Origin of the sequence: Pedobacter sp. ISL-64, from assembly GCF_018613605.1 — a bacterium.
Classification (GTDB): Bacteria; Bacteroidota; Bacteroidia; order Sphingobacteriales; family Sphingobacteriaceae; genus Pedobacter.
Genome location: NZ_JAGGPU010000005.1, coordinates 346027 through 403697 on the forward strand (window position 1 = coordinate 346027; position 57671 = coordinate 403697).

General features: G+C 36.6%; 56 protein-coding genes (2 of these 56 only partly in view). 23 read left to right on the top strand and 33 right to left on the bottom strand.

Translation table 11 applies throughout. The annotated features are described in order from the left end of the window. Positions 1-195: the 3' portion of a M57 family metalloprotease gene (locus J7E57_RS07745; RefSeq protein WP_215126725.1), read on the top strand. The gene continues 642 nt to the left of window position 1, outside the view; only the last 195 of its 837 coding nucleotides appear in the window; the start codon falls outside the window, past its left edge; its stop codon occupies positions 193-195. A 1217-nt stretch (positions 196-1412) separates the two neighbouring features. On the opposite strand, the gene J7E57_RS07750 is transcribed toward J7E57_RS07745, so the two are convergent. Beyond that, the gene (locus tag J7E57_RS07750; protein WP_215126727.1) at positions 1413-3920 is read right to left on the bottom strand and encodes a S9 family peptidase; all 2508 of its coding nucleotides are present in this window, start codon (positions 3918-3920) and stop codon (positions 1413-1415) included. Between the two features lie 176 nt (positions 3921-4096). Between J7E57_RS07750 and J7E57_RS07755 the strand changes: the two genes are divergently transcribed. The 4 genes from J7E57_RS07755 to J7E57_RS07770 all read left to right on the top strand — a co-directional run bounded on the left by J7E57_RS07755 (position 4097) and on the right by J7E57_RS07770 (position 8655). Further along, positions 4097-4975: a polysaccharide deacetylase family protein gene (locus J7E57_RS07755; RefSeq protein WP_215126729.1), complete on the top strand. Its 879-nt coding sequence runs from the start codon at positions 4097-4099 to the stop codon at positions 4973-4975. 160 nt (positions 4976-5135) lie between these two features. Continuing rightward, positions 5136-6497 (top strand): M1 family aminopeptidase, encoded by a 1362-nt coding sequence (locus tag J7E57_RS07760; protein WP_215126731.1) that lies wholly within the window; start codon positions 5136-5138, stop codon positions 6495-6497. A 10-nt stretch (positions 6498-6507) separates the two neighbouring features. Continuing rightward, positions 6508-7389, top strand: coding sequence for a polysaccharide deacetylase family protein (locus tag J7E57_RS07765; protein ID WP_215126733.1), 882 nt, complete (start codon positions 6508-6510; stop codon positions 7387-7389). A gap of 96 nt (positions 7390-7485) precedes the next feature. Then, positions 7486-8655, top strand: coding sequence for a DUF3298 and DUF4163 domain-containing protein (locus J7E57_RS07770; RefSeq protein WP_215126735.1), 1170 nt, complete (start codon positions 7486-7488; stop codon positions 8653-8655). A gap of 156 nt (positions 8656-8811) precedes the next feature. On the opposite strand, the gene J7E57_RS07775 is transcribed toward J7E57_RS07770, so the two are convergent. The 5 genes from J7E57_RS07775 to J7E57_RS07795 form a co-directional block, all read right to left on the bottom strand. Next, entirely contained in the window at positions 8812-9264 is a 453-nt protein-coding gene (locus J7E57_RS07775; RefSeq protein WP_215126737.1) for a 3-oxoacyl-ACP synthase, read from the bottom strand. Positions 9265-9316: 52 nt separating this feature from the next. Next, positions 9317-9661 (bottom strand): DUF1801 domain-containing protein, encoded by a 345-nt coding sequence (locus tag J7E57_RS07780; RefSeq protein ID WP_215126739.1) that lies wholly within the window; start codon positions 9659-9661, stop codon positions 9317-9319. A 95-nt stretch (positions 9662-9756) separates the two neighbouring features. After that, positions 9757-10332 (bottom strand): nitroreductase, encoded by a 576-nt coding sequence (locus J7E57_RS07785; RefSeq protein ID WP_215126741.1) that lies wholly within the window; start codon positions 10330-10332, stop codon positions 9757-9759. A 125-nt stretch (positions 10333-10457) separates the two neighbouring features. Then, positions 10458-11018, bottom strand: a complete 561-nt coding sequence (locus J7E57_RS07790; protein WP_215126743.1) for a hypothetical protein — start codon at positions 11016-11018, stop codon at positions 10458-10460. Positions 11019-11177: 159 nt separating this feature from the next. Continuing rightward, the gene (locus J7E57_RS07795; RefSeq protein WP_215126745.1) at positions 11178-11858 is read right to left on the bottom strand and encodes a hypothetical protein; all 681 of its coding nucleotides are present in this window, start codon (positions 11856-11858) and stop codon (positions 11178-11180) included. A 328-nt stretch (positions 11859-12186) separates the two neighbouring features. Here J7E57_RS07795 and J7E57_RS07800 point away from each other — a divergent pair, with 328 nt between their 5' ends. From J7E57_RS07800 to J7E57_RS07825, 6 genes are all read left to right on the top strand, one after another. Further along, complete coding sequence (locus tag J7E57_RS07800; RefSeq protein WP_215126865.1) at positions 12187-13809, top strand: ABC-F family ATP-binding cassette domain-containing protein; 1623 nt, start codon at positions 12187-12189, stop codon at positions 13807-13809. A 180-nt stretch (positions 13810-13989) separates the two neighbouring features. After that, positions 13990-14547, top strand: a complete 558-nt coding sequence (locus J7E57_RS07805; protein ID WP_215126747.1) for a hypothetical protein — start codon at positions 13990-13992, stop codon at positions 14545-14547. 108 nt (positions 14548-14655) lie between these two features. Next, complete coding sequence (locus J7E57_RS07810; protein ID WP_051691930.1) at positions 14656-15348, top strand: DUF4397 domain-containing protein; 693 nt, start codon at positions 14656-14658, stop codon at positions 15346-15348. A gap of 123 nt (positions 15349-15471) precedes the next feature. Next, positions 15472-16056, top strand: coding sequence for an RNA polymerase sigma factor (locus tag J7E57_RS07815; protein ID WP_086547055.1), 585 nt, complete (start codon positions 15472-15474; stop codon positions 16054-16056). Next, on the top strand, positions 16049-17269 hold the full coding sequence (locus J7E57_RS07820; RefSeq protein ID WP_215126749.1) for an MSCRAMM family adhesin SdrC: 1221 nt from the start codon (positions 16049-16051) through the stop codon (positions 17267-17269). The genes J7E57_RS07815 and J7E57_RS07820 overlap by 8 nt, the downstream gene beginning before the upstream one ends. 40 nt (positions 17270-17309) lie before the next feature. Then, positions 17310-17939, top strand: coding sequence for a Uma2 family endonuclease (locus tag J7E57_RS07825; RefSeq protein WP_215126751.1), 630 nt, complete (start codon positions 17310-17312; stop codon positions 17937-17939). Positions 17940-18025: 86 nt separating this feature from the next. Here the strand turns inward: J7E57_RS07825 and J7E57_RS07830 are convergent, their stop codons facing one another. The 16 genes from J7E57_RS07830 to J7E57_RS07895 form a co-directional block, all read right to left on the bottom strand. Beyond that, on the bottom strand, positions 18026-18532 hold the full coding sequence (locus tag J7E57_RS07830; protein ID WP_057933416.1) for a peptidylprolyl isomerase: 507 nt from the start codon (positions 18530-18532) through the stop codon (positions 18026-18028). Between the two features lie 248 nt (positions 18533-18780). Next, positions 18781-19236, bottom strand: coding sequence for a RadC family protein (locus J7E57_RS07835; RefSeq protein WP_215126753.1), 456 nt, complete (start codon positions 19234-19236; stop codon positions 18781-18783). Positions 19237-19448: 212 nt separating this feature from the next. Continuing rightward, complete coding sequence (locus J7E57_RS07840) at positions 19449-19763, bottom strand: hypothetical protein (RefSeq protein ID WP_215126755.1); 315 nt, start codon at positions 19761-19763, stop codon at positions 19449-19451. A 102-nt stretch (positions 19764-19865) separates the two neighbouring features. Beyond that, positions 19866-20021 (bottom strand): 4-fold beta flower protein, encoded by a 156-nt coding sequence (locus J7E57_RS27455; protein WP_410522680.1) that lies wholly within the window; start codon positions 20019-20021, stop codon positions 19866-19868. Further along, positions 19996-20124: a 4-fold beta flower protein gene (locus J7E57_RS27460; RefSeq protein WP_410522681.1), complete on the bottom strand. Its 129-nt coding sequence runs from the start codon at positions 20122-20124 to the stop codon at positions 19996-19998. Before J7E57_RS27460 ends, J7E57_RS27455 begins: the two co-directional genes overlap by 26 nt. A gap of 294 nt (positions 20125-20418) precedes the next feature. Beyond that, a complete protein-coding gene (locus J7E57_RS07845; RefSeq protein WP_215126756.1) occupies positions 20419-20784 on the bottom strand; it encodes a hypothetical protein in 366 nt (121 codons plus the stop codon). Positions 20785-20934: 150 nt separating this feature from the next. Beyond that, positions 20935-21507, bottom strand: a complete 573-nt coding sequence (locus J7E57_RS07850) for an HNH endonuclease (protein ID WP_215126758.1) — start codon at positions 21505-21507, stop codon at positions 20935-20937. Next, entirely contained in the window at positions 21504-21980 is a 477-nt protein-coding gene (locus J7E57_RS07855; protein WP_215126760.1) for a hypothetical protein, read from the bottom strand. Before J7E57_RS07855 ends, J7E57_RS07850 begins: the two co-directional genes overlap by 4 nt. A gap of 98 nt (positions 21981-22078) precedes the next feature. Next, positions 22079-22753, bottom strand: coding sequence for a DUF6904 family protein (locus J7E57_RS07860; protein WP_215126761.1), 675 nt, complete (start codon positions 22751-22753; stop codon positions 22079-22081). Between the two features lie 12 nt (positions 22754-22765). Further along, a complete protein-coding gene (locus tag J7E57_RS07865; protein ID WP_215126763.1) occupies positions 22766-23848 on the bottom strand; it encodes a hypothetical protein in 1083 nt (360 codons plus the stop codon). 216 nt (positions 23849-24064) lie between these two features. After that, a complete protein-coding gene (locus tag J7E57_RS07870) occupies positions 24065-24433 on the bottom strand; it encodes a hypothetical protein (RefSeq protein WP_215126765.1) in 369 nt (122 codons plus the stop codon). A gap of 262 nt (positions 24434-24695) precedes the next feature. After that, a complete protein-coding gene (locus tag J7E57_RS07875; protein WP_215126767.1) occupies positions 24696-25217 on the bottom strand; it encodes a contact-dependent growth inhibition system immunity protein in 522 nt (173 codons plus the stop codon). 594 nt (positions 25218-25811) lie between these two features. Then, entirely contained in the window at positions 25812-26660 is an 849-nt protein-coding gene (locus J7E57_RS07880) for a DUF2971 domain-containing protein (RefSeq protein WP_215126769.1), read from the bottom strand. A gap of 8 nt (positions 26661-26668) precedes the next feature. Then, positions 26669-27334: a hypothetical protein gene (locus tag J7E57_RS07885; protein WP_215126771.1), complete on the bottom strand. Its 666-nt coding sequence runs from the start codon at positions 27332-27334 to the stop codon at positions 26669-26671. A gap of 172 nt (positions 27335-27506) precedes the next feature. Further along, positions 27507-28388 carry a hypothetical protein gene (locus tag J7E57_RS07890; RefSeq protein ID WP_215126773.1) on the bottom strand — a complete coding sequence of 294 codons (882 nt, stop codon included), beginning with the start codon at positions 28386-28388 and terminating at the stop codon, positions 27507-27509. Positions 28389-28668: 280 nt separating this feature from the next. Then, complete coding sequence (locus J7E57_RS07895) at positions 28669-29118, bottom strand: hypothetical protein (protein ID WP_215126775.1); 450 nt, start codon at positions 29116-29118, stop codon at positions 28669-28671. A 79-nt stretch (positions 29119-29197) separates the two neighbouring features. On the opposite strand from J7E57_RS07895, the gene J7E57_RS27110 reads away from it, so the two are divergent. Further along, on the top strand, positions 29198-29449 hold the full coding sequence (locus tag J7E57_RS27110; protein ID WP_317196530.1) for a helix-turn-helix transcriptional regulator: 252 nt from the start codon (positions 29198-29200) through the stop codon (positions 29447-29449). A gap of 21 nt (positions 29450-29470) precedes the next feature. On the opposite strand, the gene J7E57_RS07905 is transcribed toward J7E57_RS27110, so the two are convergent. After that, entirely contained in the window at positions 29471-29986 is a 516-nt protein-coding gene (locus J7E57_RS07905) for a hypothetical protein (protein WP_215126777.1), read from the bottom strand. A 529-nt stretch (positions 29987-30515) separates the two neighbouring features. Here J7E57_RS07905 and J7E57_RS07910 point away from each other — a divergent pair. Continuing rightward, positions 30516-31136: a helix-turn-helix domain-containing protein gene (locus J7E57_RS07910; protein ID WP_215164950.1), complete on the top strand. Its 621-nt coding sequence runs from the start codon at positions 30516-30518 to the stop codon at positions 31134-31136. 61 nt (positions 31137-31197) lie between these two features. Here J7E57_RS07910 and J7E57_RS07915 read toward each other — a convergent pair whose 3' ends face one another. The 5 genes from J7E57_RS07915 to J7E57_RS07935 form a co-directional block, all read right to left on the bottom strand. After that, positions 31198-33096 carry a hypothetical protein gene (locus J7E57_RS07915; RefSeq protein WP_215126781.1) on the bottom strand — a complete coding sequence of 633 codons (1899 nt, stop codon included), beginning with the start codon at positions 33094-33096 and terminating at the stop codon, positions 31198-31200. Positions 33097-33144: 48 nt separating this feature from the next. Next, positions 33145-33666, bottom strand: a complete 522-nt coding sequence (locus J7E57_RS07920; protein ID WP_215126783.1) for a hypothetical protein — start codon at positions 33664-33666, stop codon at positions 33145-33147. Between the two features lie 142 nt (positions 33667-33808). Then, a complete protein-coding gene (locus tag J7E57_RS07925) occupies positions 33809-34651 on the bottom strand; it encodes a hypothetical protein (protein ID WP_215126786.1) in 843 nt (280 codons plus the stop codon). 68 nt (positions 34652-34719) lie between these two features. Then, positions 34720-35946, bottom strand: coding sequence for a tyrosine-type recombinase/integrase (locus J7E57_RS07930; RefSeq protein ID WP_215126788.1), 1227 nt, complete (start codon positions 35944-35946; stop codon positions 34720-34722). Positions 35947-36086: 140 nt separating this feature from the next. Further along, positions 36087-38096 carry a thioredoxin domain-containing protein gene (locus J7E57_RS07935; RefSeq protein ID WP_215126790.1) on the bottom strand — a complete coding sequence of 670 codons (2010 nt, stop codon included), beginning with the start codon at positions 38094-38096 and terminating at the stop codon, positions 36087-36089. 128 nt (positions 38097-38224) lie between these two features. Between J7E57_RS07935 and J7E57_RS07940 the strand changes: the two genes are divergently transcribed. Continuing rightward, entirely contained in the window at positions 38225-38548 is a 324-nt protein-coding gene (locus J7E57_RS07940; RefSeq protein ID WP_215126792.1) for a DUF1016 N-terminal domain-containing protein, read from the top strand. Positions 38549-38620: 72 nt separating this feature from the next. Beyond that, on the top strand, positions 38621-39718 hold the full coding sequence (locus J7E57_RS07945; protein WP_215126794.1) for a mandelate racemase/muconate lactonizing enzyme family protein: 1098 nt from the start codon (positions 38621-38623) through the stop codon (positions 39716-39718). 192 nt (positions 39719-39910) lie between these two features. Here J7E57_RS07945 and J7E57_RS07950 read toward each other — a convergent pair whose 3' ends face one another. Next, positions 39911-40828, bottom strand: coding sequence for a glycoside hydrolase family 25 protein (locus J7E57_RS07950; protein ID WP_317196531.1), 918 nt, complete (start codon positions 40826-40828; stop codon positions 39911-39913). Positions 40829-40949: 121 nt separating this feature from the next. On the opposite strand from J7E57_RS07950, the gene J7E57_RS07955 reads away from it, so the two are divergent. After that, positions 40950-42197: an MFS transporter gene (locus tag J7E57_RS07955; protein WP_215126796.1), complete on the top strand. Its 1248-nt coding sequence runs from the start codon at positions 40950-40952 to the stop codon at positions 42195-42197. Between the two features lie 25 nt (positions 42198-42222). On the opposite strand, the gene J7E57_RS07960 is transcribed toward J7E57_RS07955, so the two are convergent. Together J7E57_RS07960 and J7E57_RS07965 are read right to left on the bottom strand one after the other, a co-directional pair. Next, positions 42223-43203: a glycoside hydrolase family 43 protein gene (locus J7E57_RS07960; protein WP_215126798.1), complete on the bottom strand. Its 981-nt coding sequence runs from the start codon at positions 43201-43203 to the stop codon at positions 42223-42225. 1187 nt (positions 43204-44390) lie between these two features. Further along, positions 44391-45761: a dipeptidase gene (locus J7E57_RS07965; protein ID WP_215126800.1), complete on the bottom strand. Its 1371-nt coding sequence runs from the start codon at positions 45759-45761 to the stop codon at positions 44391-44393. Positions 45762-46059: 298 nt separating this feature from the next. Here J7E57_RS07965 and J7E57_RS07970 point away from each other — a divergent pair, with 298 nt between their 5' ends. Genes J7E57_RS07970 through J7E57_RS07985 form a run of 4 tightly spaced genes read left to right on the top strand, consistent with a single transcriptional unit; the run spans position 46060 to position 49533 of the window. Next, positions 46060-47034, top strand: coding sequence for an SGNH/GDSL hydrolase family protein (locus tag J7E57_RS07970; RefSeq protein WP_215126802.1), 975 nt, complete (start codon positions 46060-46062; stop codon positions 47032-47034). A gap of 55 nt (positions 47035-47089) precedes the next feature. Further along, entirely contained in the window at positions 47090-47644 is a 555-nt protein-coding gene (locus tag J7E57_RS07975) for a PH domain-containing protein (protein ID WP_215126804.1), read from the top strand. Then, the gene (locus J7E57_RS07980) at positions 47637-49142 is read left to right on the top strand and encodes a PH domain-containing protein (protein ID WP_215126806.1); all 1506 of its coding nucleotides are present in this window, start codon (positions 47637-47639) and stop codon (positions 49140-49142) included. Before J7E57_RS07975 ends, J7E57_RS07980 begins: the two co-directional genes overlap by 8 nt. Before the next feature lie 25 nt (positions 49143-49167). Beyond that, complete coding sequence (locus tag J7E57_RS07985; protein WP_215126808.1) at positions 49168-49533, top strand: nuclear transport factor 2 family protein; 366 nt, start codon at positions 49168-49170, stop codon at positions 49531-49533. Between the two features lie 46 nt (positions 49534-49579). Here J7E57_RS07985 and J7E57_RS07990 read toward each other — a convergent pair whose 3' ends face one another. Beyond that, on the bottom strand, positions 49580-50464 hold the full coding sequence (locus J7E57_RS07990; protein WP_215126810.1) for an NmrA family NAD(P)-binding protein: 885 nt from the start codon (positions 50462-50464) through the stop codon (positions 49580-49582). 82 nt (positions 50465-50546) lie between these two features. Here J7E57_RS07990 and J7E57_RS07995 point away from each other — a divergent pair, with 82 nt between their 5' ends. Next, positions 50547-50900, top strand: a complete 354-nt coding sequence (locus tag J7E57_RS07995) for a winged helix-turn-helix transcriptional regulator (protein WP_215126812.1) — start codon at positions 50547-50549, stop codon at positions 50898-50900. A gap of 372 nt (positions 50901-51272) precedes the next feature. Here J7E57_RS07995 and J7E57_RS08000 read toward each other — a convergent pair whose 3' ends face one another. Further along, positions 51273-51596, bottom strand: a complete 324-nt coding sequence (locus tag J7E57_RS08000) for a DUF493 family protein (RefSeq protein ID WP_215126814.1) — start codon at positions 51594-51596, stop codon at positions 51273-51275. Between the two features lie 709 nt (positions 51597-52305). Here J7E57_RS08000 and J7E57_RS08005 point away from each other — a divergent pair. Continuing rightward, positions 52306-54609 carry an ATP-dependent helicase gene (locus tag J7E57_RS08005; protein ID WP_215126816.1) on the top strand — a complete coding sequence of 768 codons (2304 nt, stop codon included), beginning with the start codon at positions 52306-52308 and terminating at the stop codon, positions 54607-54609. 281 nt (positions 54610-54890) lie between these two features. Further along, on the top strand, positions 54891-57671 hold the 5' portion of the coding sequence (gene smc, locus J7E57_RS08010) for a chromosome segregation protein SMC (RefSeq protein WP_215126818.1). Its footprint extends 759 nt past the window's final position; only the first 2781 of its 3540 coding nucleotides appear in the window; its start codon is at positions 54891-54893; its stop codon lies beyond the right edge, outside the window.

The following is a 57671-nucleotide window of genomic DNA, read 5'->3' on the forward strand; positions in this document are numbered from 1 at the left end:
GATTATATGAACCGTGCCTTTAGCTGTGGCGCTAGTGGTGCAGGCAACGAAGGCGCATCGAATGTGGGGGCAATTAGAATCCCGGGAACGCCTTCAACTCCTGATGCAGGCTCATTTATGTTGGCCTGTTCTAATGGTGGTAACCGTACTTTCAATGCAAATGATGTGATTGCAGTAAATTACCTTTACAAATAAAAAAACACTAACGGATTACCTTAACAGATCAGAAGCCCCGAAATTTTCGGGGCTTTTTTGTTTATAACCACCGATGCATACTGATAAACACGTATTGAATCTGTGTCCATCCTTTCTATCTGTGGTTAAACAAATAACGAAATGATTTGTGAGGACACAAAGCATGGCGAAAGGGGAAAATTTTGCGATAGAAAGGATTAAATTTGGAACACAACCCTAAATTAATCAAACCTGATAGCGCCGAATAGCTACCGATAAAGCAAAATTTGTATTCAAGAAAATTCAAATCGGGACTATAGGCAATAGCAGAACTGAAATAATGAAGAACTGCCGGAGTCTGCTTTCCAAAAAGCTATATACATCAAAAACAAACACCAATCGGGTAGATTGCCATAGCCAATGAAGGTTAGTCTCAACGGTCACGAGTTTTTGGAGCGCAATACCTGTGCAAAACATTTAGTTTCTCCCGTTTTACGCTTATACGCTTCGCTGCCTCGTACCTCGTTGCTGCAGGGTAACGCTTCAACCGGGGCTAGATGGCCAAGGCAGTATTTCATTTTTGAGGTTGCATGAGCACCTATTTCGCACCTGATATTAATCGGATAGATTGCCACGGGCTAATGAAGGATTAGCCTAGCAATGACGAATCGTATTGAAATAGACCCTGAAATAAATTTACTTCGTAGCTTTCCGCTGCGCTACAGGTCAGGGTGACGCTGAAATAACCGAAGAACTACCGAAGCCTGCTTTCCAAAAAGCTATATACATCAAAAACAAACACCAATCGGGTAGATTGCCATAGTCAATGAAGGTTAGTCTCAACGGTCACGACCTTTTTTGTAGCGCCATACCTGTGCAAAACATTTAGCCTCTCCCGTTTTACGCTTATACGCTTCGCTGCCTCGTACCTCGTTGCTGCAGGGTAACGCTTCAACCGGGGCTAGATGGCCAAGGCAGTATTTCATTTTTGAGGTTGCATGAGCACCTATTTCGTTTCTAACACTAATCGGATAGATTGCCACCGCTAATGAAGGATTGGCCTAGCAATGACGACTTATCGTTGTAAAAAATGGTTTGTGAGGACACAAACCATGGCAAGAAAAACTTTGTTTCCAAAAAAATAGATGGCTTGCAGTAAAAATATTTAACCACAGATAGACACCGATAAACACGGATTGAATCTGTGTGCATCTTTTTTATCTGTGGTTAAATGAAATTTATTTTCCATTCTGTTCGATATCTCTGTCCATTTCTACTAAATCAACATCGCTCGGTTCAGAAAAATCGCCGATTAAATATTTGTTAAAGTGATCAGCCAGTTTCCAGAATGCATACTCCGTCATATCTCCAAAACCGTGGCGCTGACCTGGAATAATCAAGAAATCGAAACGTTTACCAGCTTTCATTAGTGCATTGGCCACGCGGATAGAGTTTGCCGGATGCACATTATTATCTACATCACCGTGCATCAATAACAAATGTCCCTTTAAGTTTTTGGCCAGGTCAGGGTTTTTATCAATGCTGTATTTAAATGAGGTATCGCCTTTTAAAGAAATGGTTTCTTTTACCCCATGGTGTTTTTCGCTCCACCAGCGGTTGTAAATGCTATTATCGTGGTTTCCTGCGTTCGAAACCGCAGCTTTAAAGAAATCAGGATAAACCAACATAGCAGCTGTTGACATAAAGCCACCGCCAGAGTGACCTGTAATGCCCACTTTCGATTCGTCGATGTAAGAATATTTGGCCGCCAGTTGCTCAATAGCTGTTTTCTTATCCGCTAAACCGTAATCACGCAGATTGCCATAACCGTAAGTATGGTACCATTTAGACCGCGAAGGGTTGCCGCCGCGGTTACCTACCGTAATTACGATATAACCAAATTGAGCTAAACGCTCGGTACGGTCCATACTTTTGCTAAAAGCTTTGTTTACAGCTTCTGTTTGTGGGCCTGGATAAACATATTCGATAATCGGGTACTTTTTATTCGGATCGAAATCGAAAGGTTTATACATCACCCCGTACAGATCGGTAATTCCATCATCTGCTTTTACTTTGAAAGGTTCAGGAAATTTGTAACCAGCCGTTATCAATAATGAAAGATTTGTAGTTTCAAGATCCATCACTCTTTTGCCTGATCCATCGTAAAGCGTGGCTTTTGGTGCAGTGTTTACCCTCGAATAGTTATCAACAAAGAAAGTATTGTTATCATTCATATTCGCCACATGGTCAAAATCACCTGGATTTAACAGTTTCATGTTCGAACCATCAAAATTGATGCTGTATAAATGTAAGTAGTAAGGATCTTCTTTACCTTCCCTGCCATTTGCCGTAAAATAAAGGATACGTTTTTTCTCGTCGATATTTACGATACTCTCACAGTGGAAAGCACCTTTGGTAATCTGGTTTTTCAGCTTCCCATTTCCATCAAAGAGATAAAAATGTGCCCAACCATCGCGCTCACTCCAATGAATCAGTTCGTTGCCATCATTTACCAAACCTGGGCGGTTAACTTCAACATAGGTATTAAAACGTTCGTCGATTAAAGGCGTAACTTTTCCGGTAGCAATATCAACCGTACCGATGTCGATACGTTTTAAATCGCGACTGGTGCGTGAAAAATAGAACCTGCTATCATTACCCAACCAAATAGACGGACGGAATTCGTTATCACGGTCTTTATTTAATGATGGTTTGCTCCAAACCGAAACACTTTGATCTTTAAATGCGGTAACACTCAGTTTTTTATAAGATTTTGCAGCAAAATCGAACAGCAAAACTTCATCCTGAGGGGCTTCTGCCTCCCCTGGCATTTGATATTTATAGGTTTCTAACGTCGGACGGCCAAGTGTAACACTATTAATTACCCAAAGATCTTTAACCTTACGCGAATCGGTTCTATCCAATACGAAATATTTCGAATTCGGCGACCAAAGCACATAAGCACCACGGCGTTTTTTATTATTTTTTTCGTTCTCTACATTGTTTTCACCATCGCCATCACTTCCATACGAATAGAATTTAACACCGTCTTTAGTGAACTGATGTTCTACAATTGTGCTGTCATCTTCATTTTTGACTGCTTTTTTGTAGTTGTCTTTATCCATCCAATACAGGTTGTAATTACGGGAGAAGATAATTGCCGATGAATCGGGTGCTACCGACCCCCATGATGGTTTTGGTTTTGGCTTACTGAAATTTGGCACCTCAGTTAATTTCGCGCTGGCCAGTTCGTATTTGAAAGAAAATATTTTCTTCTGCATAGAATCTGCAGCTTTTTTATCTTTTCTGTCTTTTTTCAATTCATCGACCGTGCTTTTGATTTCGAAAGAAATACTTTTTTCATCGGCCGCAAATTTTAGGTTTTCCAGCGGTAAATGTTCGGCATCGAATGGATCGCGAACCATCAGGGTAATATCTGCTGCCAGTTTAGCATTGTCAAACATCACTTTTTTGCTTTTTGATGCAGGATCTACGAGGTACCAGAATTTTCCTTTCGGGCTTTCGAAAGTGTACCAAAATCGGTTGCTCAACTTTAGCCAATGCGGATCTACAACGGTAGAATAAACCATTTTCTTCAACTTATTTGGCGAAAAACGCGATGCAAGTTGATAATTTGCTTTAGGTTGTGAATGAATATTTTCGGTTAGAGTAAATGTTTTGTTTTGTGCAGATACAGTTAAGGATAAAAACTGCGCACACAGCAGGAGTTTATAAAGTTTATTCATCAAAATTTGTTTGAGCCGCTAAATTATTTAATTAAAGCATATTAAGCAGGCTTTAATGTGTAATAAAAGCGATAGTTAGCTCAATTTTATGCATCAGAAATTAATTATTAACACAATTTATTTTGATGGTTAAATAATTGACAGATTTTATAGTTTTGTAGCTATATATCCTCATAATGAAATACAGCTTTTTAACCCTAATAACAGCCGGAGTAATCTTATTTGCCAGCTGTCAATCCAAATCTCAAACAGAGAACGCCACGGCTAAAGATTCTACCACGCAAACTTCTAAGATTGCTACAAGTGCGGGAACACGGGTTGATGTTTCGAAAATAAAGGTTGCCGATGCCAAAACCATTTTAGCCCGGAAACAGGTACCTATTTTATGTTATCACCAGGTAAGAAACTGGAAACCAACCGATGGAAAAGTAGGTAAAGATTATATTGTAGAAATCCAGAATTTTAAAGACCAGATGAAAATGCTGGCCGATAGTGGCTACCATACCATTTTACCCGATCAGCTTTATGCCTACCTGAACACTGGTGCTGCCCTACCGAGCAAACCCATTATGCTAACTTTCGATGATACTGACCTGGATCAATTTACCATTGTACGCCCAACTTTAGATAAACTGGGTTATAAAGCCGTTTATTTCATCATGACCGTTTCGATCGGCAAAAAAGGCAAGTTTGTAGATTACATGAGCAAAGAGCAGATTAAACAACTTGCTGACGAAGGAAATGTGATCGGCAGCCACACTTACGATCATAAAAACTTTAAAAAATATGCAGGTAAAGATTGGGAAGAGCAATTAGATAAACCAACCAAAAAACTGGAAGAAATTACAGGTAAAAAGATGACAGAATTTGCCTATCCTTTCGGTTTATGGAATGCAGAAGGCATTCCTGAGCTTAAAAAACGTGGCTTTAGAATGGCTTATCAATTATCAACCAAACGTGATGAAAAAGACCCATTGTTTACGATCCGCAGGATTATTGCCAGCGGTTACTGGTCGCCTAAAACATTAAGCAACAGCATTAAAAATAGCTTTTAAGCAATGAGTCTCTATCATAAATATACAATTGTCACCCTGAGCTTGTCGAAGGGCTTGCTTTAAATGTCTTACAAGGCGTTTCGACAGGCTCAACGTGACAAATTCGAAGTGAATTTACAATAGGATGTAGCCTCTTCTTTGTAACAAACCACCCTCTTTTATGAAAAAAATTGCAGTATTTATTTTATTGTTCTTTCAGATCATTAAGCTACATGCACAAACACCACACTTGAGCGGAAAAGTAGAGGTTGTAATGGCTACAGGCCAGATTACCTGCGATTTTATACTCAGCAACATTCCCAACCTGGCAAAAGATTATCAGATTGTGTTAAATAAGGGCTTTAACATTAAGGCTCTAAAAGATTCTGCAAACCAAACCCTAAAATATTCTGGCTTTTATGGTGGTACTATGCGTGGTGAGGGTTTAACTTACGTTCCGTTATACAAAGACAGTACACTGGTAAATCTTGGTAAACTACACATTACCTATACAGGAGCATTCCCCATTTATAGTGATACACTGAACTTTATAGATTTTAAGGGATTGATTGCTTTTAATGGCAAAACCGTGCGGGCTGCTGATCAATCTAAATGGTATCCTATTATTTACGACATCAAAAACGACAAGCTGATTGAACAGATGACCTTCGATATCCAAGTAACAGTTAAGGATGCTAAGATGATTTTTGTAAACGGCGATCTGCCTAAACCGGGCCCAATTGCCAGATTTAAATCGAATATCCCAATTGCGCCGATGCTTTTTGCCGGAGATTATAATGTACAAAAAACCAATGGCGCGCTATTTTTAAACACGCAAATGAATGATAAACAATTGAATGTTTTTGAACAGAATATTGCTGAAATGAAAGCCTATTATTATAAGGTTTTAAAAATCCCATACAATACAAAAAATGTATTTATTGAGCACGCGCCAGTAGAAAAATTTAACAAAGGCAGAAGCTGGGGTTTTGTGGCTTTTCCAACAATAGCTTTTGCAGGCATTAAACTGGGCGATATGATTGATGAAGAGCACAGTAAACTTAAAGATTCTTCAGATTATCCATTTATTGCGCATGAAATTGGTCATTATTATTTCGGCAACGTATTACAACCCAACTCTACTTTGTTCTGGTTCTTTTTAGAATCTACTGCAGAGTATTTATCGGTAAAAGCAAGCGAAGAAAAATTCGGAAAAGCTTTCGGCACTAAATATTTTCAGGACAGGGGAAAACAACTAAAAGATTTTAAAGCCAAACCTTTAAATGCCATTAAAGAAAGTAATGAAATCTCAGGCACTTACCGCTACGCCTACGGTCCATTTCTGCTCCGTGGCCTGGAGCAAATGATTGGTGAGCAACGCATATTTAAATTCTTAAACACCTGCTTAACTGCTAAAAATGAATTAACTGATTATAACTTCTTCAGAAAAAATGCTTTAAAATCGGGCGTTACTCAAAAAGAATGGGATGCATATGAAAAAGAGTTTATCCTTTCCGAAAACGCCGTTTCTTTGATTAAATAAATTAAAAAATTTGAATAAACATTTAAAACCCGCTACTCATATCCTTTTATCAATTCTCTTTTTAGGATCATTTTCACTGGCTTGTTCGAGCAATAAGCAAAAAGAAAAAATTGTTGTAACCAACACCATCGAAACGGTTAAAATAGACTCGACCAATACCAAACTGGCAGATAACAAAACCATTCTGACACGCAGAGAGGTGCCCGTTCTGTGTTACCACCAGATTAGAAACAACATTGCCAGCGATAGCAAAAGAGCGCACGACGACATTATTGCGCCTGATAAATTTAAAGACCACATGAAAATGCTGGCCGATAGTGGTTACCATTCTATTTTACCCGATCAGTTGTACAAGTATCTGGTTTACGGTGCTAAATTGCCTGAGAAGCCTATTATGATTACTTTCGACGATACGGATGAAGATCAGTTTACCATTGGGAATACCACGTTAAAAAAATACGGCTTTAAAGGCGTTTATTTTATTATGACGGTATCCATCGGCAGAAAAGGGCGGATCAACTACATGACTAAAGAACAGATTAAACAGTTATCAGACGAGGGAAATACAATTGCCAGCCATACCTACGATCATAAAAACTTTGCACAGTTTACCGACGAGGACTGGACAACCCAAATTGATGCACCAACTAAAAAACTGGAAGAGATTACAGGTAAAAAAGTAGCGTATTTCGCCTATCCCTACGGTGTTTTTAAAGCTTCAACTTTACACAAGCTCAAAGAACATGGCTTTAAAGCGGCATTTATACTTTCAACCGCACAGGATGAAAACTACCCACTTTACACCATCAGGCGAATAATTGATCCGGGAAGATACACTGCAAAAAATTTATATTACAGCATCAACAAGAGTTTTAATAAAACAAAATCATAGCAAAGAGGTTTAAAACATAGTGAGTTTGAATGTTGAAAGGTTAAACACAACCTTTCAACATTCAAACTTTACACCATTAAACTTTATACCCTCCCTATGAAATATTATTTACTTTGTTTCCTTTTCGGATTACTCATTATAGCTGCCTGTAACAACCCTAAAAATGGAGCCAATACCGCTGAAACTACAAATGACAGTACAGCGAATGCAAAGACCGAACTTACAGAAAGTTTTTACAAGAGGTTGGAAGGTACCATTGCAGGGAAAAAAGTAGTGATGCATCTGCAAAAGGTTGATGATGATGTAAGTGGTACCTATTACTATGACGGCTCGTGGCTTAACCTATCAACCGATACTTTAATCGGGAAAGATAGCCTTGTACTTACTGAATACAGTTTTTATGAATCATACTTTACACAGGATTTTAAATCGCCCCATTTAGCCTTAAAATGGAATGGAGATGGTTTTAGTGGCAATTGGGAAAGTGGTGATAAGATCAAAAAATACCCGATAGCTTTAACCGAAAAATACCCTGAGGGCAGTTATCCATTCAGTGCAGGCATTTATAAAGATTCGGTTAAGGCATTTGCCAATCAGCCAAAATCGCCTGCAGCTGAAATTAGCTTTGAATACCTGGAAAGTAAAAACAAGGATGAATATGGCAACTGGCTAAATGTGGAACTTAAAAAAATCGCTGGCATAAAATCTACTGTCGACCGCTCAATCGGGTTCAAAAATATTGCTGCTGCCTATTTCAAAGACTATAAAACGCAGGTTACAGAGCAATCAAAAAATAGCCGTGGCGACGATTTCCAGGCGTGGATGAATTATACCAATAACAGCCAGCAGTCTGTCAATTATAACGATAATGGTTATGTAGTGATCGATTTCCTTGCTGATGCTTACACCGGCGGTGCACATGGCAATTACAGCAGCATGATGTTTTGTTTAGATGTGAAAAACAAAAAACAAATGGTGCTTAGCGATATCATCAAAATAGATTCGAATACCTTACAAAGTATTTTAGAACGTAATCTTCGCAAAGAATACAACATTAAAGCTAAAGATGCACTAAACACTGTTCTTTTTGATGACTTTATAAAACCGAACAAAAATTTTTATTTTAATGCGAATGGGGTTGCTTTTATGTACAACCCATATGAAGTAGCGAGTTATGCACAAGGGCAAATTGTAATTTTTATTCCTTATTCGGATTTAAAGACCTATTTGGTGCCGGATTTTGCCCAACGGATGGGAATTAGATAACTTGCAAAGTTTAAGAAGATCGCTATAATTGATTGCCGTCATTTCGAGCCGAGTGCAACGAAGTCGAGAACCCGAAGGCTCAGCGAAGCTAAATCTTCCTAGACAGATCTCTCTCCCGAAAGTTCGGGACTGTGCTTCAGTCGAGATGACGACTTTTTATAATATGCCTTTCACCAAATATTCCTTACCATTAAACTTAAAACTTTCGTTTTTGGCTTTTCCGATCAAAAACCTCCCTATTGGCGAAGCCTGCGATACTGCAAAGAATTTTTGTCCATCGGTATTAAGTTCACCAGCACTGATGCTAATATAAAAATTACCTTCTGAGGTTAAAACCAAACTTCCGTTTTTAACCAGGCGATCTGATTCGACATTTTCGATCTGTTGTAATGCAATTTTTTGTTGTCCGGCTTCGTACAGTAATTTACTGTTGCGGTCCATCTCCTGCTGCATCATTTCGCGCGTAGTTTCGTATTTATCGCCTGCACTACTTTTTGTATCATCATTCGAAGCTTGCCTGGCCTGTTGCAGAGAATATTCAATATTTTCTATCCTATTTTGAATAAAAGTTAAGCAAAGCTGATAAAGTTTAGATTTTAATGCAGACATATAATAATGGGTAATAGAGAATGTAAAGGGATGATATTAAAAGGAAGATAGACTATTTCCTTAAGGCAAAGGCCTGTTTTAAAATAGATTCGATTTTCTTTTCGGGGATATCTTCGAGGTGGTTGATCAATAAAATTTTCATTCTGGCTCTTTTCTCCTGCAACAAATCATCGTGTTCAATTTTATTTCCATCCACTAAACCAATGTAAGGCTGATGGAGCTTTTTGTGTGTCCAAAGATAGCAGAACATTTTTCCTTTATGGTAATAAAAAGGCATTCCGTATTTCCAATGCTCTGTAATATCAGTATAGCCCATTAAAAGCGACCTTAAATATTGAAGGCAACTTTTAATTGGCTCATCTTTTTTTTCGAAATAATTATCAAGGGGATTTAACATAATATTAAATGATGTATAGTCCATAGTCTTCAGTCCGTAGCCTGAAGTCGATTAACCGCATCTACCAATGAACCATTGACTAATGAACAAATGAACTACCCTTCTATCCACCTCACCTTTTCTTCCATCGAAGTTCGGTTTGGCGCCCAGGGCTTTTCATTATGATAGCCCATGTAAAATAAGCCGATGCACTTTTCATTTTCACCCAGACTTAAGAAATCACCTAAATTATCAATTAAAGGTGGAGAGCTCCAATAGGCACCTACCTGCAGGCTTTCGGCAGTTAAGGCTATATTTTGAACAGCACAGGAAACGGCCGCCAGCTCTTCCCATTCGGGTATTTTACCACTCACCTGCATATTGATGGCAATGATGCAATCGGCCTGACTCGTTTTTTCGGCAAAGCTGTCGTACTTTTTCTGTAAAAACTGTTGCGGACTAACCAATTCCTTATATAATTTACCCAGTTCTTCACCAAGTTTTGTTAATCCCGCTTTTCTGATCACGACAAAACGCCAGGGCTGGGTTAATTTGTGTGTTGGTGCATAATTGGCTGTTTCTAAAATCTGGTTGATTACCTCAACCGGAATTTCTTTTTTTATATAGCTTGCAGGAAAAATACTGCGACGTTCTTTTATAACTTTTGAAACAATATCGTATGTTGTACTCATTTGGTAAAAATAGCTAAAAGCTGAAAGACTAAAGCTGAAAGAGAAAGACAAATTCGACATTTCTTAGAAGATTTGACGCTATGGTAACTGAAAACCTCAAATGGAGAACTACAAACTGATAACCGTCAACTGCGAACTGATAACTGCTTCCTGATCTGTTTAACCTTTGCAAAAAAACCTATGCTTTCTTTATCAACCAGAAAATCCATCGTCTGCAAAAGCTCTTCTCTTATCCAATTGTGTTTGGCATTTAAATTGGCTAAGATGTTTAAACAATGTGATTTTACAGCTACTGGGATCTTCTCATCAATTAACCAGGCAAAAACAACTGCTACCAAATGATCGGTATCATAACCGGCAAGAATCTTTTTAATTTCCATAGCGGCAGTTTTCTTCGTCATAAAGGCCAGGATTTTAACATAATGCCTCAATGCCGATAAATTGTTTTGTTGCGGAAGTTTCTCCAAAAAATAAAGCGCATAAGGCAGAAATCTTTGCTGGTGGTTAGCAAATACATTTTCTAAAATCCATGCGGCCCTAAAACCAATCTGTTCGTCATGATAGAAACTTAAATCGATCAGATCTTTCACCGAAAAGGTGTCTTCTGAGGCAATTGCGGCTAACTTTTCTACTTTACTTTTCTGAAGGGTTGTTTTTATGGTTTTGAGCAAGGTATGATTTGGCATGGGACTAAAATAAATATTTTACGACAAAGTACATTGAGATAAGTCGTCATTCCCAACTTGATTGGGAATCTAAATGCTATATGCAGCTTGCATTAAGATTCCCGCATGCGCGAGAATGACGTACCCACCTTGAACAGTTTATTAAATAATCAATACCCTTTAATGCTCCGGAACAAAAGATTTATTTCCAAAAATATCTGTTTTGAAAATCCCCATCTTCTTACCATTAACGTCTTCTATAACTGTATTACCAAATACATCTTTTTTATATTTCGCTAATACATTTCCATGGTCATCCTCGACAACGGTATCGCCAAAAATATTATTTTTCTGTTTGCCTATTACCTTACCATTGCCATCTTCTATGATGATGTTGCCAGAAATATCTGTTTTATAAACATTTAAGATCTGGCCACGATCGTTTTCAATAACGATATTACCGAAGATATCTGTTTTTTGTTTGATGGCCACTTCTGTTTTCCCATCACCGGGAACCAAACCTCCTAATGGTTTTGGCACCAGGTTTTGTTCACGTTCACTTTCTAACACCGTATTGCCAAAAAAATCTTTCTTTTGTGTACCTACAGTTTTTCCCGCTTCATTTTCTAAAATCGTTTTGCCGAAAAAATCCTGCTTTTGCTTAGCTATGGTTTTACCATCTTTATCTACAATGATGGTATTGCCAAAAAAGTCTTTCTTCTGTTTGCCAATGGTGTTATCTTTCGAATCGACCAGAATGGTATCGCCAAAAAAATCTACTTTATATTTATACTGAGATTCTTGGCCATAAGCCACGACGGAAATAGCAGACATGATAACGCCTAGTGTTAATTTTTTCATATTGATTTCATTTGTGTGTATCACTAAAATACTAAAATTACATGGAGAAAAAGACTGAATAACCATGTATTAATCCTGTTAATTTGAGGCTTGGGTTTTAAGCCATTGGCCAAAAGCTTCTCCCTTTTGATAAAATAAACCCGGTAGTAGCGAACACGGAGTGCAGCGAAGTAAAGCGGATAACGGGGCTGCTGCTTCCTACAAGAACAGAACCCTTCATTTCCTAACAATCAACATTACAACCTTTAACTTTTCAACTTTACAGCAAGCAAATGCCTTTCTACCCTCAACCTTTTTCCCTATCTTTGCGGCTTATTTCAATTACAGCATGATTTCAGTTTCTAATTTATCGTTACGGTACGGCAAGCGCACATTATTTGAAGATGTTAACCTAAAATTTAACCAAGGCAATTGCTATGGTGTAATTGGGGCTAACGGCGCAGGTAAATCTACTTTTCTAAAAATTTTATCAGGAGAAGTTAACCAGACTTCGGGTAACGTGGCTTTTACTCCAGGCGAAAGAATGGCGGTTTTAAAACAAAACCACCACGAATTTGATGAGTTTTCGGTATTAGAAACCGTAATGATTGGCCATAAAGAACTTTATGCCATCATGAAAGAGAAAGACGCCATTTATATGAAAGAAGATTTTACCGAGAAAGATGGCGAACGTGCCGGAGAACTGGAGAATCTTTTTGCTGAAATGGACGGCTGGAACATGGAAAGCAATGCTGCAACCATGTTAAGCAATTTGGGTATAACCGAAGACAATCACTATAAATTATTAAAAGAGCTAGACAATACGCAGAAAGTACGTGTGTTATTGGCACAGGCCTTATTTGGTAATCCAGATATCTTATTACTGGATGAGCCTACCAACGATTTGGATATCGAAACCATAGCATGGTTAGAGAACTTCCTGGCAGATTATCAGAACATTGTATTGGTTGTATCGCACGATAGGCACTTTTTAGATGCAGTTTGTACGCATATTGTGGATATCGATTTCGCTAAAATGAGCATTTACACTGGTAACTATACTTTCTGGTACGAATCTAGTCAGCTGGCATTAAAACAACGTAGCGACCAGAACAAAAAAACGGAAGATAAGGTGAAGGAGCTTCAGGAGTTTATTCGTAGGTTCAGTGCAAACGCATCTAAATCAAAGCAGGCTACATCCCGTAAGAAAGCTTTAGATAAGATTGATATTACCGAAATTAAAGCATCTAGCAGAAAATATCCAGCCATTATCTTCAACAATACTGGCCGTGAGGCTGGTGACCAGATTTTACAGGTTGATGCTTTAGGTAAAACTGGTAATGATGGCATTTTATTCGATAAAGTTACCTTCATGGTAAATAAAGGCGATAAAATTGCTGTAATATCTCAGAACAGTTTAGCAACCGCAGCATTTTACGATGTATTAACGGGTAGAGATACTGACCATAAAGGCGAATTTAAATGGGGTGTTACCATTAGCACTGCAGATATCCCGAACGATAACTCCGAATATTTTGCCGGTAAAGATGAAAACCTGGTTGATTGGTTACGTGAGTACTCTGGCACCGATGCGGATGAGCAATTTGTACGTAGCTTTTTAGGCCGTATGTTATTCTCGGGCGAAGAGGTACTTAAAAACGTAAAAGTGCTTTCGGGGGGCGAAAAAATGCGTTGTATGTTCTCGAGGATGATGTTACAACAAGCCAACCTGTTAATGTTTGATGAGCCAACCAATCACCTTGATCTGGAATCTATTGAGGCACTGAACAATGGCATGAAAGATTTTAAAGGGGCGATATTATTTACCTCGCGAGATCACCAGTTAACTGAAACCGTTGCCAACCGCATTATAGAAATTACACCAAAAGGTACTATAGATAAGCTGATGACTTACGATGAATACATTAATAGCAGTGATGTTGCGAAACTAAGAGAAGAAATGTATTCTTAAGTATTTTTATAAATATATTTTATTAAAAGAGTTTTGATTTGAAATCAAAACTCTTTTTCTTTATAAAACAATACTAAATATGAAAATGCGCTCAACACTCCTATTATTTTTATTTGCTTTACCGCTACTGCACAAAAGAGCGATTCAACCAGAACCTATTATAGAATTATTAGAGGTGGCATGATTGAACATGCCACAGAACTAAGGACTAAGAGGTATGTCAAAAATGGTTTATCAGAAATAAAAGCTGGTAAAACGCTTGTAACTACAGGTCTATATAAAGAGGGGAAACGATACGGAAGATGGCGTTTCTTTAAAACATCCGATACTGTTGATCAAATCTACAACTATACTACTAAAAAAGTAGAATACAGTCTTTCTAGACCAGATTTCTCTTATGAAATAGATAGCTTAAAGAATGGCGACCAAGTTATGTATCCACTTAAAATTGGTGGTTCGTATTTTGCATTCTTTTTTTTGTGGAAACAATACACCCCACCATATGATTTAAGACCATATAAAGGAATCCATAAAGCCTATCTCATATTCCACATAAATGAAAAAGGCATACTCACAAAATACGAAACCAAGGTGACTTCATCAGTTTACAATAAAACCAGTGAAATTAAACTTAAGAACTTACGCGATGAAGACTTCGACTTTATGCCTGCAATTGTAAATGGGAAAACCGTGGCAAGCAAAATTATTTATGAGAGTAAAAAAATTACTGTCGATTAAAAAAAGCACATCTGCTGTAGCGTTTTCATTCCATTAATCGTTTTACAAGAAAAAAGCGTTAATGGCCATTAACCAATTTTGTTCAAAAAATTGATTTAAAACATTAAAATGAAAACGAATTTGAAAAATTTTAGCACAACAAAAATTATACTCTCTCTCTTAGCGATAGCTTTAACCATTACGGCTTGTAAAAAAGATTTTAATAACGACCCTATCGAAGCGGCCGGTATTGGCTTTGTTCATGCATCACCAGGAACTGCTGCCTTAGATTTTATATTGGATAACCAAAAAATAAATAGCTTTACCTACACTAAAGATTTAGGATACTATGCCGCTTATCCAGGAACAAGATTGGTGGGTGTTGCTAAAAAAGACTCTTTAAAATATTTAACCACAGCTCAAGCCATATTAAAAGAAGGATCATTTTATTCGGTTTTCGTAGTAGATACTTTAAAATCAACAAAACTTTTAATCCTTGAAGATGATTTAAAAGCACCTGAAACTGATAAGGCTAAAGTTCGTTTTGTAAACTTAAGTCCGGGTTCTGCCCCATTTGATTTAGCTATTGCAGGTACAGATGCACCTTTATTTACTGCAAAAGCTTTTAAAGAGTTTACCACTTTCAGTAATATTGCACCGAATGACAGTTATACTTTCCAATTAAAGCAAAGCGGAACAGTTAAAGTTAGCTTACCGGCCGTTAAAATCGAAAAAGGTAAAATTTATACCATCTGGGCTAAAGGCTTATCGAGCAAAACCGATAGTACTGGCGTTGGCTTATCAGTGATGACGAACAAATAAAAATATTTCACGCTACCTGTGGAAACGAAAATTGACACCACTCAAAAAATTGGGTGGTGTTATTTTTCTTAAATTTGCAATAATTAATCATGATAAACCTTTAATAAATAGTCCTTTACAGGGGTGATAAAAAAAATACTCAGTTTTGAGGAAATTTTAAAAGGCTGTGTAAAAAACGACAATAGCTGTAAAGAAATGATGTATAAATCATTTTATGGCTATTTAATGGGCATTATTTTAAGGTATACAAAAAACCCTTCTGACAGTGAAGAGCTTGTAAATGACAGTTTTATCAAGATTTTTAAACATGTTGGCGGCTTCAAAGCACCTAAGAATCCGGAAGAATTACAGCGATCGTTTAAAGGCTGGATTGCCCAGATTGCTTCGCGGACGGCAATAGACAAGATACGGAGTTCGAAAGTTCAGTTTTATGTTGATGATTTAGCAGAAAGTGAACATCCGGTTACCCAAGTTTCGGTCGCTTCGGAACTACACGTTAATGATATTTTGAATTTACTAAATCACTTACCAGATACGCAGAGACTGGTATTTAACTTATATGAAATTGAGGGCTTTGCCCACGATGAAATTTCGAAGATGTTAAACATTCCTGAAAGTTCCAGTCGTGTTTACCTTACACGTTCTAAAAATAAGTTACGTACCCTTTACCTAAATACCATGGTTAATTCATACGAAAAAAATGGATAAGGAATTAATTGAGCATATCACCGCGCAACTCCAAAACCATGAGGAAACATACCCTGATGGTGCTTGGGAGCGCTTTTCGGAGAAAAAAAATAAAAGACGAGGCATCGCTTTTTGGCCTTTGTGGGCTGCTGCTGCCTTAATTTTAGTCTTTGGAGGTGTATTTTTTGCGCAAAACAATACAGATCAGAAAAAAGATATTGCAATAACTAAACCTGAAGCTCAGCAAAATGCTACAGCCAATGGGAATTCAAATAACAATATTAAAACTAAAATCGATTCTGCTTCATTAAATAACGATACGTCCCCTGTAAATAACCTGGTGGCCAATCGTCCACCCAAAATTACGGAAAGTACAAAGCCATTATTAACAGAGCAGACCGGTTATCCGTTTATTAATACATCAGCGCAATTGGCACCTGTAAACAATAACCTTTTAGATAATAAGCTTGCGGGTGCTAATCTTTCAAACCTGAAAACAAAACAGTTTGATATTTTAACGGAAAAGAAGAAAGCTCAACCCATTGCGCAAACAAGTTTTGAAAAACTGCTTGCCCGGGATAGTTATGCGAATCAACAAAAATCGCCATCAAAAACAAGCGAGAATTCTAAATGGCAGCCTGATGTGTATATTGCGCCAGCAATGGGTAATGATAATAAAGTAACCATGAACTATGGCTTTTCTTTATCGTATGCCATTGCCAATAAATTATCAATAAGTTCTGGCGTTTCGTATGCTTCTATTAGCACTACAGAATCGTTAAATGCTTCTGCACCACAAACCTTATCGGGCAAAAACCTCGAATCGGTTGATGCTAAAGTGCGTGGAATTAATGTTCCTTTAGAATTAAAATACAACATAAGTGATAAACTTTACACCAATATAGGGGTTTCTGCATTGGCTGTTTTAAACAACTCACAGCAGAACAACTACATTGTAAACCAGGTGCAGAATTTTTCTTCCACAACAGCGAATGGCTTTGCTGATTCGAAGACCATGATTGTGAAAGAAAAAACTACTGAACCACAGCCCGAAGCCAATATAGATCCTGATAAATACATCGGATTTTATAATTTTTCTTTGGGTTATAAACAAAAAATATCCAAAAAGAACAATATTGCCATCGAGCCTTTTTTAAGGCTGCCGATGAAAACTTTCTCTAAAGAAAACCTTAACCTCACCAACGGCGGACTGCGTTTGAAGATTGATTTTTAAAAAAACTAAGATATTTAGTATATTTGGTTAAATACCTAATATGAAGAATATCAAACCATATCCTACTGAAGAGGAGCAACCTCCAATTAAAACCCTTAACGAGGTCGATTTTTCTGCGACATACAGTTATGCAGATTATATGCGCTTCGAATTTGAAGAGCGCTTAGAACTTATCAAAGGGTACATTTTCAAGATGAGCCCTGCTCCTTCCCGGATCCATCAAAAAATATCGGGAAGAATTTACGTACCAATTTATAATGCACTGAACGGCCATAAATGTGAAGTTTATTCAGCACCTTTTGATGTCCGTTTAGCAAAGAAAAGTGTAGATGATAAAGAGGTTTTCACGGTGGTGCAACCCGATATCGTGGTAGTTTGCGACCCGACTAAGCTTGATAAGCGTGGGTGTATAGGTGCACCTGATATTGTTGTCGAGATTTTATCACCTGGCAACAATAAAAAAGAATTGATCAATAAATACGAAGTTTATGAAGAAGCAGGTGTTAAAGAATATTGGATTGTAAGTCCTTCTGAAAAAACATTTTTCAGATATATCCTTGACGATAATGGCAAGTTTCAACCTACAAAACTACTTACTGAGGGCGAAGAGGTAACCACAACGATTATACCTGGCTTTAAACTCATTTTAGATGAGGTTTTTCAAGATTAAAACATGGATATCAACGAAAGAAGTCAAGTTTTAAACGGCAAAGCTGCTATTTAAAACTTGACTTCTTCGAAATCGCTTATCTATAATTAGTGACCTGAATGACCATCAGCTCCGTGAGCATGACCATGAGCCAATTCATCTTGAGTAGCTTCACGTACATTCAAAATCACACCGCTAAATACTAAGTTTTTACCAGCCATTGGGTGGTTTAAATCTACTGAAATGGTTTCGTCGTGAACAGCGGTAACGCCTGCTCTAAACTGATTACCATTGTTATCTTGTAAAGGAATCACATCACCTACATTTGGCAATTCGCCACCGGCTTCAGTAAACATGGTTTTTGGAAGGTCGGCAAAAGCACCTGGATCGATATCACCGTAACCATCTGCTGCAGATAGCTCGAAACCATATTCATCACCAGTTTTTAAACCAGTTAAATGTTCTTCAAATTTAGGCAACATCATGCCAACGCCATATAAAAATACTAAAGGATTTTGTTCGTCAGCTTTTTCTACAAAAACTTGTTGTCCTTCTTCGTTAGTAGTATGCAATTCGTAAGTTAACGCTACTACAGAGTTTGGTGAAATATTCATTTAAATTAATTTATTGTAAATACTCTAATGCGTCCTCAACAGTGTTAACCGGCAACTGGCATACTTTATTTCGGCAAGACCTTATAAGTTGATTCTACGCTCGTAGCGCAAAGATAACCTAATTATTAGTTTAACAAAAAAAGAGTCCAATTGTTGTTAAACATCTTTTAAATTTGGCACTAGTTCTACAAATAGCACCAAAGACTCTAGTTCTATTTCAACTGTCATTTAGGTTGAGTGGAATTCATTTACATCATGCAATCATCGGCAAAGCTGTAATAACCATTCTGACTCAATATAATGTGATCCCATACAATAATGTCTAACAGCTTTCCACACTCCACCAATCTCGTGGTTAATTTAACGTCCGCCTCGCTCGGTTTAAGATCTTGACTCGGATGGTTGTGCGCCAATATAATTGATGAACAGTTAGCTTTTAAAGCGGTTGCAAACACTACCTTTGGATCAACATAAGTGCCGCTGACACCACCCATTGAAATATCAACAATGCCAAGCACTCGGTTACTTCTGTTAAGCAGCAATATTTTAAATTCTTCGAGGAAGCCAATCTTCCCCATGTCCCATTGACTCTTTAAAAGCTGAAACGTTTGGTTTGATGACGTAATCTTAGGTCGTTCAATAATGTTGTAATCTGGTTTGTAGCTTACTTGTACTTCAGCTACTTTAAAAATGTTCTGTACCATAAATATTTAATTAATTATGGTACTTGATCAAGCTTTCAGCTCAACTAAGTCAAGAAGCAACGCAATAAATAGGCGGTGAGGATGGCACAGGAGCGTTTATGGCGGAATTTCTTGAAACGTGTTGAGATGACAAGATTAAATTTGAGGAATGATTAATAAAACTTCATCCAACAACCCCTAAATATTATCGTTTAACTGATTAGTTCAAAGATTTACCTCAGACGTTCTAAAGGAATATCACTAAAGCCATCAATCACATCTAAATTTCCAACTTCTCCAATATCACCTATGTAACCTATATTGCCAAAATCACCAAGGGAACCGAAAGAAATTCCATCGTATGCATAGATATCACTATAGAGTAATCTATTTGCAAAGGGAACTTGTCCTAAATAGTTCCCTCGCATGTCAATGAAGATATTTGAAGACTTAAGGAAGTGTCCAATATTTGCACCTTTAACTGAGTAAAGTTGTCCATTAATAAGAGTAGCTATATGTTTCCCTTTGTAATTATATAGAAAATCCATTTTTATTTGTTTACTAGTATTAAGTTATTGATTAAAGAAGTTTTCATCAGATAAATCAGACCAAAATGATGACCGACTAGGTTTTGATGGTCTTGATTCTCTTCATGCGCGCGAGGGAGCGGAAGCTCGTGATGGTTTAGATGGCCCACCGCTTGCTCCATTAGAGAAGAGGCTAGGTCGGCCTTGCCGATCGTAGAACCATCCATTTTGCATCCATCCTAAGTATCGGCCATTAAATGAATAATATATATTCGCCATGACAATATCCTACTGGCTTACCATTGTACAAATAGATATATTCGTTCTCGTATATGTATGCTGTCGCCACTCCTTCACTATTGTAGTACGGTGCTATTTCCATAAAATGTGTTGTTAGATTAATGTCTTAATTAATTGAATCAAATTGAAAATGAGCAACATCGTCAGGTAAAATAGATCAATTATTTTAGGTAGCCATTTACAGACAAATGGTTGTACAAGTCATCATAAATCTCTAGCCAACTTTTACCATATGTACCAAAACTTGATGTCCGGTTTTGATGCCTATAGCAAACCGCCTTCTTTAATTCATTGTCAACAATAATTTCTAATTCTCCCAAACCCCATCTTTTATGCACTATAGAGAACGGAATTTTAGATAAAAACTCACTTCTTATCATTGCTGTATTTCTAACTTTGAAAACTGCTTAATTATCTCAAAATAGTCTGCCCAATATTCAGGATGGGATTGTGGGTTGGTTATATCCTTATAAAAGAAAACACTGACTATTTCACCATTGTCGTTTCGTTTAATAACATCTGGATCTTTGATAATCTTTAAGATTGCATTGTCAGTTAACCCTTTGTATTTTGTGTAAATAGGATAGTCTGGATAAGGATTATCTTCATGTATGCTAATTGCTTTATCCTGAGAGTTCCAGCCTAATGGAGTGTATTCTCTATTAAATGCGAACCATTTGCCAGAGGAGTTTTTCCTCATTCCATATGGAAGATTTATTCGAAAGAAATCTGTTAGTGACATAGTATATCTTTTTAGTTATGTATCGTTTTGTTGTCCTATTTTAGAAATTAAAGGTTGTTCAGCAATTTATCTGTGGACTAATTCCACAACCACATTCGAGGCAATTTAGATCCATTAGTTGAGTTACTGGTTGTTATTAGATATTAATTATTAACTATGAATTGAGTTATGGCAATTTGTACAAATGGATTCTAAATCCTCTAGGAGCTCACTTCTAAACCTTTCATAAGTAACATGGTGCACTTGTTCAGCTGTTCCTCCACATCTTAGACACTTATTATTATCACGTTGAAAGACTTTCTGCCTCAACTTTTTCCATTCGTTTGTGTAATAATAGGATTCAAACTTATTATAACGTATCCGGCTATAATTACCTTTTATTAGTCCATTATAATATACTCTTATTTCTTCAAGCTCTTCTTTTCTCTGTTCTGCTAGAGATTCATTAAATAAATTTAAGTCTGCTTCATTAACCTTAGAAAATGAAGTCAAAGGAGTGTTTAGTAACTTACCGCAATTAAGGCATTGATCTCTAATAGTCTTTCTGTCATCTTTTTGATAGTAGATTACCTTTTCAATATTATCATTATCACAACAGGTAAAATAAGTTACTCTAAATAAACCACATGATGAACACCACTTTACAATAGCATATTTCTCAGTTTGAACTTCAAATGTATTTAGTTTGCAAGATGGACATATTTCACATAGCTGCTCTTTCATTGTCTATCCCTACAACAAGCTCCATGTACACTTGTTTGTTTAACTGTCTTTTCGAACTTTTCAAGAATACCAATCTTAAATTTGCGTGTATCATCGCTAAACTCTTTTCCATCAAAATCAACAATGTTACCACAATAACCACATCTGTAAATATTATCGTATTTAAATTGTGTATCAAGATCTTCTTTAATGTTTAAGTAATCTTCATAGTCACGCTCTTCATCATTCTTAATTACTTTGATTTTGCCAACATGTACTCTAAGAGTTTCATCTTCTTTAATTAAAACCCTTAGTAGGTAAAAAGGAACATCAATCCCTTCGTTATAAATACGTCGATATTCCAACGCAAGTGCATCAAAGTCTCTCTGATTTAAGGTTATTGTATCATCCTCGTTAAGAGAATTGTCAAGGATATAATCTCTTAAGGATTTTATATTTATTACGCCTATGTGATGTATTGATGATTCTAACACGATTTTATGGTATGTTAAAGTTAATAAGATTTAAAGTCTTTATTAAGAAGTGTACAAAACTTGCTAGTTAAATCCTCCATGTGTAATGAGAATATTATTTACCATTTTATATCATAATTAATATGGTCATCTGTTAATTCTAGATCGTTTATTTCACATTTTAGGCGTTTGGCCTCCTTGTTTAAGAATTCCAGATGTTCGTTGTACTCAGGTGTATAATATATTGCTTTCCTTAACAATGTCGATAGTTTTCTAAATGCTAACTTACCGCCGCCCATAGTAAAATAATCAGCATTTATGCTTCTCATATATAAATAGATATGCTTATTCGTTGATTCAATCGCCCCATCAATATATGGTATTAAGGTCCTCGCCCCAACCTCATCAAATTCATTCATGGATCTTTCTAACCAATATTCTAAACTCAGGAAAGTCGCTAAATCTAATTTATTGCTTTCTATGAATTTCATATTTTGCCGAAGGGCATTCAATGAGAATATAATGTGGACCCAGGATAACTCAACACCCAGGTATTCGATATTGTCTAGTGAAAAATGACTTGATTCTCTCTTTAGTTTACTTCCTTCGTAAGCTTTTCTAAGCTCGTAAGAAAATCCACTAATTAATCTATCCCGATCTTCAAACAGCTTATTTTCCGTATAGTTAGGATCATTCCAAAACTTACCAAATACGTCATATAATGTCCTTAGGTCATCATAATTTCCCCAAAGCTGAATTCCCAATCCTCTTTTAGTTGGCACTGTATAAATCATTATTCTTATAGTTTAAAATTGGGGTTCATCATCAAATTCATGAATTATTTCTTGTGCTAGTATTCTAACATTATCAGAAAGCTCAAACAATTTCCTTTTCTTGTAAAATTCTTCTAATTCACCAATAGGCATCCATCCAGAACCAATATGATATTTATTAAAAGCCTCTTCGAATATATTATGGCTAATGGCATATTCAGCCAATAGATCCTTCTTTAATATGTTATTTGATGCTTTAACTTTTAAAACCTTACAAAGAGGGATATGATCACCAGTTGACCTCATTTTTGATTGCAAATTAAGCAACTTGCTCGTCGGCCTTAGAAAGGCTGAACAATAGGGGAATCGATAATCATTAGAGCTTTCATAAACTTTTGGAACATCACAGCAATTTGATCCACACAGATTGTCATGAAGTCTTTGAAGTTGCTTTTCATCTCTTTCGGTTAAATATAGGCTTTTACCATTCCATGTTTTATATTGTAAATGAGCAAACCTGGCCAATCCTAATTTCAAATCATATTGTTCATAAATCAAATCTGCACCTAGAACATGCTCAATTTTGTCTGGATGAGCTAGATAAATTCTAAAATGATTACCATTCGGTAACTCATAGTCTTTCTTATTAACATTCCCTATAAACGGAACTTCTTTCATGTTATTTCTACTGGATATATAGAAGTCATGATTTAGTAACTTATGTTCAGTAAGCTCTCTAGTTTTGAAGAACTCTAAAGCTGTTCTAAGAGCACTTAAATGCTTTTTTAAAGGTGTAGTATCATCGTAACTACTACTAATTGCCAGCTTATACTCATCAATCTCTTCATTTATAAGGTCTTCTGGTTTTTCACCTTTAGCTTTTGCTAGTGCCTTGAATCTTGTCACCATCTCGCTTTCATTCTTACCAGGTAAATGTTTTACCAGTTCAGTATAAAGTGCAGGATCAATATCTTCAATATATTTTAGTGCATGCTCATAGGTAGGTGGTTGTTGCTTCATAGCTAGTGTAAAAGCATCTCTAACACTAGCTACAACGTTAAAAGCTGTTTCGAGCTTTTGATCTTTGCTGAAATTATCACTATCGAAGTATTCCATAATTATTTAATTGCATTTAAACTTTAAAATCCTCAATCAAAGTTTAAATGGCACTTAAATATGAGAGACTTAATTAGATAATCAAATATATAAAACTCATTCACAACTATAGCTTATTTATAATTACCCTCGGAAAATGAAAAGGACAATAATTAACTGCTTATATATACAGTCAACTTATTGTCCTGATGTTTAATGCGAAATTATAAACACAATTTATTGATTGTGATTAGTATCATCTACAGTAACGTTCTCTTTTATTTCATTTTCTTCATATCCGCCATATTTCTTGGTCAAAATCACATTAAATCTTTTGAATAAGCCAAAAAACTCATCATATTTAACTCCACTTTCGAAGCTAAGATTGCTGATATACGGGTTTTCCTTTGTAGAATTCTCATTATCAAGGCAAATGATCGTTGCCGAAAAGAAATCTCCTTCTCCATGATAAAATTCTGCTCCAATGGCTTCATAACGGTTAGTATCAACCCCTCGACTTTTCAGAAATGCTTCTAAATCATAGTGATCACTAATATCCGCTGCTGCTGTTCCTTTGAAGTCTGTGTATTGTGTTGTTGCTTTCATCTGATTAATATGTATAATTTAAATAATAAAATTCGACTCATTGTAAATATGATTTATCGATGTTTACTAAGGTATTCAGATGGTTTAAGAATAACAAACGGGAAACCGTAAATACTCATGTTTAAGTATGCGAACCGAAATGCGAATGTTTCGACGGTACTTACAAAGAAGTTCGCAGAATGATGTAACGATATGTTTTATGTAATAAAACACGAGACTTAGCTAATTATTATATATCGCAGCGTATGATTTTGTTAGACTATTATTCATCACATCTGCGCCATGCTTTGCGAACTATTGCACCCAATTTCTCATTTGATATTTCTTTATTGCAACTAATGCTCTTCCAGTCTAATGAATGAAAGCCCCTTTGTCGACCACTGTCTCCTCCATTTAAGGTTGGTACTAAAATTATTTTCTCATTAGTCTCCCATATCTCCACGAGCAAAGCGTCTTCACATAGTTCATGATATGCTTGAAAGCCATGAGCAGCTAAGAATTTCTGCAAATGTTTACCTGCCAGTACACGATTATGCTTCTTAAATAAGAAGTTATAGCGCGTCAAATCAAGATGCAACCTAACTGTTTTGCCTATATCTTTATCATCAGCGTCACGTTGTAAGGTGGTCACATTGGCAGAAGATTCCCAATCCCATAGTTTTTGCCCAATCTTATGATATGTATCAAAATTAATTTTATTAGGATACAACACGGCTGAGGCGCGTTTCCGTTCAGATTTATTCGGTTTTCTTTCTCCGAGGAGGTCAATTAGTGCTTTAAACATATCTTATCAAATGGTTGTAACTAATATCCTATATTAAACTTAAAAGATAGAATCAAGTAGATCATTTCTTGTTTTAGGTATATTGCTTCAAATTAATATTTAATTTAATGCTCACCGCCTGCGAACTGAGAAAATGTGTGAGAACTGGTAGCTGCAAAGCAGCGAGGTTCGATCTATGTTTTAACACAAGCGACTGGCGAGATATTTGAACAAATATCGTGACAGTCGTGCAGCATTTTCGATTGCGCAGGTGAGCTGAAAAGTGGAGCCTGACTAGATTTATCCAGGATGAAGCGAAGCAAATCCTAGATAAAGATAGAGAGAAGGCTCACGGAGCCATCCGCTTTGCCAAACTTAAAACCATGACAGAATGCAATGATGGCGTGTGTTTTAAGAGGCATTAGACATGGCGGAGTACCTTTCAACCTACATTTAACCACTGTCCTTAGCTAAGAACCACTGAGTGAAAAGTAAACGCAGTACCTTAAATGAAACAAGAACTACAAATGCCATCTTCTACAGAATCAATGACTAGACCGAGCCTTTCCTCGCGTAAGCCACCTCTTTTGAGGAAAGGCACAGTTTTAGGAATGCTTAGTAATCAATTAGTAAACGCGACAATGCACCATCAACGATCTCACATTTATATAAGTCTGCATGGCTACCCTTTTTCCTAAGGATTTCGATAATTCTAGGTATTTGCTCATCATCAAAACTATGCCCTAGGGTTACCTCTTTAAGTATATCGTCAGAATAAACTCTTACTCGATTAGCTTTATTTACATTGGCCTCACTAAAATCACGTATCCGATATTCCTCCTCAAATTCCCACTTTGTTAATTTATAATAGACTCTTATTGATGCAACCAATATAGAATCCATTAATGGATGAATGATTGGCAATTCATCTTGGTAAGTTACTGGGCCACCACCTCCAAATCCACACGAACGAATTAGTTTATTAGTTTCGTAGCCGTAACAAATACCAGTATGATCATGGCCGTACATTTTCCACATTTCATTATTTAATGGGTTCTTACAAAGACTTAGAATACCCGATTTATCATTATATGACTTCCATTCATCCGCAATAAATAGTTTCATTTTATTCTCGTCTTTAAAAGGGAGCCTTGCAGCTAGACGTATAACTTCATTTTTAATTGCTTTATCATTCCATCTTGTGTGCATTCTCCTAACAATAGGTTCGCCCCACTGCAATATTTCCTCATCTGTAAGCAAATCATATCTCGTTGGTATTTTGCAATCAAACTGATCAACAAAGCTTGATGGCTCAGCTAGGAATAGTTGATTCTTTAAAAGAACATTATCACTATTAACATCGCCTTTATTCCACGAGCGGTACTTGTAAACCATCTCTGGTTTCTCTACGTTTTCGAGATCTGTAAAATCAACCTCCACTAGCTGTATTTGTTCTATATCCATCTGAAATGCTATTTGCGTCTTCTTTTTTTAATTAGAGGTTTTATAAATTCATTGTAACCAACATAAGCAATTCCTGCTCCAACTGCCCCCAATAAAATCATAAAGCCTAAATCATCATCACTCCTAGAATTGGTGACAGAAATATCATTATAAGTTGGAAGCATTGACTTGAACTCTAAGCTTTCTAAGATATCATGTTGTAATTGTTCTATATCGAACAATCTATTATAATCACTAAAATTAATTACTAAGCAATCTGCGAATCTCTCACTAAATCGGAGTTCTTTATCCCAGCTTATTGGATGCGAAACAATTACTTCTATATATAATGTCTTACTATTGCCTTTTAGAGTAACATCAGGCCTATATTTATCCCATTTCTTTTCCGGTAATGCTTCGATATATTCGTAGTTTACTCCGTTAGGTAGCTTAATTATATTATGCTTTTTAAGTATTTCTTTGACTGTTAAATGTAGTAACGTTTCAGATGTAGCATTACATCCTATTCCACGATGTTTGAAATGTTTAGTTTTTATTGGAACATTTAAAACGCATGTTAATTGTTTACCACAATCAAGACAGATAAAATTATGTTTGTCAGTAAGATTAACAGTGGTGATATTTGTTGGTTCATTGGTAAGCTTATGTCTGCCTAATATGAAGTGAGCGCTCATGGCATAATGATAATAAAAAAGACCCATATTGTTATCCCTTATAAAATGATAATAGTATAGTATTCAAGTACCACATAAAGACTGAATCATTCCTACGTCTTTGTAAACTGCTGAATGAGGTATGAAATGGATTTAGGATGAATTTATTTTATTAAATAGCTCTTGAAACGCTTTAGTCGATTCCTAATTTTTTATGCATCTCTTGCCATTCTTTTCCAAACTCAACCGTTTCCATTGCAGCTTTTTTCTCCTCTTCTGGCAGGCATTGGATGCATGTTTGGTATTGAATGCCTTTATAATGCTCTTTACATTTAGGACATAATTCCATATTATTTATATCGTAGCTAAACGCACATCTCTTGCAGGCTGTTATTGTATCTTCAAACGAGAGATATTTGATGTTATCGTTTAAATAGAGCAAAAATGCTTCTTTCTCGATTGCTTCGGCATTATTACTTTTTACACCTTCTCTTTGCAACCAGTACCTTACACTCGATAGATTGTGTTTATTTTCCCATGCTCTTGACATAAAGCACTTATCTCTCACTTCAATAGCTTGCTCATCCTCATAAAAAATAGAAACAAGCTCTTCAACTGATTTGTAAACTGCTTCATCAAATTCGTGCTTACATACAGTACAAAGGTATTGAGGGCGTTTTGTAACTCTTTTGTTGGGATTACTAAACTTACATTTCGGGCAAAGTGGAACAGGTAGATAATCGTAATTTTTGTTTATATGTTTAACAAAATCACTCTTATTAATGTTGGAATTTGTGTCTATGTTTTCTCTAGCGTAAGCTCTAGTTACTTCTAATTTATATTCAGGAAATCTTCTAGGGTGAGAAAGATGTTGTAAGGTTAAGGTTTCTTTACTGTCACATATTTCACATTTGTCTTTAATAACTGTGGCTCTTCTTTCTTTCCAATCTTTTGTATGCCATGACTGTTTTCCTTCTTTAAAGTCCTTCCAATATAATTCTTTTGCAATTTCTATTGAAATCTCGCCATTATCCAGCTTTTCCCTTAATTCTATATGCTCCTTAAATGTTAACATATTATTTATGATCTATCTATAAATGTAAATTATTAAGCAAGTCATGTAAGAATGCCAAGCTGTTAAGTAACTCTAAACTAGCACTAACATTTTAACTTTGCAAATGAGTTAGCAACCATTTCATAGGCTTGTGGAGCCACCAAATATCGGTATGGGATTACAGCACAAATTCTAAGCTATTCCCTCCCTTTCTCGCTGTAAGCCACTAAATGAGAGGGAGGGAATTAGGATGCAATAAAAATCATTAAACCATAATAATAAGTTTATATACTCAAACCTACTATAATCTATAAAAGAATATAAAATACTGTTCAACACCATCATAAGGTTTCACTTTGCCAAGCCACATCATACTATCTCCATATCCATTGTAAACCTGTGACCATATGAGATCTCCTGCGCCAGTAAATGGGTTACCTAATCCATTATATGCATTAGAAGCTTTAAAACCAGCTTTTTTAAATGAATTTTCAATAGTGGTTAGCTTAGATACTGATGTTGTAAGGAAGCCTAATTCATCTAATTTCTTGGTCAAGACCTCATTTGCCTTGGTATTTGTAAACATAACTTTATTGCCTTGCTTAAATCCTTTCTTATTTGCAAGTGAAATGAATGCTTTGAGATTAGCTCTAAAAAGTATACGGAATTCTTCATATGTCGAAAAAGACTGAGCATTTGAGACGTTAAATGATACCAATAATATCAGTGTAACTATTAGTTTATGTTTCATGCATGATTAAATTATAAAAGTAGTAAAAACTTAGTTATAACTAAGTGATCGATTTCAGATTTATTTCTTGCTTTGAAAAGTGTCAAGCGTAAGTATTAAATCAGAAATTGAATTGCATGTAATCTCCAAGGCAAAAGCTTTGCGAGAAAGCAAAAACTATTCGCAATCTGAGCTTGCATTTAGGTTGGGGGTATCAAATGGTTTCGTGGGACAAGTAGAAAGTTTAAGATCACCATCCAAGTACAATCTAGATCATATAGATAAATTAGCTGAAATCTTTGATTGTTCTCCTAAAGACTTCATGCCTGACAATCCAATCAATAAAATATAAGTGCATTTCTGCACCCATATTTTAATTAACTTCAGTTGATTTTTCAACGGTATGAAGTGAAACGTATGTGGTTTCTCCCTCTGCTACCCGACGGTAATAAAAATTATGATTCTGTTCCGCAGGAATAAAGTTAACTCTAAGTGCATATTCAATCCCAATGGTATTATCATTAGAATGAGTTACTTCGTAAGCTTGTCTGAGTAGTTGATTGCTTAACGAACTACCGAACTTTTGTAATGATTCCATTCCCAAGTCGACGAAGATGTAACTTTTACCATTCTTCGGGCTGATTGATAAAGTGATATTGAAATGGTAAGACAAATGTTCCTTTACCAAATTGGTGTTGTGTTCATTCTTTGTATGTTCAATTTCGCAATATGTGCGAAATTTACCTACCTCAAATTTACTGAGAAGATCTTTAGCCTTTTCGACTATCAAAGTGTAAGCTTTCTCCACTTCTTTATTTGTAAGAAGTAAATCTGAATCAACTAAAACGTAGTTGGTTTTCTGCTGTTGTTGTTTTCTTGTTTGTTTCATGATTAAAGATTTAAATGGTTAAAAACTAGTGTAAATGAAAAAAGCATCCGTTTTTTGGATGCTTTTTATGTTAGATTTTGATAAGATTTACTGGTGAGCCTTTATATTTAAAAGCTAGATTTCGATTGGCAATCGGCTAAATACCGTTTTATTTTTAAAAGTTGGGCACTTGCTCTAATGGTATAATGTCTGGTAAATCACTTTCCCTAAGTCAAACGTATGGGTATTGATTTGAGAGAGCTTTAGCCAGGAGCGAACATATAATTATTTTAGATGGGGGTATCAATTTGTATCAACCTGATTTTATTATATATAATTTTTTTTCCTCTCACGTACTCTAACTATATCGTGATTCATGCTTACTTGCAAAACTGAAATTAAAGGTTATCTTGTTAGAGTACGCCATAGGAAAAAAGTTCAATTTTCCGTATCTTTGTATATGCTCAAAGGGTAAAAGTCCCATACTCAGATTCTTCAAATCCTAACTCTAGGTAGATCATTCTTTTATAATGATAATGAACAATGTATAATGTCAAATTTAAAAAGGCAATTTATTATGATGCCTTATTTCTTCAATTTAACCAACAGTAACCTTACTTATTTAGATATATTAACCTATGTCGCAATCAAGTCGTTTGATAACTCAAATAATGATTGCTTTCCCTCTTATGAAACTATCGCTGAAAGGGCTGGACTAGGTAGAACATTTATATCAGAGTCTATAGGTAGACTTGAAACCAGTAATTTTATTAAAATAGATAGACGTGGTTACCAGAAGCCCAATAAATGTTACCCCAATCGATATAGTTTTACAATTGATAAGGATTACTTCTGCCAAATTCCACATGAGATATTTAAAACAACAGATTTAACCAATTGTGAGAGAGCAATGCTCTTGGCACTTCGCCAATTTGCCGTCACTCCTTATCAGTTATATGGATCTTTAAAAGAAATTGCTCACGATCTGCATTTGCCATTAACAACGATAAATAAGCAATATTACTCTTTAGTAAAGAAAGGCTATCTTGATAAATCTAGTTTAAAGCGGAAAGTCACTTTATTAACCAGTAGAATTGATTGGGATTACACAGCGTATTTAACATTTGAAAAGCCCGCGAAACTACCAGAATTAACCCTGATGATAGCTTAAAAGAAGGGGGATAATTTTAATCAATTATATTACTTATATAGTTAATATAAAATATCCCCCATTATCTGCCCTCCAATCTCCTCAAATCACCAGATAATGAATATTTCGGTTTGCCTAAAACATAATAGGTTTCATATCCCCGATGTTTATCTGGTTTCTTCGGCTCACGCAGGATTCCCTCATAGTAATTCAAAATGTGGCAAGCTTTAGCCTTTGTTACAATATTATAACCTCCGACATGATTGAATTCATTGTATATCTTCTGGAGTGAAGCTTTCAAATCAGATGCATAGATTCGTTGATGAAGAGGAAAACTAATGAGTATGCGGTCAATCATATCTGAGTTGTTGTATTTTCTTTTGTTAACTATTCGGTTAAAGTACAGCGTTTTTAGGTCGCTTAATCGGTATTCAACCTCCTCCATATCCATATACAACCCCAACATAAACAATTCGTAAATGAGTGAATCTTCACTTTCTAACATACTCAGAGCATCAAAGAATTCATCATCTAGTGGAGTGTTTTCTTCTATATAAAGATTTAAAATACCATTTAAGGTATTCGATATTTGTTTACGTCGATCCTTGCCACTTGTTCTCTGCAGCTTAAGCTGGTCTTGATCGCTGATAGCATGCCTTACATTCCTATATGATACTTTAAAATGATTAGTATCCAAATAGGCTTGCCTTAATGCTGTTGGATTCGTATAGTAATTTTCTACTTTTAGTTTATATAACATCGATTGTTTGAAATAACTATATCTGCTATCCTCTGAATTAACATCCATTAATTTATATAAATTGTGGTCGGCTACGGCATTGACAACTTGCTTAACCGAATCGTTATTAAAATCAATTCCAACTTGCTTAAGCCTTGAGATTACCTTGTGTGAAAAATCAAATTCCTCTTGTAGTTCCTCACTGTCTTTATATGGAATTTCATAATATAGTTTCGTAATATGTGTAATTGATGAAACCCCCGAACGGCTTCTTCCCGTTATCTGTATGGCATCTGTAAAGGGGTCAATTATTGAATGTTTCGATTTTGGTATATTCGTTAAGAATATTATATGGGGTTTTAGGTTCAAATAAATGTCTAAGCCAGCGAAGAACCTGCTGGTAAATGAATTGAATTTCTCATATTCTTGGCTGGCTACTGAGTTCTCAATATTTGTAGCACCCTGTTTGACAAAGAAATCCTCTTTAATTCTATCTGCGCAGAATATCTTATGTTTATTGCTTACAAAATCTAAATTATTGATATATAAGATAGTTTGAACGCAATTGCTAAAGATTAGTACGGGTCTATCATCGTTATTATGAAGTGAAAGGATGTTTCTGATTGATGTTCGCAAATTGTTTGTAGTTATTAAGGTCAGATCTTGTGAATAGTCAAACAATGGCTCAAACCGTAGTATTGAAAATTTATTATCCTTAAATCTTGTGTCATCAGGTATTATGGGAGTTGCAGAGATCAAAGCTTTGCTTTCGAACTTAAAGAAGTAATCCATTGGCTTAAGAATATTCTCTCTAAACCTGCAGTTTGTTACAAGTTGATCACATTCATCGTATAATAGATAATAGTTTTTATAAACATCTTCATGTTTAAGTATAACCGTTATTAGTTTAATAAAACTATCGGGAGTTACCATAAACTTCTTGTGCTCGACATTCGTGTCTAAAAGATAGTTTTCTATCTCATGTATTTTTTTGTCGCCGTCAACTGAGCAAACAGGCCGTTTACTATTTGCTGTTTTAACGTTCATGACTTCTATAAATGGTATAATGATTATCGACTTTCTTTCGCAATCTAGCTCTAGTTGTGTTGCGCCAAAATTCGGCCTAACCTTATCAATGATTACATCAGATGGTAGATATTCAGGCAATTTGTTCATTTTGAGAACATCGCCAATCCTTAAATTCTTATCCTTTTCGTTAATGTTTATAATCTTTGTTTTCATGTTGTTTGTATAAATGCCAGTCGAGGAAACCAACAACGGGCAATTAAATTAGAAAGGTTTTGAGTTTAGCAGGTCTTGTATTATATTATCATCCTTAACCACCTCATAGGAATCAACTTCTTCAATGTTAAATTCTTTAACGGGAATAGAGGTAGAAGAACCTTTAGTGTTAACACTTTCTTTCTCTCCTAAATCTTCAATGCTCCAATCAGCTCCAAGAGATGATTTTTCTTTTTCTTGCCATTCATATTTGAACACCGTTACTTTAGCTACTTTTATAACTGCTCCTGTCAGCATTTCAGGATTAACTTCTTTCGGTCCATCTGAAAATGTATTGAATAGCCCTCCCAAATGTACCTGAACACTAATGCAATCATTACTTTCGGTAGAATGCTCTAGAGGTATCCAGTCGGCACACACTTGCCAGTTTATCCAGTTCTCATGAATCTCTAGCTTAATTAATTTGGTTATATGGTAATAACCGTCGACAATTGGTCGCTTAATATCTTTTGCTTTAATCTTTCTGGCCTTTGCAGTGTAGATGTTTAATAATTCTAATGTACTTTGCATTTTAAATTTGTTAATGTTAAACTAATTAAGGCTTGGCCAAGCATCAACAGTATTTCTCGTTGACATTACAAAGGTGCATATACAAGAAAGCCTCATCGGTGTACCCGATGAGGCTAATAAAAGAAAGTTGGTAACCCTATAACTATCGGGTATTTGCTAAATGTTTGCGGTAATTCTTAACTACTCGTTTAAGGTAAGTTGTCTTCTCTATATTGGGGATATAGGTTGGCTTAAAATCAGTGGTAACATCAAAGTTTGCAGATTCTTCGTCATCTACTATTATAAATACTCCGGATAACAATATAATATCGAAGATAAACAGGTATTGCTTTCTTGATAGTTCTCCAATCATATGGCTATTCATATAATCAAGCAGATCTTCAGCAATTTCCGCAACTAGATAATGGGTTGCATGATCTAACATATACTTTGTTTCGTTCAGAAGTTTTGTTAAAACCTCTAATGACGGGATATCATCATAATCTGCCAGTAACTCTTTAAGTGAGAACTGATATTGTTTTTTAAAAAGTTGATAGATTGCTTTTATAACAAAGTCAGTATTGCTAAGAGTTATCGGGTTGTCATCACTGTAATTTGGTAATATTACTTCAAGGTAGCGACTTGCTAATTTATCCTTTAATGCAGATTCACTTTTAGCTTTATTGGTTAAATGTTGGGTTTGTAACTGGTATGAGTGTAAGAATTTTAATGGTTCATAGCACTCTATGGCATCTGCTTTCTTTTCTTTTATTATCTCATATATAAAGAAGTGCTGACCAATTATATAAAGAAAGTTATCTAGATGTGCTTCTGAAACCTTGTAAAGGCTAAATAAATCCTTAAGTTCTCCAAAATAAGCATCTCGATATTTGGATGGGATTATGGTGTAAGCTTGGTGATCTAAGAAAGTCGGAGTTGTATCAACGTATTTTCTGTACTTAGCTACTTTATCCGTATCTATATTTACTGGTATTAAATCAAACATTATAAAGCGAAGTAGTTGTTATTGCTACCTCGCTTTAAAGATATTAAAGTCGCTGTAAGTTGAATAATCTATTTTATCTGATTTAACTCTTCTACAGTAATTGGACTACTTATATTATCACTTCTGTCGTAGATTTGGGTAGTAGTAACCTTACTATGTCCTGCCCTCTTTTGAACTTCATATACGCTATTAACTTTTAGGGCCTTTGTAATGCTTGTATGTTTGAAATCGTATATTAAAATATGAGCAAATTGTGGATAATCCTCTTTAAATGGCAATAATATACGCTCTCTAAACATTGTCTGAGTAAATATCTTTCTCTGTTTAGTTTGATTGTGAAATCCAATAATATAATCTTCACTCTCAATCAATCTTTCAGCTTTTATTGTATTCTCGTAAATCTTTTGTATTAATCTCGTAACGACTTCGCTTATAATAATCTTTCTCCATTTCTTACCTTTAGCATCAAATACTGTTATCGTTTTATCAGCTAGGTCAACTTGTTTTACCTGAATGTTTAAAACCTGTATTGGTCTCAATGTGTTTTCTGCTACAAGTCGAGCCATCAAATGCAACCTCAAATACCTTTCGTTACTCTTTACCACTTCGAAGAACTCAATAAATAACGATTGCTTAATCTCATTAAATTTTGGTTGCTGTTGGGTAATATCAAGTTTCTTTAATTTGTTAGCATGATTGTTAATAGGCAATTCTTGTATTTGATTTAACCAAATGTAAAATCCTTTCACATAAACCATCTGCAAATTAATGGTGCTGTTACCTAGCCCCCACTTCTTTAAGTAACTACGATAATCAATCCAAATATTAGCATTTAGATCTGCAAGCGATAAATTGGCAAAGTGTCGATCAATAAAGGCTTTGACTTTCTTATTTCTTTCGGTGTAATTGTAGATGTCCTTTATCTCTCCTAACTGATGGCGTTTTACGTGATACTCGAAAAACTTGATAAACGCTTCTGTGACTTTTGTTTGAACATTAAGCGTTGCTTCTGATGATGGAATATAAATTCCAATCGGTTTAACCAAATCGCGAAGTTTGGATTCAAATAAATTGCAAAGCAGGAGCCGTTTTTTGTTTACAGAGTTTAGAGCCTGTATTTGCTCTAAATATTTAGTATAAATTGCTTTGACTCCCTCTTTAACTTTGTACTGCCTACCATTGTAAAAATATTCGATGCAATAGAGTGGGTATTTGTCTGTGTTAGATTTATCGGGCGTTACAAGAATAAATCGTATGCCATGAATAATGGCTAGTTCAATTCGTTGGGATTTCATTAAATAAATGATTAAAGTTCGTGATAAGTAGTACTAAACTAGTACGAACGTAAAATCAAATAGTACGAATAAGATCTTGAAACAAAGCTTACAACAGCTTAAATAAACAACTGATTTACAGCATATTCATTTAAATTAATTTATTGTAAATACTCTAATGCGTCCTCAACAGTGTTAACCGGCAACTGGCATACTTTATTTCGGCAAATATAAACTTTTGTTTCATTGCTTTGCTTACCTTTTAACAGCGGCAGGTTACTTTTTGTTCCGCCCAATGTAATTTTGTTCGGAATATAATGTCCGCTTAATGCTAACTTAATACTATCGGTTTCTAAACCGGTAATGGCAATTTCGTTTATACCGTATATTTCGTTTAACAGTTGAATAGCCCAGTTTGAATAAGCAGAGCCATAACTTTTGATCTTCGGCTGAACCGCAGCAAGCATTTCTGCCGCTTTTTCGGTATATTGTTCAATATCGAAAAGCAAACCCAATTGCTTTAAATTCTGCGCCATGGTAGAGTTTGAAGCCGGAATTACATTATCCATTACTTCATGTTTACGGGCAATTAAATCTTCGCTTTCAGCTGAGGTATAGAAAAACATCGGCGAATCTGTATCCGTAAAATTAGCGATTACATAATCGGTCAATGATTTGGCCTCATCTAACCATTTTTCATCAAAATCAGCCTCGTACAAGGCAATCAGTGCTTCAATAAAAAAGGCATAATCGTCTAAGAAACCTGTAATAGAAGCCTTTCCATTTTTATAATTGCGATATAGGCCACCGTTTTCTGATTTTAAGTGATTTAAGATAAAACTGGCCGCAGCTGAGGCGCTTTCATAATATGGTTTATGATTTAATACCTCTGCGGCATCGGCCAGGGCTTTAATCATCATACCATTCCAGGCGGTTAAACACTTATCATCCAGGCCTGGTCTGATTCTTTTGCTACGCACAGCCATTAATTTTGTTTTGGCTGAGTTTACTTTGTCATAAAGCTGTTCTGCATCAATATCAAATTTTGCAAGCAGATCGTCATCGCTGATGGTTTTGCGCAAAATATTGGTTTGCTCTTCTTCCCAGTTACCTTCTTCGGTAATGTTGTAGTAAGCGCCGATTAATTTGGCATCTTCTCCCAAAACCTGATCGAATTCTGCTTTATCCCAGATGTAAAACTTGCCTTCTACCCCTTCGCTATCTGCATCTAATGCCGAATAAAACAATCCATCTGCTGAAGTCATCTCTTCAAAAACCCAATTTATTGTTTCAACTACTGTTTGTTTAAACGAATAAAACTTGGTGCACTGATAAGCCTCTGCGTATAAACTGATGAGTTGAGCATTATCGTAAAGCATTTTTTCGAAATGTGGCACATGCCATTTATCATCAACCGAATAACGGGCGAAACCTCCGCCAATCTGATCATAAATGCCGCCTCTGCCCATTTCTTCGAGCGTATGGCAAACCGCTGTAAAAACAGATTCGTCATCTTTTAAAAAGCCATACCGCAATAAAAACACCCAATTATTGGGTAAAGGAAATTTTGGAGCGCGGTTATATCCCCCGTAACCGATATCGAAATGGCGTTTCCAGGGTTCAATGATTTCGGTAAGGTGTTCGTTTGTATATTCTTCTTTTTCGGGCGCTGGGATTATTTTTTCGCTGTCTTTAATGCCCGAGGTTAACCGCTCTGCATATTGGATAGCCTTATCGGGTTCATTTGCCCAAAGTGAGGCAACATTTTCCAGAATATTGATCCAATCGTTTTTCCTGAAATAGGTTCCGCCATAAATTGGACGCTGATCTGGCAAACAGATACAGTTTAAAGGCCAGCCTCCGCTTCCTGTCATGAGTTGGATGGCATACATATAAATCTGATCAATATCAGGGCGCTCCTCACGGTCTACCTTAATACAGATAAAATGACGGTTCATCACCTCGGCAACTTCATGATTCTCGAAACTTTCGCGTTCCATTACATGGCACCAATGGCAGGCCGAATAACCAATACTTACCAATATGAGTTTATTTTCCGTTTTTGCCTTTTCCAATGCTTCTGCGCCCCACTCGTACCAATTAACGGGATTATGAGCATGCTGCAACAAATATGGAGATGAGGCGTGGATTAAATTATTAGTATCAGACATGGCAGTTAATGTAAAATGTAAGCGGGAAAATTGAATTCTAATTGGAGGCGTAAATCTATTAATATTCTACAAACCTATTTCGATTTAGTTTTTGTTTTTATACTTTAGTTGGAAATCTATCTGATGGAATGGAATTGAGCAAAAACGAGTTATTTAATGCTATAAAAGAGATTGTTAACCAATCTCTTTTAAAAGTATTCCGTGGGGCAAATTCTGAATTACTTGAATCTTACTGGCAAATTGGAAAACTTATTGTTGAGGATGAGCAGCAGGGAAAATTACGTGCAGCATACGAAAAAGAGACTTTAAAAAATCTTTCAAACCAATTAACATTTGAGTTTGGGAAAGGGTACGATTGTACTAATCTTACTAACATTAGAAAATTTTATCTTGCTTTTCCAATTCTTGACGCGCTGCGTCAAGAATTGAGTTGGACGCGTTATCGACGATAAATTAGATTAAATGTAAATATTAAACTTAATCAAACCTTACACCCTTTACCTTCTACCCTCAACCTTAAAACCATGAAAATCACCCATACCGAAATATACCGCTTTAGCATACCAATGGAGCCATTTGTTATTGCAACGGGAACCATGCATTTTGCCCAGAATGTATTAATCAGAATTTTTACCGATACGGGCATTCACGGTATTGGAGAATGCTCAGCATTTCCGATGATTGTAGGTGAAACGCAGGAAACCTGCATTGCAATGGCTAAAGACTTCGCCGCCATTTTAAAAGGCAAAGATCCCTTAGAAATTCCGGAGCGGATGAATGATTTACTGGGTTATGCCGATCATAACAATACCATTAAAAGTGCTTTCGATATGGCATTATTTGATATTGCAGCCAAAAATGCAAAATTACCACTGTATAAATTTCTTGGTGGAACCAAACGCACCATAGAAACCGATATGACCATTGGTATCGATACACCGACGGGAATGGCTGTAACAGCATTGAAATATAAAAGCCAGGGCTGCCGCATCCTAAAGATCAAACTGAGCAAAAAAGTACACGATGATATAGAAAGGGTAAAACATATCCGCGAAGCAGTAGGCGAAGATTTGATTTTACGCCTGGATGCTAATCAAGGCTGGAGTTTTGATGACGCTTTATTTGCATTAGGCGAATTGGAAAAATACAATATTGAGTTTTGCGAACAACCAATGCGGACATGGTATGATGATAAACTGCCTGAATTAAATGTAAATTCTCCGATTAAGCTCATGGCCGATGAAAGCTGTTACAACCATCACGATGCACGTAAACTGATCAATAGCCAGTCTACAACTTATTTAAACATTAAATTTTCGAAATCCGGAGGCATTTTAGAAGCGCAAAAAATCCATGAGGAAGCCTTACAACGCGGGGTAAAATGCATGATTGGGAGTATGCTCGAAACCCGGATTGCTTTAAGCGCCAACCTACATTTTGCATTGGCCAGCCCTAATGTGGAGTTTTTTGACTTAGATACTGCCTTGCTGGGCCATTTAGTCGATCCTGTGGTTGGTGGCTTAACCTATAATGGTTACTTTCTTGATGTTTCCGAGGAAATTGGTATCGGTGCAGAGGCTGATGAATTTTTCTTAGAAAAATGTGAAAGTTGGACGGTTTAGTTCAGTTGTTCACTAGTCGATAGTTTATTGGTTTTCCGGCGACCTTAACAATACAATTAATTGGTTTTCAGATACATAATAACCTATTTAAACAATTAAGGATTGTAATCACACATAATAGATCCTGAAACAAGTTCAGGATGACGATGCGCAAGTATATGACTAATGTACTGATGACCAGTGAACCAATGACTAATGAACTAATAACCTATCCAACGCCAAACTATCCCCATTAAAAGCATTAAAATCGACTACGTGACCGATGCCGTTAATTTTGGCTTTATCAGAGTGCTGCCAAAATTTCCAACGGCTTTTATCCATCCTTAGTTTTGGTTGATAATAATGGGCAATCCACAAGGGATAATCATCAAAATGATCGGCTAAATAATCTTCGTAAAATTTAAGTCCGGTATAAACAATTGGTCTTACCTTGGTTTTCATTTCTACATAATTGAGAAAATCAGAAAGTTCTGCCCTCATTTTTAACGGTGAAACACCATCCAGAGATTCAATATCCACAACGGGCGGCAAATCACCTTTCTCAATATTTACCACCTGTAAGAAAAATTTAGCCTGTGTTTTGCCGTCCTTTTTCGGTCTGAAAAAATGATATGCACCACAAATAATCCCTGCTTTTGGGGCTTCGCGCCAGTTGCGTTGAAAATAGGGATCAACCAACATTAATCCCTCTGTGGCTTTTATAAAGGCAAAACGGATACTAACCTCATCCTCTTTCATTTCCTTTACTTTTTGCCAATTTATTTTGCCCTGATAGTAGGAAACGTCGATGCCATGAACGGTATATTTTTTGGGGATTTTGATGTTAAAACTTTCGTAAGTTCTGTAATTTGGGTCTTGCCCCCAATCTTTAACCCAGCGCCAGGTCGCCACAAAACTTCTTAAAACATAACCGTAGTAAAATGGAGAGAGTAAAACCAACAATAAGCCTGCAATAGCCAATTTAAGTTGAACCGAAACACCCTGCTTCTTTTTTCTGCTTGTTGTGGGTTTTCTGGTTGCAGGTTTCCTAACGGCAGGTTTTCTGGCAACAGGGGTCTTGTTTATTGGGGTTCTTTTCTCTGGCGGCATTTGATCGGTTTCCGGATGCAAATTTGTGAAAAATTATGGGATATTTTTTTGCTCTTCTTTTTTTAATCTAACATGCGGATATTGAATTCAGATGATTAATTAACATCTGGCTTTTGCTATTTTTACCGCATCTAAATACAGCATGTTCAAACTTATTTTCAACACCTATAAAACATCATTCAGCGGATTAAGCAGAGAAACCTGGCTATTGAGCTTTGTGATATTGTTTAACAGATTCGGAAGCATGTCAGTTCCATTTATGGGGCTGTTCGTTACCCAAAGTTTGCATAGATCGGTAACAGATGCAGGCTTAATCATCATTTTATTTGGTGTTGGTTCTGTTCTTGGCTCAGCAACAGGTGGAAAATTAACAGACATGATTGGCTTTCGCCCGGTACAGGTTTTATCCTCCATCGTTAGTGGCCTGTTATTTATTTTATTTTCTACCCTCACCCACTTTTATAGTCTTTGTATCCTGGCGGTTGTAATCAGTTTTTTCTCGGAGGCTTTCCGACCGGCCAATTTTACAGCGGTTGCCCACTATGCCGCGGAAGGTACTTTAACGAGATCATACTCTTTAAACAGGTTGGCTACAAACATGGGCTGGTCTATAGGGATCAGTTTTGCAGGTATAATCGCTTCTATTAATTATAGATTACTTTTTATTGTTGAAGGCGTTGTAAGTATTATTGTGGGTTTGTTGATCTTATCATTTTTACCACAGGTGAAGGGCTTTATCAAGAAAGCAAAGGAAACAGCCAATAATATGATTATTATGAAACCGTGGCAAGATGCTTTCTATGTAAAGTTTATCCTTCTCACCACAATATTTATTACCTGTGCCTTTTTAATGTTCAGGATTGTGCCCGTATTTTTTAAACAAGAATGGCATATTGATGAATTCGCCATCGGCCTTATCATCGGGATCAATGGCGCTGTTATTGCCCTTTTCGAAATGGTGATGATCAATAAAATTGAAGCAAAACGATCGCCCATATTTTTCATCGTTATAGGTGCTGTTCTATTTTCGGCTGCTTATGTGATACTAAGTGTTCCAATAAGTCTTCACATTGTTATGGCGATATTAACCATTGTTGTTTTTACTGCAGGGGAGATGCTTACCTTACCTTTTATAAACACCATTGTAATCAGCAGGAGTAACGCGCACAACAGGGGACTATATGCCGCAGGCTATACCTTAAGTTGGTCCTTTGCACAACTTGCTGGTCCGTATCTGGGCTTTTTAGTAGCGGAGAATCTTGGCTATAACTGGCTTTGGTTGGGATTGGCGGGTATGCTTTTATTATGCACCTGGGGATTTAATACACTGAATAAAAAGCAGGCAAAAACTGTTTTGCTAAAAAGCGAAGCGCAGCTGGAAACTGAATAAAATTTCCAGCCGAACAGCATTTATTTTATTTTACTTTTTGGGCTTTTACACCTTCGTTTGTAATTTTTACTGGAAGAATATTACCAGCGGCGTCAAACTTCATTTCATCAATACAGGTAACTCGATGATTGCCATCAGTTTCGGTTAAGGGGCGGCGGTGGTAAACAATGTAATATTGTCCTTTTTTCTCGTTGATAATTACAGAGTGATGGCCTGCCCCAGTAGCGATAGAGGGATCTTGCTTTAATATTTTGCCAATCCTTTTAAACGGCCCAAATGGCGAATCGCCAACGGCATAAGCTACCGAGTAATCAGGACCAGTCCAGCCGCCTTCGCTCCACATGAAATAATATTTACCATTTCTGATGAACATATATGGCCCTTCTACGTAATTATCAGGCGTAATTTCTTTAAAGGTTTTGCCATCTTCAAATGGCAAAAAGCCAGTAAAATCTTTATTCAACTTGGCAATATTACAGTGTTTCCAGCCACCATAAATTAAATAATACTGGCCATCTTTATCTTTAAACACAAACTGATCAATAGGTTGAGCGCCATTATAAAACTTATCTACCAAAGGTTTCCCTAAATGGTCTTTATACGGTCCCTCTGGTTTATCGGCAATGGCTACACCAATTCCACCGATTTCTTTATCACTCTGAATATCGTTGGCACCAAAAAACAGGTAATACTTTTTGTCTTTTTGAACAATTGCTGGGGCCCACATGGCTTTATTGGCCCATTTTACAGCGGCCGTATCTAAAATATGTGGGTGTTTTTTCCATTTCACTAAGTCGTCTGATGAAAAGGCATCTAAAAAAACCTGTTCTTTATACCTGGCCGAATAAGTGGGATAAACCCAATACTTATTGTTAAAAATAGCAGCATCAGGGTCTGCATACCAGCCTTGAAATATTGGATTTCCAGACTGGTTAATCGATTTAGTATCTTGAGCTAAAGAAGTAAGTCCAGATAAAAGTAAAAGAGATGTGAATAGATATTTCATGGCAGCAATTTAGAAAAAAATAGCTATTAAAAAAATTTAGCTCATTCTATTTGTAGCTGCAAAGAATGGAAAGTAACATCTCAAAGATGTTTAAGGATGGTATGGTCTTCGAATATGCTACCATTAATAGACTCCAATAGAAAAAATCGTCATTGCTTTGAAGAACAGCCCGCTGTAAAATAAACCCGACAGAGCTAAATAGCCCGGAATGGAGCGCAGCGAAATGAGGACTATAAGCGATGGCGGGGCTACAGCACCTATAAAATACAGGATGCTCATTTTCATAATAAATCCCCTCTCAATAAATTAGGCAGGTCTTCGACTCCGCTCAGACTGACAATAGAAGTTAAATTTACTTAGTCGTTTTGGAAAGCAAAACTTGTAGCAGTTGGGGTAAAGCAGCCCCGCCCTTCGTTTCAAATCCTCGGCCTCATGCTTCGGCCTATGGGTTTTACACTACGGTCAGGTTTAGGTTGCAGGGCTACCATTGCTATTCAGGGCTGCAGGATGCATAAATCCTCCTTGCAATAACAAGCGTTTCCAAAAAGAACTGCACTTTATCCAATAAACCCGACAAAGCTAAATAGCCCGGAATGGAACGCAGCGAAATGAGGACTATAAGCGATGGCGGGAATACAGCAGCTATGAAATACAGGACACTCATTTCCAAAAAAAAATCCCTGCTTAATAAATTAGGCCGGTCTTCGACTGCGCTCAGACTGACAATAAAAGTTAAATTTATTTAGTTGTTTTGAAAAGCAAAACTCGTAGCAATTCGGTTTAAGCAGTCCCGCCCTTCGTTTCAAATCCTCGGCCTCATGCTTCGGCCTGTGGGTTTTTCACTACGGTCAGGTTTAGGTGGCGCAGCAAACCGTACTATCTGGAGCTGTAAGGAGCATAATTAATGGCGTTGCAGAAAACAGGCCTTACTCTGGAAAACGGGCCACTGTTAAATAAACCCGACAAAGCTAAATAGCCCGGAATGAAGTGCAACGAAATGAGGACTATAAGCGATGGCGGGACTACAGCACCTATGAAACAGTGAACGCTCATTTCCAAAAAAGAAATCGTCATCTCGACTGGAGCGCAGTGGAATGGAGAGATCTATCTAGACAGATTTCTCGACTGCGTTGCACTCCGCTCGAAATGACGATCTGTTGAGTCAGAACGGATAAATTAAATCAAGCTTATTTGCTCAGTTCTGCGAAATATTTATGGAATAACGGTAAAGTCTCTATTCCTTTATAATAATTGTAAATATCATATTTCTCATTTGGCGAGTGTAGCGCATCGCTATCTAAACCGAAACCAAAAAGTACCGATTTAATGCCCAATACATCTTCGAATAAAGCCACAATAGGAATACTGCCTCCGCCGCGTGTTGGAATAGCTTTTTTACCAAAACTATCTTCAATTGCTTTTTCGGCTGCCTGGTAAGCAATACTATCAGTTGGGGTTACCACTGGTTCGCCGCCATGATGAGGCGTAACCTTTACCTTTACATTTTTAGGCGCAATGCTTTCGAAATGTTTGGTAAAAATCTCGGCAATTTCTTCTGAGCTCTGGTGAGGAACCAAACGCATAGAAATTTTTGCATTGGCTTTACTTGGCAATACGGTTTTTGCACCTTCACCAATATAACCGCTCCAAATTCCGTTTACTTCTAAAGTTGGACGGGTACCTGTACGCTCTAAAGTTGAATAACCTTTCTCACCCCAAACCTCTTCGATATCTAAATCCATTTTGTATTCTGCTTCGTCGTAAGGTGCAGAATTTAATGCTTTTTTCTCCTCATCTGTTAACTCAAGTACTTTATCATAAAAGGCAGGGATAGTGATGTGGTTATTTTCATCGTGTAATGAAGCGATCATTTTACAAAGGATAGTTGCAGGATTAGCCACTGCCCCACCGTAAACTCCAGAGTGTAAATCGCGGTTCGGACCAACTACTTCAACTTCCATATAAGCTAAACCACGCAAACCGGTTTCGATTGATGGATGTTCCATGCTAATCATCGAAGTATCAGAAATTAAGACTACATCAGCCTTTAAACGCTCGGCATTCGCGTTTACAAAAATACCCAGATTTGCAGAACCCACCTCCTCTTCACCTTCGATCATAAATTTAACGTTGCAGGCCAAAGTATTGGTTTGCATCATCAGTTCGAATGCTTTTACATGCATATAAAACTGTCCTTTATCATCGCAAGCGCCGCGGGCATAAATTTTACCATCGCGTACTGTTGGCTCAAAAGGTGGTGTATGCCAAAGTTCTAATGGATCGGCCGGTTGAACATCGTAATGACCATATATTAAAACAGTGGGTAAAGAAGCATCTATAATTTTTTCGCCATAAACAATAGGATATCCTGCGGTTGGGCAAATTTCTACCTGATCCGCACCTGCATCTTTTAATTTCTGAGCAACATAATCAGCTGTTTTTAAAACATCGCCTTTGTATTTCGGATCAGCACTTACCGATGGAAAACGCAATAACTCAAACAACTCATCTAAAAAACGTTGTTTGTGCGTTTCTACATAATTTTTAATCTCTTGCATAACAAAATGAATTTCGACAAATATAGGCTTTACCAAATAAAAGGCACTTAAGCGGTTAATAAATTATCCCCATACCAGGGTAAAATTTTGCTTATAGCCAGACGGTTAATGGGTTTAATTATTTTTTAAAGCTCAAAATCAATGTGTTATCTTAAAACTTAAAACACGTCTTTTAACAAATACAAAAAAATGATTTAATGTCTGTAAAAAAATATAGTACAGCATTGTTTATATTTACTTTTTTGTAAATTGCACCAATAACAGATATCCTTAAATCCTGTACGAAAGAATTTTAACAATGAAGTTTAGCGCAAAAGTATTTCTATCTCTGCTGCTGCTTCTTGTTGTCCGCATTTCTTCCTTAGCTCAAGCCCAGCCCCCTACTCGGGTAAGTTGCCCGGAAGCAGCCCAATATTATTCGAAAGACAGTATAAATATTGTAACCTTCGGAGCCAGTACCGTAGAAGGTGTAAATGGGGTTGGTTTTCAAACCATGCTGCAGAACAATTTTATAAATTGTTATACGAATAAAATCGTGGATATTACCAATCATGGTATTGGTGGCCAGACTACTTTTCAGGGATTACTCAGAATTGATAACGCGATAGCCAATAGAACGGGCTTTATTGTAATTGATATGGGCATTAATGATGCTATTGCAATGACTATTGGCAAAGGAAGTGTAGCCGAAACCGTTGCTAATATGCGGGTATTGATTACAGCAAGCCTTAAACAAAAGTTAGTTCCTATTTTGTGTACACTCCAGTTTGTTGATGATAGGACCATTAAAAGTTATGTGGCTGTAAATACCAATATCAGAAACCTTAATACAGCCTACAGAAAATTAGCTGCAGAATATAAAATATACTTAGCTGATGTAAACGCTGCCATGAGGCGCGATTTTTCGCTTTATCAGGATCCATTTCATCCTAATGCACGTGGTTACAGGTTGGTAAGCTATGTAATTTTCGACGCCATTAATAAAGCGATTTTTGATAAATTCTTAAAGTTTACCGTTTCTCAGAATTACCCTAATCCTGCAGCTATGCAAACATTTATTGATGTTGTTTTGCCCGAAACGGATAAAATTAATATTCAGATTTTTGATTTAATGGGCCGCTTGGTTAAAACAGTAGTAAATGAATACCTCAATACCGGAAAACACACCTTAGAAATCAACACCTCTACCTTTGTTCCCGGCATTTATTTCTTTAAAATCTCTTCCGATTCAGGTCAATATAACACTGCAAAAAAGTTTATTGTAGCGAGGTAACAAAAGATTTAAATATTAGTCTATTTATAGATTAATATGTTTTATACCTTTAACCATGACTACTGAGACACTTTTCACCAATGAAGTTATTGATCTCGATCTTCTTCCAAAATACGAAGACATTCAGTTAAGCAGGCCACATCCCGATTATTGGAAAATCATCTGTATTAATCTACTGATCTTTTTTGGCCTGCTGGGAATAACTGTTGGTATACTCCTATTCTTTGTTGATGAAGTAAAACCAAATGTCAAATGGATTATCCCCCTTTATTTAGCTTTATTAGCTACCTTCTTTCTACTCTTTCGCGCGAGTTTTAAGAAACGGGGGTATGCCATCCGCACACATGATGTAATATACAAAAGTGGTATTATCGCCGAATCGACAACAATTGTTCCTTTAAACAGGATTCAGCATATCGAATTAAATGAAGGGATTTTTTCCAGAATATATAAACTGGGATCATTACAGCTATTTACTGCAGGTGGCCAAACAGGGCATATCCATATTTCGGGGATTGCAATTGATGATGCCAAGCGTATCAGGGATCTGCTTTTGAAAAAACTAGACCTGCTTGAAAATCCAGCAACAGCATTGAATGCCAATGAATAACGATTTTAGCAAACCGCAGCGTGAATCGGCCTTTGGCATCATTATAATGGGTGCGCATACCATGCTAAAAATTGGCAAGGCGAGTTTTTTCTTATTCATTATTGCCTTTGTAAAGATGTCGAGCACTTCTTTTACCTATCTCATATTAGGCATTTCCGCTATCATTGTATTCAGTTTCATATTTGCTTATTTATGGTATTTAAAATTTACGTTCTTTTTAGATAAAGAAAAGCAGGAATTTGTGGTGAATAAGGGCATATTCAACCGCGATCAGGTAATTATTCAGCTTGATAAAATACAGCAGGTTAACATTAACCAGAATATTCTGCAGAAAATTATCGGCGTTTATGGGTTAAAAATTGATACAGCCGGTGCTCATGGAGAAGAAGTAAGCATAAAAGCAATTGACGAAACTTCTGCCTATAACCTTAAAGAACATTTATTAAATAGAAGAACTGTAACTGAAACACAATCGGAAATTGAACATGAAAACCACAAAACAGCAGAAACACCATTTTTAAGAATAAGTGCCTGGACTTTGTTTAAAGTAGGACTAACCTCTAATTATGGCCAAAGTTTAGCTTTACTTGCTGCTTTTTTTTACACCGTTATTTATGAGGGCAGGCAATTGCTTGATGCTTTTAAAATTAATAAAGATGAAATTCAGAGCGCAGTAACGGGTATGCTGACAATAGTTACAATTTTTATCTTAATTGCATGCCTTTTAATTGTACTGTTAATTATTAACCTGGTTAGAACCTTTTATAAGTATTTCGAGCTGGAAATTAGCGAGCATAAAAACACACTCTTACTCTCTTCAGGGCTTATTGCCAAGAAAAACACCTTGATTAGCCCAAATAAAGTCCAGATTACAAAATACAGCCAGAATTACTTTCAGAAAAAGATGAATATGCTAAATATGCGTTTAAAGCAGGCTCATTTTGGTCAAAGTAAAAAAGGGCATGAAATGCAGGGAAATACCTTAGAAATTCCGGGATGTAACCCTGGCGAAAGGGACGAATTGTTAAAAATGATATTGGGCCAAACACCTTTAAAAGCAAAAACTTTCATTCCCGACTGGCGTTTTTTGAATTTACCTATTTTCTTTAAACTGATTTTGCCTGTGATGGCATTTTTAATTATTTCGTTTAACGTTCCTGAGGTTAAGCCCTATATCGGCGTATCAATTGCTTACTTAATAATTGGTATTTTGATGATTTATATCAGTTATCGCCGACATAAGGTTTCAGTAAGTCAAAATTTCATCATCAAAACCAGCGGGATTTGGGATATTTCAAATGAAATTGTAGTACCAAATAAAATTCAGGCCATTACCACTTTTCAATATCCATGGCATAAAGGGGTCGATGTTGGTCATCTCACTTTACACACGGCTGCGGGTCAGATTCATTTTAAATATGGCAATTATACCGAAATTAAACAGCTGGTAAATTACTGGCTGTATCAGGTAGAACGTAAAAATGAAAATTGGATGTAAATTTTTAAAGAACTAAACAATTAATATGAATACCAGGGAACAGATCATTTTAAATGAAGATAGATTATTAACGGCCATAAAGAATGGTGATATTGAGGATCTCGATCAGCTTTTGCATGAAGATTTACTTTTTAACCTGCCCAATGGAGTAACCATAACTAAGGCTATGGATATGGAAACTTATATATCCGGAAATTTGGTTGTAAATTCTATCCTACCGGCTGAACAGCAAATTAATCTGATTAACGATACTGCAGTTGTTAGTGTGAAAATTGAGCTAAAGGCAGTATATACTTCACAATCCATCGAAGGTATTTTCAGATATTTAAGAGTATGGAAGTTGTTTGATCAGGAATGGAAAGTAATTGCCGGAAGTTGTGTGGCTATATAAAAATAACAGCTGCCAGGTTTAAATCCAGGCAGCTGCTATAATTCAATTAATTCTGGTATGCCGCAGCAAACTCATCCGCAAAATCTTTAAGCTTAATGCTGCCTAAAATGGGCCTATTTTTATAATAGTCTACAAAAAGTTTATTACTTCTGATCGCATCCCCCATTTCTACATAGTTTTTGGCTATTTCTTCAGGTAAACCTGCTCCTACCATTCCGTTAAATGCATCTTCACCGCTAAACTCTATCCATGGTAATTCTGGCTTACCCACTGCAGTACCTAATACTTTTGCAACATCAGACGGCGTACTTTCATCATCACTGGCTACATACTGTATAGTTTTGCCTGTAAAATTACTTTCCAATACTTCGGCAGCCACTTCAGCAATGTTACGGGGATGCACCAAAACAAGTTTCGAATCGGCGCCAAAATTAGACCCTAATATGTTTGCATGTTTAACCATATCGATGTTGGCTAAAAAGTTAATGTAAAAATAACCGGCACGTAAATGTCTTACATCAACTCCATTTAATGTGGCAAAAATATTTTCTACATCATGTAATCCTGCAATTGGGCCTGTCCCATCTGGCAGATCTGCACCTACGCTACTTAAATTCACTACTTTTTTAACGCCCGACTCTTTTATGGCAGCTGCATAATTTTCGCCGATACCTTTAATATATGCCCTAAATTTTGGTGCTGCAAAATTTGGTGGCACCATGGTGTAAATGGCATCAGACCCGGTAAAAGCATCTTTTAAAAATCCGGTATCGCTTACACTACCAATTAAAGGTATTGCACCTAGCAATTTAATTTCTTCGGTTCTATCGGTGTTACTGCTAATAATTTTTACTTCATGGCCTTTGGCTACCAGTATTTCGGCAAGGGGTTTAGTGATATTACCTACTGATCCTGTTAATGTTATTTTCATGATTTTTTTGTTTTTAAATATTGAAAACAAAGTTATATTTGTACTTACTTTTATACAAGTACTTACCCCAAAGTATGTAACTATGACAGCTGTTAAAGAAAGTTCGACCCGTAATTTTAATAAAGGTGTAGCGTTAACCAGCTGCCCGGTTACGTTTGTAATGGAAAAAATTGGTGGTTATTGGAAGCCGATTATTATTTTTCATTTAATGAGTGGCCCAAAACGTTATAGTGAGTTAAAACGTGCGATACCACAGATAACTGAAAAAATGCTTATACAGCACTTAAAGCAATTGCAAAATGATGACCTCGTTCATCGGGATGCACAAGCTGTTGTTCCTCCCGTAGTTACCTATAGCCTCACAAAATCGGGGCAGGATCTTTTTCAGGTATTAGATTCGATGGTAGATTGGGCCGTTAAAAATGGCTCTGTTTAACCTTTATACGTACTCATCTGGACAATTAGAATTACGAACGAATATATAGATAGGTTTTAAATCATTAATAGTAGCACAAACTAAATGGTATGAACCTTTGGAAAGCGAAACGCGGGAGCCAACTTGATTACCCGCACAGGCATTGCGCTCCGAAAAGAAAATTGGTCGATATAATTTTTTCATTGATTGGAAATGAGAGGGTGGTTTTCATTGGAGATTGCAGTCCTGCTGTTCGCTGTAGCCCTCATGCTTCGGGGCTGCCGCTGCCATCAGGTTTATGAACAGCGTAGGTACAAAAGCAGCCTCAAAAATGAAATACGGATCTAACTTTTCCAAAAACCAAAAAAAATCATTTTAAGTGGGCGGGAACGCCTACAGTATCATAATGCCCTTGATGTTTCCTGCTTGCTTATAAACAGCAATCACCTCATCCGCATTTTGCATCATCTTTTTTACGGTAATCGAAACATATTTCCCTGTTTTTGAAGCTTGCTCAATAAACTCATCATCAGGTAAAATGGCACGTAAGTCTTGTATTTTATCTAGCCCGCCAGTAATAATAAATTTAAAATTATAAACCCCCGGAAACTGCTCAACACTTTCTAGTTTCTCTTTTAAATTAGCATAAATATCTCCATTATCCCCATCGGGGATATCAGTAAACTCAATATCCTTATTATTTTTATTCTCATCCATAACGAAAGCATATCAAATTTTATACCCAAATAAACAGGGTGCAATTCTGACAGAATTAACGTTTATTTTAATTAAAATACCGCCATTTTAGCGAATCGAAGGGACGAATGGTTAATGCCCTATAGGTTGCCTTTTACGCTTCAACAATAATTTATTAGCGCTACAAATGCGAGATAGATTCTGAAATGAATTCAGAATGACGAGCTATAAAATTAAAGCTATAGGTTTAAACCCTCAATAGTAGCACAATAAAACGAGTTCAGAATAACGAACGATAAAATAGCCTGTGGGTTTTAAACCTTTAATAGTAGCACAAACCCAATTTACATAAACCTTAGCGAAGCGGATACCGGCCTTGTGGGCAATGCCTGCAGCCGTATGAGCAAAGCAAAGGACTGCAGAACCCAATGAAATACTAATGTAGCTTTTCTAAAAACCGAAGATAGCTCTGCGATAGCGATAGTTAGCCTTATAAAAACAAGGTGCAATTGCCATATAAGACAGATAAGCCAATAACGGATAGATTCACCACGAAGTGGCTGCCCGACACAAAAATTAATAAGTATAGCTAATAAAACAAATCCGATAGCTATCGGATCAGAATGACGAACGATTAGGGCGACCGATTAGGTTTTAAACTAATTACTAACAACTTTGGCAAAAAGCGATAGGAATTGTTATTTTTGAACCTCAAAAAACAGGAGCCGATTTGGATTATTTAGCAGGATTAAACCCACAACAAAGAGCAGCAGTAGAGAACACAAAAGGACCCGTAATGATAGTGGCGGGTGCTGGTTCGGGCAAAACCAGGGTAATTACTTATCGTGTGGCCCACCTGATTCAAACAGGTACCGACCCCTTTAACATTTTGGTTTTAACCTTTACCAACAAAGCGAGTAAGGATATGCGCGAGCGTATTGGTAAAGTGGTTGGTGCAGAGGCAAAGAATATTTGGATGGGCACTTTTCACTCTGTTTTTGCCAAGATTTTACGGGTAGAGGCCGAGAAAATAGGTTATCCAAGCAATTTTACCATTTACGATACCGATGATAGTAAAAGTGTAATCCGGGCCATTTTGAAAGAAATGCAGCTGGATGATAAATTATATGCAGCGAATTTTGTTTTTAATAGAATTTCATCAGCCAAAAATAATTTAATTTCCTGGGGCGAATATCAAGCTAACGACCAGATACAGGCCGAAGATATCCAGAATAAACGCCCATTAATCGGCCAGATTTACGAAACCTATGCTAAACGCTGTTTTAGAGCTGGGGCAATGGATTTCGACGATTTGTTATTCAAAACCAATATTTTATTGAAAGAACATCCTGATGTTTTAAATAAATATCAACAGAAATTTAGATACCTGATGGTGGATGAGTACCAGGATACCAACTTTTCGCAGTATACCATTGTGAAAAAACTGGCTGCTGCTTATCAGAACATTTGTGTGGTAGGTGATGATGCACAGAGTATCTATGCCTTCCGTGGCGCAAATATCCAGAATATTTTAAATTTCGAACGCGATTATCCTGATTTAAAGGTTTATAAATTAGAACAGAATTACCGTTCTACCCAAAATATTGTTGATGCAGCGAGCAGTATCATTGCCAACAACAAAAACCAGCTCGAAAAAAACGTGTTTTCTGAAAATGCAGAAGGAGATAGAATTAAGGTTTCTCGTGCATTTACCGATAACGAAGAAGGTAAATTAGTTGCTGAAGCCATTATTCAGGAGCGCAGTACGAAAGGTTATCAACACAGCGATTTTGCCATTTTATACCGTACCAATGCACAAAGCAGGGCGATGGAGGAAGGCTTACGCAAACTTAATATTCCTTACAGGATATATGGCGGCCAATCTTTCTACCAACGTAAAGAGATTAAAGATTTAATTGCTTATTTTCGTTTAACTTTTAATCCGAAGGATGAAGAAGCAATAAAACGTGTAATCAATTACCCTAAACGTGGTATTGGAGATACTTCTATCGATAAAATTATTGTTGCTGCAGACCAGAACGATAAAACCATGTGGGATGTAATTTCGAATGCACACCAATATGTTGATGGCCGTTTAGCTAATCAACTGAACGATTTTGCCATGATGGTACAAAGCTTTCAGGCAGAAGCTAAAAAGCTCGATGCTTATGATACCGCTTTGTTTATTGCCCAACATGCTGGTATTTTAAAAGAATTATATACCGACGAGAGTGTTGAAGGACGTAGCCGTTACGAAAACATACAAGAGTTATTAAATGGTATAAAGGAATTTGCCGAGCGCGAAGACATTGAAGAAAAAGGTCTTGATATCTTTATGCAGGATGTTGCCCTTTTAACCAACGATGATAAAGATGGTGATAAGAATAAGGATACAGTTTCTTTAATGACGATCCACTCAGCCAAAGGTTTGGAGTTTAAAAACGTGTTTATAGTAGGATTGGAAGAAAATCTATTCCCTTCGCAAATGTCGTTAACCAACCGCACCGATTTAGAGGAAGAACGCCGTTTATTTTATGTGGCCATCACGCGTGCTGAGGTAAAACTAACCATCACCTATGCTACTTCGCGTTACCGCTGGGGCACTTTAACCAACTGTGAACCAAGCCGTTTCATTAACGAAATTAGTCCGAAATTTTTAGAATTGGATGTAAAACCATCCAAGTCGAACAGTTTTGAAGGTAATTTCGACGATGACCGCAAAACATGGACCTCGCAGCCACGTGATTTCTTTAGCAAACCGAAACCAGCGGCCGGCGCAACTACTTCTGCCCCACCTGTCCGTCCGAAAACAACATCATTACTGGCTAAAGCGCACATACCAACACCAGGTTTTACCCCATCACAACCACAAGAATTTCAAGGTGGTATGGAGGTTGAACACGAAAAATTCGGCTTTGGAAAAATCATCAGCTTGGAAGGAACCTTACCAGATGTTAAGGCAACGGTATTCTTCCAGGGTTTAGGCAACAAACAGTTACTGCTTAAGTTTGCAAAACTGATGATTGTAAAATAGTCCAGATTTTTAATCTGGTCACAGAAAACCAGAAACATATAAAATCAACAGCGATTCGTCATCCTGAACTTGTTTCAGGATCTTTAATAGATAACATTTAATAGATGCTGAATCAAGTTCAGCAGGACGATCACTTTTGAAAATTACACCAAACTCTGTGCTCTCTGTGCTTTTCTCTTCGTGCTCTTTGTGGTTAAAAAACACTGAATCTCCGTGACTAAAAACTTGAAAAACCACAAAATTATCCTTATTATTGAACTCGGTTCCTCCGATTACAAACCATGCAACTTACCAGGTTAGAAATTAAAGGTTTTAAGAGCTTTGGCGATAAAGTGACCATCAATTTTAATGAGGGTGTTACGGCTATTGTTGGTCCTAATGGTTGCGGAAAATCCAATGTAATCGACGCGATGCGCTGGGTTTTGGGCGAACAGAGTACCAAAGCACTGCGTTCAGAAAAGATGGAGAACATCATTTTCAACGGAACAAAAAACCGTAAACAGGCGCAGCTTGCCGAGGTTTCATTGAGTTTTGATAATACCAAGAACATCCTGCCAACAGCCTATTCACAGGTTACCGTAACCCGTAAACTCTATAGAAATGGCGATAGTGAATATCGTTTAAACGATGTTCAATGTAGGTTAAAAGACATTACCGACCTTTTTCTGGATACCGGAATCGGCTCTGATAGTTATTCGATTATTGAGCTGAAAATGGTTGATGAAATTATTACCAATAAAGAACATAGCCGCCGTTCTTTGTTTGAAGAAGCATCGGGGATCTCGAAATACAAATTACGCAAAAAACAGACTTTCAGCAAGTTAAAAGACACTGAAGCCGATTTAGAGCGGGTTGAAGATTTACTTTTCGAGATCGAAAAAAACCTTAAAACCTTAGAAAATCAGGCACGTAAAGCTGAGCGTTATTATAAGTTAAAAGAGCAATATCGCGAATTGAGTGTTCAGTTGGCTACACACCGCATTGCCTTCTTCCGTACCGACTTAAATGCTTTAGAAACACAGGAGCAAAATCAACAGGTAAACCGTACAGCACTCAGTACAAAAATAGATACGGGTGAAGCCGAATTGCAAAAGCTTAAACTAGGTAGTATCAATCAGGAAAAGAACCTTTCCGTACAACAAAAGGCTACAAACGAGTTTGTTTCCAAAATCCGTGCTTATGAGAGTGAGAAAAAAGTTAAGAACGAGCAGATGCGTTTTTTACAGGAAAAAGAAACACGTTTATCTGGCGAGCTCGAAAAAGATAAAAACCAGGTTAACCACATTAAATACAACATCAAACGCTTAAATGAAGAAGTTTTAACTGAAACTGAAGTCTTTAACCGACTTGAATCTGATTTAAAAAGCTTAAAATCTACGCTTGATACTTTACGCGAGCAACAGCAGACCGAGAAAAACAGGATTGATAACCTGATCAAATCGGTTAACGAATTGCAAAACCAAGTATACCAATCACAAAAGGAAATAGATATCCTAAATATTCAAAAAGATGCGCTGGTACAGGAAACCAACCGGAATGTTGACGATACCGAAACCAAAACATTAGAATTAAAGGCTTTCGATCATGCTTTGGCCGAACTTGATATTCAGGTTAGGGAGAAGCAGGCCAATATTAAAAACCTAACGGAAGCTGAAGAACTTTTAAAAGAAAAACTGGCTGCTTCAGAAATCAATTTAAGTTCGAACAAGGAAAAACTTACGGCCGAAAACCGTAAAAAAGATGCCAAGCAGAACGAATATAACCTGACCAAATCGCTGGTTGATAGTTTAGAGGGTTTTCCTGAATCGATCCGTTTTTTGAAGAAAAACAACGCTTTTGCTAAAAGTGCCCTGCTCCTTTCTGATATTTTATTCTGTAATGAAGATTACCGCATAGCTATTGAGAATTACCTCGAGCCGGTAATGAACCATTATGTGGTTGATCAATATGCAGATGCAGTACAGGCCATTAATCTCTTAACCGATGCCAGCCGCGGACGTGCAAACTTTTTCATTTTAGAAAATGTACCCGATAAAAACCCAGTTATTGGTACGCATGAAGGACTAATTTCAGCGTTATCAGTCATTGAAGTCGACAAAAAGTACCAGCACCTCTGCAACCTGCTTTTGCAAAATGTTTACATCGCAGTAGCTGAGCAAGAAAATCTTTTCAAAGCCACACCAACAGATAGTTTAACCATTTTGGCTAAAAATGGCAAATATGCCCAAACTAAATTCACACTGGCGGGTGGCTCGGTGGGTTTATTCGAAGGAAAAAGGATTGGCCGCGCCAAGAATTTAGAAAACCTGGCCAAAGAGATCAAAGCTTCAGAATCGTTGATTAATCAGTATGATGCCGCAATTAAAGCCGAAACTGATAATATATTTAACCTAAAAGAAGCTTCAAAAATCAATCAGATCAATGCTTTGCAACAAGAAATGAACCGTTTAAACAACGAACATATTTCTGTGCAAACCCGTCGTGATCAGTACCAGGAGTTTATTACGACCAGCGAAAACCGTAAGACAGATATTGCCCAAAAGATAGTATCCATAGAAAAAGCCTTATCGGAAAAATTGCCGGCATTGGTTCAATTGCAAAAAGACCAGCAAGAAGCGCATATAGATTTACAAGAACAACAACTTAATTATCAGGAAATCGCCGATCAGGTAAACGAAAGCGCGGGCAAATATAACCAGGATAATATTCGTTTCCATCAACAACAAAATAAGTTATCAGGCTTAGAAAAAGATTTAGATTACCGTTTTGTACAGGAAGAAGCTTTAAATAAGCGCATCGCACAAAACGACAAAGAATTACAGGAAGCACTAACCCAAATTACGGCAACGCTACAGCACACTGACCTGAACGACGATACGCTTTTAGAGATGTATCAACAACGTGAAGAGATGGAAAAAGGGCTTGCAGAAGCTGAGCAAGCTTATTTCACAAGCAAAGGAAGCATTAACGAGGTTGAAAACGACCTGACCAATATCCGTAAAACCCGCGAAGAAACAGATTTCTTATTAACTGAGATTAAGGATAAAAAAAACGCATTAAAA

What these genes read in the sequence shown, in the direction of transcription:
- J7E57_RS07820 (WP_215126749.1), top strand. Translation starts at nt 16,049, where the DNA reads ATGGATAAGGAATTAATTGAGCATATCACCGCGCAACTCCAAAACCAT.
- J7E57_RS07980 (WP_215126806.1), top strand. Translation starts at nt 47,637, where the DNA reads ATGAATAACGATTTTAGCAAACCGCAGCGTGAATCGGCCTTTGGCATC.
- J7E57_RS07750 (WP_215126727.1), bottom strand. Translation starts at nt 3,920, where the DNA reads ATGAATAAACTTTATAAACTCCTGCTGTGTGCGCAGTTTTTATCCTTA.
- J7E57_RS07885 (WP_215126771.1), bottom strand. Translation starts at nt 27,334, where the DNA reads ATGAGCGCTCACTTCATATTAGGCAGACATAAGCTTACCAATGAACCA.
- J7E57_RS07785 (WP_215126741.1), bottom strand. Translation starts at nt 10,332, where the DNA reads ATGAGTACAACATACGATATTGTTTCAAAAGTTATAAAAGAACGTCGC.
- J7E57_RS07905 (WP_215126777.1), bottom strand. Translation starts at nt 29,986, where the DNA reads ATGAAACAAACAAGAAAACAACAACAGCAGAAAACCAACTACGTTTTA.
- J7E57_RS07775 (WP_215126737.1), bottom strand. Translation starts at nt 9,264, where the DNA reads ATGTCTGCATTAAAATCTAAACTTTATCAGCTTTGCTTAACTTTTATT.
- J7E57_RS07910 (WP_215164950.1), top strand. Translation starts at nt 30,516, where the DNA reads ATGTCAAATTTAAAAAGGCAATTTATTATGATGCCTTATTTCTTCAAT.
- J7E57_RS07880 (WP_215126769.1), bottom strand. Translation starts at nt 26,660, where the DNA reads ATGGATATAGAACAAATACAGCTAGTGGAGGTTGATTTTACAGATCTC.
- J7E57_RS07830 (WP_057933416.1), bottom strand. Translation starts at nt 18,532, where the DNA reads ATGAATATTTCACCAAACTCTGTAGTAGCGTTAACTTACGAATTGCAT.
- J7E57_RS07840 (WP_215126755.1), bottom strand. Translation starts at nt 19,763, where the DNA reads ATGGATTTTCTATATAATTACAAAGGGAAACATATAGCTACTCTTATT.
- J7E57_RS07925 (WP_215126786.1), bottom strand. Translation starts at nt 34,651, where the DNA reads ATGTTTGATTTAATACCAGTAAATATAGATACGGATAAAGTAGCTAAG.
- J7E57_RS07795 (WP_215126745.1), bottom strand. Translation starts at nt 11,858, where the DNA reads ATGAAAAAATTAACACTAGGCGTTATCATGTCTGCTATTTCCGTCGTG.
- J7E57_RS07995 (WP_215126812.1), top strand. Translation starts at nt 50,547, where the DNA reads ATGACAGCTGTTAAAGAAAGTTCGACCCGTAATTTTAATAAAGGTGTA.
- J7E57_RS08000 (WP_215126814.1), bottom strand. Translation starts at nt 51,596, where the DNA reads ATGGATGAGAATAAAAATAATAAGGATATTGAGTTTACTGATATCCCC.
- J7E57_RS27460 (WP_410522681.1), bottom strand. Translation starts at nt 20,124, where the DNA reads ATGGAAATAGCACCGTACTACAATAGTGAAGGAGTGGCGACAGCATAC.
- J7E57_RS07870 (WP_215126765.1), bottom strand. Translation starts at nt 24,433, where the DNA reads ATGAAAGCAACAACACAATACACAGACTTCAAAGGAACAGCAGCAGCG.
- J7E57_RS07800 (WP_215126865.1), top strand. Translation starts at nt 12,187, where the DNA reads ATGATTTCAGTTTCTAATTTATCGTTACGGTACGGCAAGCGCACATTA.
- J7E57_RS07835 (WP_215126753.1), bottom strand. Translation starts at nt 19,236, where the DNA reads ATGGTACAGAACATTTTTAAAGTAGCTGAAGTACAAGTAAGCTACAAA.
- J7E57_RS07975 (WP_215126804.1), top strand. Translation starts at nt 47,090, where the DNA reads ATGACTACTGAGACACTTTTCACCAATGAAGTTATTGATCTCGATCTT.
- J7E57_RS07940 (WP_215126792.1), top strand. Translation starts at nt 38,225, where the DNA reads ATGGAATTGAGCAAAAACGAGTTATTTAATGCTATAAAAGAGATTGTT.
- J7E57_RS07875 (WP_215126767.1), bottom strand. Translation starts at nt 25,217, where the DNA reads ATGTTTAAAGCACTAATTGACCTCCTCGGAGAAAGAAAACCGAATAAA.
- J7E57_RS07960 (WP_215126798.1), bottom strand. Translation starts at nt 43,203, where the DNA reads ATGAAATATCTATTCACATCTCTTTTACTTTTATCTGGACTTACTTCT.
- J7E57_RS07810 (WP_051691930.1), top strand. Translation starts at nt 14,656, where the DNA reads ATGAAAACGAATTTGAAAAATTTTAGCACAACAAAAATTATACTCTCT.
- J7E57_RS07865 (WP_215126763.1), bottom strand. Translation starts at nt 23,848, where the DNA reads ATGGAATACTTCGATAGTGATAATTTCAGCAAAGATCAAAAGCTCGAA.
- J7E57_RS07825 (WP_215126751.1), top strand. Translation starts at nt 17,310, where the DNA reads ATGAAGAATATCAAACCATATCCTACTGAAGAGGAGCAACCTCCAATT.
- J7E57_RS07915 (WP_215126781.1), bottom strand. Translation starts at nt 33,096, where the DNA reads ATGAAAACAAAGATTATAAACATTAACGAAAAGGATAAGAATTTAAGG.
- J7E57_RS07850 (WP_215126758.1), bottom strand. Translation starts at nt 21,507, where the DNA reads ATGAAAGAGCAGCTATGTGAAATATGTCCATCTTGCAAACTAAATACA.
- J7E57_RS07860 (WP_215126761.1), bottom strand. Translation starts at nt 22,753, where the DNA reads ATGATTTATACAGTGCCAACTAAAAGAGGATTGGGAATTCAGCTTTGG.
- J7E57_RS07965 (WP_215126800.1), bottom strand. Translation starts at nt 45,761, where the DNA reads ATGCAAGAGATTAAAAATTATGTAGAAACGCACAAACAACGTTTTTTA.
- J7E57_RS07955 (WP_215126796.1), top strand. Translation starts at nt 40,950, where the DNA reads ATGTTCAAACTTATTTTCAACACCTATAAAACATCATTCAGCGGATTA.
- J7E57_RS27455 (WP_410522680.1), bottom strand. Translation starts at nt 20,021, where the DNA reads ATGGCGAATATATATTATTCATTTAATGGCCGATACTTAGGATGGATG.
- J7E57_RS07805 (WP_215126747.1), top strand. Translation starts at nt 13,990, where the DNA reads ATGATTGAACATGCCACAGAACTAAGGACTAAGAGGTATGTCAAAAAT.
- J7E57_RS07970 (WP_215126802.1), top strand. Translation starts at nt 46,060, where the DNA reads ATGAAGTTTAGCGCAAAAGTATTTCTATCTCTGCTGCTGCTTCTTGTT.
- J7E57_RS07845 (WP_215126756.1), bottom strand. Translation starts at nt 20,784, where the DNA reads ATGTCACTAACAGATTTCTTTCGAATAAATCTTCCATATGGAATGAGG.
- J7E57_RS07890 (WP_215126773.1), bottom strand. Translation starts at nt 28,388, where the DNA reads ATGTTAACATTTAAGGAGCATATAGAATTAAGGGAAAAGCTGGATAAT.
- J7E57_RS07920 (WP_215126783.1), bottom strand. Translation starts at nt 33,666, where the DNA reads ATGCAAAGTACATTAGAATTATTAAACATCTACACTGCAAAGGCCAGA.
- J7E57_RS07945 (WP_215126794.1), top strand. Translation starts at nt 38,621, where the DNA reads ATGAAAATCACCCATACCGAAATATACCGCTTTAGCATACCAATGGAG.
- J7E57_RS07790 (WP_215126743.1), bottom strand. Translation starts at nt 11,018, where the DNA reads ATGCCAAATCATACCTTGCTCAAAACCATAAAAACAACCCTTCAGAAA.
- J7E57_RS07985 (WP_215126808.1), top strand. Translation starts at nt 49,168, where the DNA reads ATGAATACCAGGGAACAGATCATTTTAAATGAAGATAGATTATTAACG.
- J7E57_RS07990 (WP_215126810.1), bottom strand. Translation starts at nt 50,464, where the DNA reads ATGAAAATAACATTAACAGGATCAGTAGGTAATATCACTAAACCCCTT.
- J7E57_RS07770 (WP_215126735.1), top strand. Translation starts at nt 7,486, where the DNA reads ATGAAATATTATTTACTTTGTTTCCTTTTCGGATTACTCATTATAGCT.
- J7E57_RS07935 (WP_215126790.1), bottom strand. Translation starts at nt 38,096, where the DNA reads ATGTCTGATACTAATAATTTAATCCACGCCTCATCTCCATATTTGTTG.
- J7E57_RS07780 (WP_215126739.1), bottom strand. Translation starts at nt 9,661, where the DNA reads ATGTTAAATCCCCTTGATAATTATTTCGAAAAAAAAGATGAGCCAATT.
- J7E57_RS07755 (WP_215126729.1), top strand. Translation starts at nt 4,097, where the DNA reads ATGAAATACAGCTTTTTAACCCTAATAACAGCCGGAGTAATCTTATTT.
- J7E57_RS07930 (WP_215126788.1), bottom strand. Translation starts at nt 35,946, where the DNA reads ATGAAATCCCAACGAATTGAACTAGCCATTATTCATGGCATACGATTT.
- J7E57_RS07760 (WP_215126731.1), top strand. Translation starts at nt 5,136, where the DNA reads ATGAAAAAAATTGCAGTATTTATTTTATTGTTCTTTCAGATCATTAAG.
- J7E57_RS07895 (WP_215126775.1), bottom strand. Translation starts at nt 29,118, where the DNA reads ATGAAACATAAACTAATAGTTACACTGATATTATTGGTATCATTTAAC.